This is a genomic window from Streptomyces sp. NPDC026515 (assembly GCF_055567595.1).
This window is the reverse complement of record NZ_JBVHQD010000002.1, coordinates 56,059-111,777: the sequence shown is the minus strand read 5'-3', so window position 1 is coordinate 111,777 and position 55,719 is coordinate 56,059. Positions and strand designations below refer to the sequence as shown.

Sequence of the window (55,719 nt, the reverse complement as noted above, 5' to 3'; positions counted from 1 at the left end):
GCTCCAGCGCGAGCACGGCAACGTGTCGCACAACCGTGACAAACAGCTCCGAGCTGCACGTTCGCACGCCCCGCCATGATCTCCACACCGTGCGTATACATCGTGCGTATACACCGTGTGTAGAGTGCTGTCATGTCCATCGGTCACACCCTCCTGGGGCTCCTGGAGTCCGGCCCGCGTCACGGTTACGACCTGAAGCGGGCCTTCGACGAGAAGTTCGGTCACGACCGGCCGCTGCACTACGGCCAGGTCTACTCGACGATGTCCCGCCTGCTGAAGAACGGGCTCGTGGAAGTCGACGGCATCGAGGCCGGCGGCGGCCCCGAGCGGAAGCGGTACGCCATCACCGACGCCGGCGTCACCGACGTCGAGAAGTGGCTGGCGACTCCGGAGAAGCCGGAGGAGTACCTCCAGTCGACCCTGTACACCAAGGTCGTGCTCGCCCTGCTGACGCACCGCGACGCCGGCGACGTCCTCGACGGCCAGCGCTCCGAGCATCTGCGCAGCATGCGCATCCTCACCGACCGCAAGCGCCGGGGCGACCTCGCGGACCAGCTCGTCTGCGACCACGCCCTGTTCCACCTGGAGGCGGACCTGCGGTGGCTCGAACTGACCGCCGCCCGTCTCGACAAGCTCCGCACGGAGGTGACCAAGTGACCGCTCCCGCTGGTTCACTGCTCGCGGCCGAGGGGCTGCGCAAGGCCTACGGCCCCACGCTCGCGCTCGACGGGGCCGGGTTCTCGATACACCCGGGCGAGGTCGTCGCCGTGATGGGTCCGTCCGGCTCCGGAAAGTCGACCCTGCTGCACTGCCTCGCCGGGATCGTGACGCCCGACTCCGGCTCCATCCGCTACGCCGGGCGCGAGATGGCCACCATGAACGACACCGAGCGCAGCGCCCTGCGCCGCAGCGACTTCGGGTTCGTCTTCCAGTTCGGCCAGCTGGTCCCCGAACTGACCTGTGTGGAGAACGTGGCGCTGCCGCTGCGGCTGAACGGCACCTCCCGCAAGGAGGCCGAGAAGGCCGCGCTCGGCTGGATGGAGAAACTGGAGGTCGACGACCTGGGCCGCAAGCGGCCCGGCGAGGTCTCCGGCGGCCAGGGGCAGCGGGTCGCGGTGGCCCGGGCCCTGGTGACCGAGCCCCGGGTGCTGTTCGCCGACGAGCCGACCGGCGCGCTGGACTCCCTCAACGGCGAGCGCGTGATGGAGCTGCTGACGGACGCGGCCCGCTCCACCAGCGCGGCCGTCGTACTCGTCACGCACGAGGCCCGGGTGGCCGCCTACTCCGATCGCGAGATCGTCGTACGCGATGGCAAGTCCCGGGACATGGAGCGGGCGGTATGAACGTCAGGCAGTGGTCCAGGGACCTCGGCCTGGGGGTCCGGTTCGCCTTCGGAGGCGGACGCGAGGGCTGGTTCCGGGCCACGCTGACCGCCATCGGCGTGGGCCTGGGAGTGGCACTGCTGCTGCTCACCACCGCCCTCCCGAACGCGCTGGCCGTGCGCCACCAGCGGGATGTGGCACGGGCCGACTACACGTACGTCTACACGCCCGTGAAGGCGAGCGACAAGACGTTCGTCGTCGCGGACATCGAGACCCCGTACCACGGCAGGGACATCCGCGGCCGGATGATCCAGCGCGAGGGCGCGAAGGCCCCGGTGCCGCCCGGGCTCACCGCGTACCCGGCCGCCGGCGACATGGCCGTCTCCCCCGCGCTCAAGCGGCTCCTCGACTCCCCCGACGGCGCGCTGCTGCGCGCCCGGCTGCCGTACCGGATCACCGCGACCATCGCGGAGAGCGGGCTGACCGGCTCGCAGGAACTCGCCTACTACGCGGGCTCCGCCACCCTCGCCGGCCACATCGACCCGCCGAACGTGGCCCGGATCGACCACTTCGGCAGCCCCAGGTCGCCGGACGCGGAGACCGACCCGGTCCTCAGCCTGCTGATCCTCGTGGTGTTCGTGGTGCTGCTGATGCCGGTCGCCGTGTTCGTCGCGGCCGCCGTCCGCTTCGGCGGCGAGCGCCGCGACCGGCGGCTGGCCGCGCTGCGGCTGGTCGGCTCCGACGGCCGGATGGTCCGGCGGATCGCGGCCGGCGAGGCGATGGCGGGCGCGCTGCTCGGCCTGGTCTTCGGCGTCGGCTTCTTCCTGGCCGGCCGCCAGTTCGCGGGCAACGCCGAGGTGTTCGGCATCAGCGTGTTCCCGAGCTACCTCAACCCCTCGCCCGTGCTGGCCGCACTGGTGGCGGTCACGGTCCCGGCGGCGGCCGTGCTGGTGACCATGTTCACCCTGCGCGGGGTGGTCATCGAACCGCTCGGCGTGGTGCGGACGGCGAAGCCCAGGCGGCGCCGGCTGTGGTGGCGGCTGCTGCTCCCGGTGGCCGGTCTGGCGGCGCTGTACCCGATGGTCGGGCAGGGCCGCAGTGGCGGCGACTTCAACGAGTACCTGGTCACCGGCGGTGTCCTGCTGCTCCTGGTCGGCGTCACGGCGCTGCTGCCGTGGGTCGTGGAGGCGGTCGTCGCGCGGCTCGGCCGCGGTGCGGTGGCCTGGCAACTGGCCGTGCGCCGCCTTCAGTTGAGCAGCGGTACGGCGGCCCGTCTGGTCAACGGCATCGCGGTGGCGGTGGCCGGCGCGATCGCCCTGCAGATGCTCTTCTCCGGCGTCGAGGCGGACTACACCAAGCAGACCGGCAACGACCTCAACCGCGCGCAGATGGAGGTCCAGGTACTGAACGGCGTCCCGGTGCCCGAGGTGGCCAAGGCGATGGCCGGCACGAAGGGCGTGCGGAAGGTGGTCTCGATCGCCGACGGCGAGGTGGGCGACAAGAAGAAGGAGCCGCAGCAGACCGCCTCGGTGAGCGTCGGCGGTTGCGCCTCGCTGCGCGAGATCGCCACCCTGCCGTCCTGCCACGACGGCGACGCCTTCGTGCTGAAGGGCTCCGAGGCCGACTCCGAGACGGCGAAGATGCTGGGGGCCGGCGCGAAGCACGACCGGACGCTCTACCTCAACCCCGCCTACGACGGCCAGGACGACGGCCCCGTGAGCCCCTGGGCGGTACCGGCGGGGCTGAAGCAGGCGCACAGCCGCGAGGACCCCACCGGCTACAAGCGCAGCGGTTTCCTGCTCACCCCGGGCGCGCTGCCGCACGGTGCCAGCACCGCGGTGCGGGGCGTGGTCTACCTGTCCGTCGACTCCGGGGTGCGCGACGCCAACGAGTACGTGATCAACACGGCGACGCGGATCGACCCGCTCATGCAGGCGCAGACGCTGACCTCGTTCGAGCGCAGCGGTCAGTTCGAGTCCATCCGCACCGGGCTGTTCGTCGGCGCCGCCGCCGTCCTGGCCCTGATCGGCGCGAGTCTGCTGGTCGGTCAGCTGGAGCAGCTGCGCGAGCGCAAGAAGCTGCTGTCGGCGCTGGTCGCCTTCGGCACCCGGCGGCGCACGCTGAGCCTGTCGGTGCTGTGGCAGACGGCGATCCCGGTCGGGCTCGGTCTGCTGCTGGCCGGTGTGGTCGGGCTGACGCTGGGCTCGGTGCTGCTGAAGATGGTCGGCTCCTCCGTGCGGGTGGACTGGCCGGGCGTGGCGGCGATGACCGGCTTCGGCGCGGCGGTCGTCCTCGCGGTGACGCTGCTGAGCCTGCCGCCGCTGCTGCGCCTGATGCGCCCGGACGGGCTCCGCACGGAGTAGGGGTCACCCGTCGGCGCCGAGTACCCGGACGGGCAGCGGTCGCAGCGCCTCGCGCAACGCGTCCGCCAGCTCCCGGTACTCGGCGCCGCGCGCTGCCCCGGCGCGCATCGCGAGGGCGATCCTGCGGCTGGGGGCGGGCTCCGCGAAGGCACTGGTGAGCAGCCGGTCGCTGCGGCTGGTCTCGACCCTGACGGCGGTGTGCGGCAGCAGGGTGCAGCCGAGCCCGCCGGCCACCAGCTGGACGAGGGTGGCCAGGCCGGCGGCCGTGGTGGTGACCGGAGCGCCCTCCCGTGGCCCACCGCCCCCGTCGACCGAGGGGCCTCGCCCCGCCCCCTTGAATTCCCGCCCGGCCTCCCGGCAGATGTCCAGGGCCTGGTCGCGCAGGCAGTGCCCTTCGTCCAGGAGCAGCAGGTTCAGCTCCTTGAGGGCTTCGCGCGCAATGCCGGTCCGCCCGCCGAGCGGCTGGTCCAGCGGGGTGACGAGGACGAAGTCCTCGTCGTACAGCGGAAGTTCGCGGACACCCGGGATACCCAGGGGGACGGCGAGCAGCAGCAGGTCGAGGCGTCCGGCGGTCAGTCCGTCCAGCAGGCTGGCGGTCTGCTCCTCGTGGACCTGGAGATCGAGGTCCGGGTAACGGTCGTGGACCAGCCGCAGCACGGTGGGCAGCAGGTACGGCGCGACGGTCGGGATGACACCGAGCCGCAGCGCGCCGGTGAACGGCGCCCGCACCGCCTCGGCCTCCGCCAGCAGCGACCGCATCTCCTCCAGCACGGCCCTGGCGCGTACGGCCAGCCGCTCGCCGGCCGGCGAGAGCAGCACCTTGCGGGTGGTGCGCTCCAGGAGCGTGACACCGAGCGCCTCCTCCAGTGCCGAGACGGCTCCGGACAGCGCGGGCTGACTCATGCCTATTGCGGCGGCCGCGTCCCGGAAGTGGAGGTGTTCGGCGACGGCGGCGAAGGCACGCAGCTGGGCGAGACTGGGTTGCCGGCGCTTGCTCCCGGCACCGACACCGCTCCCCACGGGATTACCCACAGCCACTGATAGCCACCTCCGATCAACCCGACCGAGTGTAGCTATTTCAGGAATCAATGCACCTTGTGCCACGATCAGCGGCGTCCAACCCATCGGAGGCGACCCCGCGATCCGGGGTGCTTCCGCGCTGCAAGGAGAGCGTGTGCTCACTGTCGGTGACAAGTTCCCCGAGTTCGAACTGACCGCCTGCGTCTCGCTGGAGAAGGGCAAGGAGTTCGAGACGATCACCCACAAGACCCACCAGGGTTGGAAGGTGGTCTTCGCGTGGCCCAAGGACTTCACCTTCGTGTGCCCGACCGAGATCGCCGCGTTCGGCAAGCTGAACGAGGAGTTCGCCGACCGTGACGCACAGATCCTCGGCTTCTCCGGTGACTCCGAGTTCGTCCACCACGCCTGGCGCAAGGACCACGACGACCTGCGCGAGCTGCCGTTCCCGATGATGGCCGACTCGAAGCACGAGCTGATGCGCGACCTGGGCATCGAGGGCGAGGACGGCTTCGCCAAGCGCGCGGTCTTCATCGTCGACCAGAACAACGAGATCCAGTTCTCCATGGTGACCGCGGGCTCGGTGGGCCGTAACCCCAAGGAGGTCCTGCGGGTCCTCGACGCCCTCCAGACGGACGAGCTCTGCCCGTGCAACTGGACCAAGGGCGAGGACACCCTGGACCCGGTCGCGCTGCTGGCCGGTGAGTGAGTTGTCGCTCGACTCCCTCAAGTCCGCGGTCCCGGACTACGCCAAGGACCTGAAGCTCAATCTGGGTTCGGTCATCGGCAACTCCGAACTGCCGGCCCAGCAGTTGTGGGGCACGGTCCTGGCGACCGCCATCGCCTCCCGTTCCCCGATCGTGCTGCGCGAGCTGGCGCCCGAGGCGAAGGCGAACCTCACGCCTGAGGCGTACCGGGCCGCCAGGTCCGCGGCCGCGGTGATGGCGATGAACAACGTCTTCTACCGCACCCGCCATCTGCTTTCCGACCACGAGTACGGCACCCTGCGCGCGGGTCTGCGGATGAACGTCATCGGCAACCCCGGTGTCGACAAGGTCGACTTCGAGCTGTGGTCGTTCGCGGTGTCCGCGATCAACGGCTGCGGGATGTGCCTGGACTCGCACGAGCAGGTACTGCGCAAGGCCGGTGTCGGCCGTGAGGTGATCCAGGAGGCGTTCAAGATCGCCTCGGTGGTGCAGGCGGTGGGCGTGACGCTGGACGCGGAGAGCGTGCTCAGCGAGTTCGAGTAGCCGCCGTCGTCCCGTGGACCCCGCTCATCTCAATGGGCGGGGTCTTCCGCGTTCCCCGATCCCACCGCGGCCCCGACGGCCTCGTCCTCGATCGCCTCGGGCGCGGGTTCGGGCGGCTCCCCGCTCCCGTACCGCTCGTTCGAGTACTGGTGCAGATAGCTGACCACCGTGTTCGTCACCGCCACCAGCGGTACGGCCACCACCGCGCCGCCGATGCCGGCGACCAGCCCGCCGGCCGCGACCGTGAGGACCACGGCGAGCGGGTGCACGCGGACCGCGCGGCCGAGGATGAAGGGCTGCAGGATGTGGCCCTCGATCTGCTGCACCGCCAGGACGACGGCGAGGGTCATGACCGCGGTGAAGACGCCCTGGGTGACGAGCGCGACCACCACCGCCAGGGCGCCCGAGGCGACCGCGCCGACCAGCGGGATGAACGAGAACAGGAAGATGAAGACGGCGAGCGGGACGGCCATCGGGACGTCCAGGAAGTAGATGCCCAGGCCGATGAATATGGCGTCGATGAGGGCGACCAGGACCGTGCCGCGGACGTAGGCGGTGAGCGTGCGCCAGGCCCGCGGGCCGGCGCCGGCCACGCCGTCGCGGGCGGCGGCGGGCACGAGTTTGAGGAACCACTGCCAGATGCGCGCGCCGTCGTAGAGCAGGAAGAGTGTGGAGAAGAAGACCAGCAGGATGCCGGTCAGGGCCTCCACGACGACCTGGACGCCTTCCAGGCCGAACGAGGTGATCTGGTCGGTGTTGGCGCCGATCGCCTCGCGGAGGTTCTTGGCGATCTGGTTGATCTGCTTGTCGGTGACGTGGAAGGGGCTCTTCAGCAGCCAGTTGCGCAGGTCGTCGATGCCGTTCTGGACCTGGTCGGAGAGCGTGTCGATGTTCTCCATGACCTGCCAGGTCACGAACCAGCCCATCAGGCCGATCACCACGAAGCCGGAGATGGCGGTGAGCGCGGTGGCGGGCCCGCGGGGCATTCCGTAGCGGCACAGCCGGGCGACCGTGGGCTGGAGCAGGGCGGTGATCAGCAGCGCGATGACGAAGGCGAACACCACGAGTTGGACGGCGCTGATGACCCGCATCAGGATCCAGACCGTGCCGGCCAGCACCAGCAGCCGCCAGCCGGCCTCGGCGGCGACCCGCACGCCCCAGGGGATGGCCGTCACCGGGTCGGGACGCGGTGCGGGCTTCCGGGCGGACACGGGGGCGGAGGCGGGAGCCGCCGGCGCGGGAGCGGGGGCCGACTGTGCGGGCACCGCGGGCGGCTCGGCTTCGGCGTGCTCGCGCTCCACCTCGGCCCGCCGCTCGTCCAACCGCTCGCCCATCTCGCTCAGTCCGGCGCCCAGCCTGCCGAGCCACTCGGGCACTCGCGACATGATCCGCTCTCTTTCCCCGTGTCTCCGGGTGCTCCTCACCACTACCCCTGGAGTCGTTCGGTCCGACCGTACAGGGCGACAGCCCCTCCCCCTAGGACGGGGAGGGGCTGTCGGAGGTTGAGAGAAGCCGAGCGGCCTCTAGTACCAGCTGTTCGCCTGCCAGAACGACCACGCCTCACAAGGGCTGCCGTACCGGGAGTTCATGTAGTTGAGGCCCCACTTGATCTGGGTGGCCGGGTTGGTCTGCCAGTCGGCGCCCACGGAGGACATCTTGGAGCCGGGCAGGGCCTGGAAGAGTCCATAGGCACCTGAGGAGGCGTTGACCGCCCGGTAGTTCCAGCCGGACTCGTGGCTCACGATGTTGCTGAAGCACTGGTACTGGCCGCTGGCCACCATCTGCTGCGCCATCGCCTGGATCTGCGCCACGGAGTACGAGCTCTGGACCGCGAAGGTGACGGAGGAACGGCTGGCCGCTTCCTTCGCCTCGGCGCGCTCCTTGGCCTCCTTCGCCGCCTGCTCGGCCTCGGCCTTCTTGGCGGTCGCGGCCTTGGCGGCGGCCACCCGGGCTGCCTGCTCGGCATCCTTCTTGGCGGTCGCGTCGGCCTGGATGGCCACGGCGTCGGCCTGCTGCGTCAGGGACGCGGTCTGCACCGTTGCCTGCTGACCCGCGGGGATGTCCGCGAGGAGCGTGGTGTCGGCTGCCGTCGCCTCAGCGTCGTTGGGCTGTGCGACGCTGCCCGAGGCAACACCGACAACGCTTCCGACGGCGGTGACCGCGGTGGCCGAGGCCACTGCGAATCCCCGGACCGAAATCCGGCTCACACGGTTTCCTTCCAGCATCGCCCGCTTCGGTGACCCTGGCGGACGCAATCGTTCCCCTGACGCTGGCCTCCCAACTGCGGGGTCACGGGAGGCACGGGCCCGACGGGCGGCTCCCCGCTGGGGAGCGCCGTGCAGTGCTCGGGCGGCATACGACGTCGCTATGGAATTAGCTGTGATGCTTCCGTGTTGCCGTACCGCTGGGGGTACAGGTGTGTCGTATGCGGGGCCTGACAGGAGTGAGACTCTGCCGTAACCCGACACCGGGTGGCAATTCCGAGTTGCGTGTGAAAGCTCACATCCCGTTTCCCCCAGCGGATTTCAGGAAAGCCGCACGCACGAAGGCGCCGCCCGGCTAGGCTCAACGCCTTTGCCGGACGGCGCCAACGGACGGGTAATCAACCCAAGTTGGACACGGGGATCAGATGGATCAGATGTGTCCGTCCTCGAGCATTTCGGTCACAAGTGCGGCAATCTGCGACCTCTCGGACCGGGTGAGGGTGACATGCGCGAAGAGCGGGTGCCCCTTCAGCTTCTCCACCACGGCGACCACACCGTCGTACCGGCCGACGCGGAGATTGTCCCGCTGGGCCACGTCGTGGGTCAGAACCACCCTTGAATTGGCACCGATCCGGGACAGAACGGTCAGCAGGACGTTCCGTTCCAGCGACTGGGCCTCGTCCACGATCACGAACGCGTCGTGCAGGGAGCGGCCGCGGATGTGGGTGAGCGGCAGCACCTCCAGCATCCCGCGAGCGGTGACCTCCTCGATGACCTCGCGACTGGTGACCGCCGAAAGGGTGTCGAAGACCGCCTGCGCCCAGGGGCTCATCTTCTCGGACTCGGAACCGGGCAGATAGCCCAGCTCCTGCCCGCCGACCGCGTACAGCGGACGGAAGACCATCACCTTCTTGTGCTGGCGGCGCTCCAGGACCGCCTCCAGGCCCGCGCACAGCGCCAGCGCCGACTTGCCGGTGCCGGCCCGGCCGCCCATCGACACGATCCCGACGTCCGGGTCGAGCAGCAGATCGAGCGCGATGCGCTGCTCGGCGCTGCGGCCCTTGATGCCGAAGGCCTCCCGATCGCCGCGCACCACACGGACGCTGCCCTCGGCCGTCACCCGGCCGAGCGCCTTGCCGCGCTCGGACTGGATGGTCAGGCCCGTGTGCACGGGGAGGTCGGAGGCCTCCGGGACGTACACGTGCCCTTCCTCGAAGAGGATGTCCACCTGTTCGCCGGAGAGCGTCAGTTCGGACATTCCGTTCCAGCCGGAGGCGCCCGTGATGGCGAGCTCGGCGCGGTACTCCTCGGCCAGCAGGCCGACCGACGACGCCTTGATCCTGAGCGGGAGGTCCTTCGAGACGACGGTGACGTCGTATCCCTCGGCCTGCAGGTTGCGGGCCACCGCCAGGATGCGGGAGTCGTTGTCCCCCAGGCGGTAGCCGCTGGGCAGGACACTGGGGTCCGAGTGATTGAGCTCGACGCGGATCGTGCCGCCCAGGTCCCCGATCGGGATGGGCGCGTCCAGGCGGCCGTGCCGGACCCGGTAGTCGTCGAGCAGACGCAGGGCCTGCCGGGCGAAGTAGCCGAGTTCGGGATGGTGCCGTTTGGCCTCCAGTTCCGTGACCACCACGATCGGAAGCACGACCTCGTGCTCGTCGAAGCGGGTCATGGCGTTCGGGTCGGCCAGCAGGACGCTGGTGTCGAGAACATAGGTGCGCCGGTCGGACTTGCGGCGCGTTGTGCTGGTCACCACGGAAGGACGTACCCCCTCGGATGAGGTCGGGGAGCGACGAAGAGGAGCTGGACCGGTTGACGGCCGCCCTGCACGGGCCGAAAACCGGCCCCCCGCTGCTTCTTCCGTGCCGTGACCGCACGGTCGGGCTGGTGCAAAGGGCCTCCCGGGCGGACGACCCCGAGTCGCCCGCTGAGAACCGATGCCCGTGGTTCGGGCATCGACCTGCTTGCCTTATGCCCTCGAACATGCGCCGCCATGCCACGGTCTGCAACGACACGCAGGTGAACTCCGTGTTACCGGCGCCCCGGAATGGGTGATTTACGCCTCATGGGTGCGGTGGGGTCATTCAGCGTGGCGAGGAGGTCATCCAGCGTGGCGGCGGTGACGGGGGGCGTATGCCGTGTCGACGTCCGCCGTCACGATCACGTCACCCGCCGTAGCGGCGGTGGCGGGCCGCGTAGTCCCGCAGGGCGCGCAGGAAGTCGACCTTGCGGAACGCGGGCCAGAAGACCTCACAGAAGTAGTACTCGGCGTGTGCGGTCTGCCAGAGCATGAATCCGGACAGCCGCTGTTCCCCGCTGGTGCGGATCACCAGGTCCGGGTCGGGCTGGTCGCCGGTGTAGAGGTGCCGGCCGATCATGTCGATGTCGACGGAGTCGGCGAGGTCGCCCATCCCGATGCCCTTGTCCTGGGCGTCGAGGATCATCGAGCGGACGGCGTCGGCGATCTCCTGGCGGCCGCCGTAACCGATGGCGACGTTCACCAGTATGCCGTCGACGTGCGCGGTGGCCTCCTCGGCCTCCTTGAGCGCGGTCTGCATCGGGGAGGGCAGGAGGTCGGGGGTGCCGACGTGGTGGACCCGCCAGCGGCCGTCGGCGGCGAGGGTGCGGACGACGTCCTCGATGATGCCGAGGAGCGGGACCAGCTCCTCCGGGGGGCGGTTGAAGTTGTCCGTGGACAGGAGCCAGAGGGTGACGACCTCGACGTCGGTCTCGGAGCACCAGCCGAGGAACTCCTCGATCTTCTCGGCGCCGGCGCGGTGACCGTCGACGGGGGTGGAGCCGGCGGCCTTCGCCCAGCGTCGGCTGCCGTCCACGATGACGCCGATGTGCTTCGGCACCTGAGCGTGGTCCAGGTGGCCTTCCACCCGGCGTGCGTAGAGCCTGACGAGCAGGCCGCGCAGCTTGTCGCGCAGGTTCACTTGAGGTCCGCCCCTCGTGATTCGGATGCGGGAGTCCGCGTGATCGGGATGCGGGAGTCCGCGGGATGCGCATGCGGGAGTCCGCCCGCCGAAGCCTACCCCGGGGGGAGTTGGGGGAGGCGCGGGAGGGAGGGGCCTCCGGAGGCGGGGGTTCCGGTCGCCACCCGGCCGCGGGTCGTGTGGCTGGTCGCACCCCGGGCCGGGGGCACTGACACATGCGCCCCCGCGCCCGTTCGGGATACGGCGTCGGGGCCGTACTCGGAGGCCGGACTTCAGGGCCGGACCGCGCGCCGACGGAGGACGGGAAAAAAACGGGCCGGTCCGTGGGGGGGAGACGGACCGGCCCGAGGGGGGGGTTCCACCATAACCCTTCGTAAGTGATGCTGCGTGCATCGGCGTGCCACAACTACTCTCCGGAGTCGCCCGACGACGCCTCGGGAGGCCGGAAGCGTTGGATCCAGGGGCCCCCGATGGCCGATTCGCAGCGGAATCCCAGGGAAGGTGGCGGCATTCGGGGAGATCAAAAGGGTTTGGGCCATCCTGGGGGCGTCTCGGCGAGTTGTTCCACCGCCCCTCCGGCGGGCCACCCCGGCCGCGAACGACGGCTTGACGGGTGCCAGTAGGGCAATGCGGCACCGCGCAGCCCCCTCCACAGCACGGCGCCGCCCGCGCGGCTTTGCTCACGCGAATTACCTTGGTCTGAACTTACGTGAGCCGACGGATTGATACGGGACACCAGAGGTAACGATGTGAAAACGCCATGGAAATGACAGGTGAACAGAGAGGCCAAATGTTCACATATGTACAGATACAAGAAAGAGCGAACTACTTGCCATGGTTAGCCCAACGGTGTCATGAGACACCCCACGGTGATCCCGCAGGCTTCCCCGGCACCGCCCAGCCGTCCGCCCCCTCGAACGACCGTTCTTGGCCATTCTTCGGGACCTGGCATTCCAAGGCGGATGGATCAGGGCCGGAGCTCCGGCTTACGGGCGTCGAAGAGGTGCCTGGTGCTGTGCGCGACGAAGGGTCCCTCCGCCTCGATCCGCCGGTGCAGGGAGCGGAGTTGGGGCTCGTACGCCTCGGCCGTGAAGCCGGGGACCATCCATACGACCTTCCGCAGGAAGTGCACGACGGCGGCGATGTCGTGGAACTCCATCCGCAGCCGTTCGGCCCGCAGGCTCACGACCTCCAGCCCGGCCGCCTGGGCCCCGGCCCGCTCCCGCTCGGGATGCCGGCCACCGCGGACCGGCTCCGGCTGCGGCCCGAGGAAGTACTCCACCAGCTCGAAGGCGCTGGCGGGCCCCACGTGCTGGGCGAAGTACGTGCCCCCGGGACGCAGCACGCGCGCGATCTCGGGCCAGTGCGCGCGCACCGGGTGCCGGCTGAGCACCAGGTCGAAGGACTCGTCGGCGAACGGCAGCGGGGCGTCCTCGGCCGAGGCGACGACCACGACACCGCGCGCACTCAGCAGAGCGCTCGCCTTACGGACGTTCGGCGCCCAGCCCTCGGTGGCGGCGAGCAGCCGCGGCCGTGCGGAGCCGTTCACGGCGGCCGTGCCGAGCGCGAAGTCGAGCACCTCGCCACCGCCGGTCTGGACGTCGAGCGCGGCGGTGGCCCCGGCCAGCCGTGCGCCGGCCGCGCGGGCATAGCCCCAGGTGGGACGCGCCTCGGTGGCCCGGCCCTCGAACCAGGAGAAGTCCCAGCCTTCGGTGGGCACGGCGGCGCCCTCGGCGACGAGGTCCTCGAAGGTGCGGTGCGTCTGATCGGCCATGGCCCGCATGATCCCAGCACATCGTCGGTGCCCGCTGCTAATTTCGCCCACCATGACGACGACCGAGGACACCTCTACCGCCGGTGAGAAGGAAATCCTGCACGCGAGCCTGGACCGGCACCGGGACGCGGTGCTGTGGAAGCTGAAGGGCCTCGACGACGAACAGCTGCGCCGCCCGATGACTCTGTCCGGGACGAACCTGCTGGGGCTGGTGAAACATCTGGCGTCGGTGGAGTACGGCTGGTTCGTGGCGAGCTTCGGCGCCGAGGTCGAGCCCCTCTGGTTCGACCCGTACACGGACGACGACCTGTCGGTCGGCCCCGGCGAGACGACCCGGCAGATCGTCGAGTTCTACGGCCGTGCGCGCGCCGCCTCCGACGCGGTGATCGCCGGGCGGCCCCTGGACGCGCTGGGCCGGCCGGACTGGCGGGACCATCAGGTCTCCCTGCGCTGGGTGCTGGTCCACATGATCGAGGAGACCGCCCGGCACGCCGGGCACCTCGACATCCTGCGGGAGCTGATCGACGGGGCGACGGGCGATCACCAGCGGCCGGTGCCCGAGGACACCGCCTGACCGGGCCGGACGGCGGCCGTGCCGGACGGCTCACGGCACGAGCGGCCGGACCTCCTCGGCGGTGAACCGTACGAAACCCTCGGGATCGGGTTCGTCCGCCGTCGGCTGGAGGATGACGGTGTCGGCGCCGGCCTCGGTGAGCCGCCGTACGGCTTCGGCGACGGCGCCCGCGTCTCCGGCGACACCGAGATCGGGGACGGACTCCAGGCCCTCCGCACCGAGTTCGGCACGGAGCCGGGCGGCCGCGTCGGCCCCGGTGGCGGTGAGGAGATAGACGACGACCTCGTGCGGCTCCTCCCCGCTCCGCCCGGCGGCGGCCCGTCCCTCCTCGATGAGCCGCCGCGCCCGGCGGACACCGTCGGGCGGGGTGGCTGCGGTGAGGATCGTCCCGTCGGCGGCCTCGCCGGTGAGACGGAGGGTGCGGGGGCCTTCGGCGCCCGCGAGGACCGGGACGGGTCCGGCGGGCGGCCAGTCGAGCGCCACGTCGTCGAGCCGGACGTAGCGCCCGTCGACGGTGAGCCGCTCGCCGCGCAACAGCGCGCGCAGGGCGTCGAGATACTCGCGGAGCAGGGTCAGCGGGGACTCGGCGCGGGCACCGACCTGGCCCATCCAGTCCTGCACGCCGTGGCCGACCCCGAGGACCACGCGCCCGGGGAACATCCGGTGCAGCGCGGCGGCCTCCATCGCGGTGATCGCGACGTTCCGCAACGGCACGGGCAGCAGCCCGACCCCGATCCGCACCCGCTCCGACCATGCGAGGGCAGCGGCGGCTGTGGAGATCCCACCTTCCCGGAAACAGTCCTCCCAGAGCCACAGCTCCTCCAGCCCGGCCCCCTCCGCGACCCGAACCACGGCACGGAGTCGCTCGGGCGGCAGCTGGGGGCGGAATACGGCGCCTAGTGCGGTCATGGGACCTTCCTAACCGGAGGACCGGGAAGGCCACAACCGCATGGACCGAAGTCAGGCCTCACGGCGTCGCCGACTGCGGGTCCGGCAGCCGTACTCCTGCGCGGCGAACGCGTTGCCGCGCGGGCTTCCCCGGCCTCACGGTCGAGTCTGCGTGCGCGCCGCTGGAACTCCCCGAGTTTCCCGGCCCACAGCCACAGTTGCTTCGCGGCCTCGTCAGTCTGGTGACCTTGGAGTGCGCAGCCTGCGGTGGATGTCGTGCACCAGTTCCGTGCTGCCGGGCGCGTAACTGAAGCCGAGATGCGGTCAGGGATTCGTGGCTGTCACTTGTTCCCGTTCTTCCCCCTCGCCCTGTCCAACGCCTTCTCCAGGGCCACGTCCGGATGCCACGTCACATGGGTCCCGTGGGTCGACGGCCGACGGCGTGCTCCCCACGCTGTCCACGAGCCGTTTCGCGCATGTGCGGACGGCTGCGAGCATCACTCGTCCGTATTGCGGATACGGTCGATTCGAGGAACCGCTACGAGACCGGCGAGGGGCAGGCCATGAGGCGCTGGCAGGACGGACGAGGAAGTCTGGTCATCCATGGCGACGAGGACCCGGTCACCGTCCCGCTGGAGATCGCCACGTCCTACCGGGCCCGCGCAAAAGGCCTGTTGGGGCGGGACTCGCTCGACGGGGCGATGCTGCTCTCCCCCGCCGGCAGCATCCACACGTTGCGGATGCGGATGCCGATCGACGTCGCCTATCTGGACCGGCGGCTGACCGTCATCGCCCTGCGCACCATGCCGCCGGGGCGCCTGGGGCTGCCGCGCCCGCGGTCCCGGCATGTGCTGGAGGCGGAGGCCGGGACCATGGCGGGGTGGGGTGTGCGGGTGGGGACGCGGGTGAGCATAGAGACAGAGGCCGAGTAGCCGCTCACCCGGTCCTCGGGAACGTCACCTCCACGCGACGGTTCTTCTTGCGGCCCTGCTCCGTGGAGTTGTCGGCGATCGGGTACTGCTCGCCGTAGCCGCGGACGTCGAAGGTGATGTTCGGGTCGTTCAGGTCCTGGTCGAGGACGCTCTGTACGGCGTTGGCGCGCTGCCGGGAGAGGACGTCCCCGTGGGCCGAGGAGCCCAGGTTGTCCGTGAAGCCGAAGACGCGCACCTGGGTGGCGTTCTGCTTCCTGATCTCCTCCGCGATCGTGTCGATCCGCGCCTTGGCCGCCGCGCTCAGCTTGGAGCTGTCCTTGCTGAACAGCACCTCGGCCTGGAGGGCGAACGTCACGTCCGCGTTGGTGTCCTCACGGCGCTCGTCGCCGCTCTGGTCCTCCACGACCGACTTGATGTCCAGGACCTTGGGATCGGCGAGGGTGGCGCCTTCGGGGAGCTTGAGGTCGGGGTCCGTCGGGTCGATCCTCACGGGCGCGGAGGCGGAGGGCTCGGTGCCCGGGGGAACGCTCGGGTCACCGCCGTCGGCACGGGCGGCCGTCGCGCCGTAGAGATTCGCGGCCAGGAGGAGCGTGGCGGCGCCCAGGGTCAGGGGGAGGCGTGGTGTGGTCACGTCGGCCTCACCCGGAGATCTGGATCGTGCCGCTGGAGAAGGTGGGGAGTTGGAGCGTGACCTCGGTGGTGTCGGCGGGTGGGGCGGGGAACTGCATGAAGACGGGGACGGTCTGGCCGGCGTCGACGTTGGTGATGCCGATGCTGGTGAGCGGCCTGCCGTCCGTGTCGCGCAGGACGTAGTAGCGCTTCTTGCCCTTGGAGTCGACCAGGGTGGCCCCGCCGAAGGAGAAGCCGTGCCTGGTGATCTCCGTCTCGTCCCCGCTGACCTGGGCGGGGATGACGACAGAGCCGGAACCGTCGTTCTTGATGGTGCCGTTGACCGTCACGAACCCGCCCGAGTCGCGCTGAGCGGAGGTGATCTGAAGGAGCAAACCGTCCGTCCCTCTGAGTTCGGCGAGCGGGGTCTCGGACTGACCCTCCTGAGCACTCGGGTTCGATCCGTCGCTCTTGGACGCGGAGGCGGACGCCCGGGGTTTGTCCGCCTTGTCGTCGCCTCCGCCGCCGCATCCGGCCACACCGAGGGCCAGACCGACCGTCACGGCCAACGCGACCGTCCCCCTGCGAGCCCTCGCAGTGAACCGGATGTCCATAACTTCCCCTTCCTTCCCCACTCGTCGATTCGCTTGTCAATCGGCCAGATAGACGTCGAAGAGATCCTCGGGGCCCGGCAGATCGGTGAGATCGGCCGGGTCCAGCTCCCAGTTCCGGTCCCTGCAGTGGAGTACGGGCAGGACGCTGTCGTCCCCGGACGGTGTGAAGTCGCAGAGCGGCTTGATCACGGCCCTGGCATGCGCGGTCGCTCTCATGCTCTCCGTGCCGGGCACTACGGAGTCACCCACGGTCCTGTTGGGCGTGGCGTCGACGCTGTAGCTCAGCGGAGGCTCGGGATCGCACACCGCGGTGGCATCGTTCTGAGCCGCCAGTTGACTGGCACGCCAACAGAAGTTGTCGACACTCACCTTGCCTTCGAAGACGTCCAGCCACTTGGTGGGGTCGAGCACGTCCTTCCCCCACTGGTCGGCCAGCGCGTCACGCTGACTCATCGCCGCGGCGAGCGCGGCCGAGTCGGCGGCGGTCTGGGCACTGTTCCGGTTCACCGCGGCCTGACCGACTGCGAAGTACGCGAACGCGAGAAAGAGCAGGCCCCCCGCTACCGTGATGTAGATCGGGAAGGCCTGCCCTGAGTCGCCGTAACGGCGCGGACGCATCACACGATCTTGTTTATCTGCGCAGTGATCTTGGTGAGGATCGTCTGGCCGATGCTGGTGCCGGTGACCGCCAGCACGATCGCCACCACCACCGCGATGATCCCCAGGTACTCGACCGCGGTCTGCCCCCGGTCGTCGGCGCGGCGCTGCAGCGCGACAAGCATCCTCAGCATCCGGTCGCTCATGGTGCTCCCCTCCGGGTTCGGTTCCGATCCTTGCACCGTACGGCGGAACATACCCGTGGGCGGAGGGTCCCAGGACCCAAATCCGGACCCAGTTCACCCTGTTCATCCTCGTGCCACCCCCAGCCACTTGGCCGTCGCCTGGGCGCGGGTGGTGGTGTGGAGCTTGGCGAAGATCCGGTTGATGTGGTTCTTGACCGTCTTCTCGCTGATGAAGCAGACGGCGGCGATCTGCTGGTTGGTCATGCCGGACGCGATGAGGTCCATGATCTCCGCCTCCCTGCTGCTCAGTTGAAATCGGGACTTCGACGACTGTCCCACAGGTGATTGCAGTCGCGAAAGCCCTTTGGGGAGAAAATGTGTTGGGAGAGCGGGCTGTTCGGGATTTGCGTGTGCAGTTGCATGCCCTCTGATATGGGCGAGCAACGCGTTCGTGGCCGTCGGCGTGAAGTGCGGCCGGCCCCCGCCCACGTCCCGTACCGCCTGGGCCAGCTGTGCTGTCGTGAACTCGCCGTGGACCAGGTAGCCGCCGGCGCCCAGGCGTACGGCCTCCTGCACGATCTCCGCCTCGTCGCTGTACGTCAGCATCATGACCGGGGCCAGCCGCACCAGGTGCGGAAGTGCCGCCATGCCGTCGGTCCCGGGCATGCGGACGTCGAGGAGGATGACGTCGGGTCGCAGGCGCAGGGCCGCCTCGTAGGCCGCGCGGCCGTCGTCGGCCTCCGCCACCACCGTGAGGTCGTCCGGCGCGGAGAGGACGGCCGTCAGGCCGGCTCGGACCACCGGGTTGTCGTCGGCCACCAGGACACGCAGGGGCGGGGGCGGGGGCTCTTCGCGCTCCCTGAAGGGGGGGTGCGGCATCTGGGGGCCTCCTCTCGTCTTCGTCGTCTCCGTCGCCTTCGTCATGTCAGTGGCAGCTCCACTCGGACCTCGGTGCCCTCGTCGGTGGTCAACCGGAGGTGCGCCCCCATCGACGCGGCGCGTTCCGTCATGCCGAGGAGGCCGAAGTGGCCGGTTCGGCCCAGGACTTCGAGGGTCGTGTCCGGGGGCAGGCCCCGGCCGTCGTCCCGGATGGTCACCACCAGGTGGGTGGGTGTGGTCCGCGCGCGTACGTCGACCCTCGTCGCCCGTGCGTGGCGGTAGGCGTTCTCCAGGGCCTCGGCGGTGATGCTCAGCAGCCGGCGGCTGGTGGCGGGGGCGAGGGGGAAGGGGGCGGCCGGACCGTCGTACGTGGCGGGGAGGGCCGTGCGGGCGGTGAAGGCACGTACCAGAGACCCCAGTTCGTCCAGTACGTCGGCCGGCTCGGCGTCGGTCGCGGTCCGCAGGTCCGACAGGAGGTCCCGGGACTCCCCCGCCGCCTTGCGGGCCGCGGTCGCCACCAGTTCCGCCTGCTGCCGGATCAGGGCCGGGTCCAGCCGGTCCGGGGACGCGGCGGCCGACTCCGCGAGGCCGTCGGCGATCAGCGCGACGCCGTGCAGGGTCTTGGTCACCGAGTCGTGCATCTCGCGGGCCAGACGCGCGCGTTCGGCGCTCACCGCCTCCGTCGCCGCCAGGCGGGCACGGGTCTCGGTGAGGGCCTCGGTGGCGGTGCCGAAGCGCAGCATCAGGGTGCGCAGGGTGGAGCCCAGCGCACCGGTGATCACGCACAGGCCCGGCAGCAGGAGGGAGTCGGCCACCGCGGTGTGGTGCTCCAGCGTCGCCGTCACGGTCAGCAGGATCAGCGACTGGAGGGAGGCGAAGACCGCCGCTCCGCGCCAGCTGTAGAGGAGGCCGGCGAGGAGCGGGGTGCAGACGCTGACGTACGCGAGGGTCGTGTCGGGGCCGGCCGAGACCAGGAGGAAGGAGCCGAAGAGGGTGTCGAGGGCCAGCAGGGTGGGGTGGCGCAGGAGGAGCGGGCCGAAGCGCTGCCAGTCGCGGAAGAGGACGTAGGAGATCATGAAGGTGACGACCACCGCCGAGCCGACCAGGCGGGTGCCCAGGCCGGGGGTGGCGTTGAGGAGGGCTGCGGGGGCCGCCACGGCGATCATGGCCAGGCGGAAACCGAAGACCTGCCGGCCCATCGCCCGCAGGGCCCGGATCTCGACCTTCCCGTCGTCCTCCCGTGCCGTCATCGTCCTCACCCGCCCTCCCCCGGCTGCCTCTCCCGCTACTTCCCCGTGACGGACCCGAAGTCGACCCCGGAGCCCAGCAGCAGGCCGGCGGCCAGCAGGAGCATCGTGGCCGGGACCATGAACGTGGTGATCATCAGCGTGGCCCTCGGCACCGCCCGGGCCGCCTTGCGGCGGGCGTTCTGGGCGTCCGTGCGGCGCATGTCCTTGGCCAGGGCGACCAGGGTGTCGACGATCGGCGCGCCCAGTTCCTCGCCCTGCTGGAGTGCCGTGACGAACATCGCCACCTGTTCGGAGTCGTTGCGGCGGCGGAGTTCCGCGAAGGCCTGGCGGCGGCTCATGCCCAGGTCCAGCTGGCGCAGGGTGATGCGGAGTTCGTCCGCCCAGGGGCCCTCGTAGTGCGAGGCGACCCGGTCGAGCGCCTGGCGGAAGCCGAGGCCGGCGCTGACCACCACCGCGAGGACGTCCAGGAAGTCGGGCAGGGTGCGTTCGATGACGTCCTTGCGGATCCGCATCGCCGACCAGATGCCGACCTCCGTCCAGAACGCGCCGAACAGGAGGAGCAGGACGGCCACCAGCCACTGGCCGCGGAGCAGGAAGACCAGGAAGCCGACGGCGCCCAGCGCCCCGTAGACCGCGCGGCGGGCCGCGTACCGGTCGATCGTCAGGCCGCCCGGGTTGCCCGCCAGGTCGATCCTGCGCCGGTACCTGGCGACCATGCGCGGCCCCATCAGGCGCAGCACGGCGGGTGCGTAACGCATGCCCATGCGGTCGATGAGGGAGTTGGCGGCGCCGGTGCGGGTCGCGCCGACCTCCAGGGCGATCGCCAGGTCGGAGGGGAGTTTCACGTCCGCGCGGTACATCCGGACGCCCGCGAAGACGCCCCAGACGCCGAGGGCCATCAGGAGGGCGAGAAGCAGTGCCATGGTGACATCCCCCTATACGTCGATGCGGCTGAGACGGCGGATGAGGACGAAGCCGATGACGTAGAGGCCGAAGGCGATGAGGACCGCGGCCTGCCCGAGGGCGGTGCCCGTCATGCGGTCCAGGGTGTCGCCCTTGACCCCGTTCATCAGGAACAGGGCGCCGATGCCGAGCGCCGGGACGGCGTACGACGTCATCGTCACCTGGGAGAGCTGGGTGCGGACCTCTCGCCGGGTCTCCTTGCGCTCCTCCAGGGTCTCGGTCAGGTTGCGCAGGGCGGAGACCACCTGGCCGCCCGCCCTGTTGGAGAGGACGAGGGTCGTGACCAGGACGACCAGCTCGCGGGACGGGAGCCGTTCGGCCAGTTCACCGAGTGCGTCGTCCATGGAGTGGCCGATCGCCAACTGGTCGGCCACCTTCCCGAGTTCCTCGCCCGCCGGGGCCTCCAGCTCCTCCGCCGCCATGCCGATCGCGGTGCGCAGGGCGAGGCCGGCCTGCGTGGCGTTGGCCAGGATGCGGGCGAGTTCGGGAAGCTGGCCGATGAACCGCTCGATGCGCTTCTGGCGCTGCCAGTTGAGGAACTGCACGGCGGCGAAGACTCCGAGGAGGCCGGCGATCGGCCCGAAGAACGGGGCCAGGGTGGCCTGGCCGATGAGCCAGAGGGCCACGACGGCGGCCAGCATGTAGACGAAGAACTCGCCGGGCGTCACGTCCAGGCCCGTCGCCGCCAGCCGGAGTTCCAGCCGCCTGCCCAGCCCCGTGCCGCGCAGCCGCCGGTCCAGGTTGCGGAAGCGGCGCCGGCGGCCGGTGAGCGGGGCCTGGCCGGTGTAGGAGAGGCGGTCCACGAGGGCGGCGCGCTGGGCCCGGCCGGAGGCGTAGGTGTGCAGGCCCACCACGGCCAGGAGACAGGTCAGCAGGGTGACGCCGGTGGTGAGGGTGACGAGGTCATGGAGGGTCATGGCCTACCTCGCTTCTCGGGTGGTGAGCTGGTCGAAGTGCTGGGCCACGCCGAAGGCCTGGGGAATCGGCTGGCTCGCCATGTAGAGGCGGTCGGCGGTGCGCCGCGGGAGCGGGAAGTACTGGAAGGTGCCGTGGACGTGGCCGTCGTGGGTCATGGGCCGGGCGTCGAAGCGGGCCACCGTCGCCAGCCGGTACGGCTCGCTGCCGTGGCTGTCCAGCACGGCGATCTCGGTGATCCGGCGGGCGCCGTCCGCGAACCGGGTCAGCTGCACGAGGACCTCGACCGCGCTGTTGATCTGGTCGTGCAGGGCGACGAAGGGGACTTCGACGTCCGACATGGAGGCCAGGGTCTGGAGCCGGGTCAGGGCGTCCTCCGCGCTGTTGGCGTGGACGGTCGCGAGCGAACCGTCGTGGCCGGTCGACATGGCCTGGAGCATGTCCAGGGACTCGCCGCCGCGGACCTCGCCGACCACGATCCGGTCCGGGCGCATCCGCAGGGAGTTGCGGACCAGGTCGCGGATGGAGACCTGGCCCTTGCCCTCGACGTTGGCCGGGCGGGACTCCAGCCGGACCACGTGCGACTGCTGCAACTGGAGTTCGGCGGAGTCCTCGATGGTGATGATGCGTTCGTGCGCCGGGATCAGCCCGGACAGGGCGTTCAGCAGGGTCGTCTTCCCGGTGCCGGTGGCACCGGAGACGATGATGTTGAACTTCGCCTGCACCAGGCCGGCCAGCAGGTACACCATGTGCTCGTCCAGCGAGCCGAAGCCGATCAGCTCCTGGAGGGTGAAGGAGCGCGGGAAGCGGCGGATGGTGAGGATGGGGCCGGTCAGGGAGAGCGGCGGGATGATCACGTTGACGCGCTCCCCGGAGGGCAGGCGGGCGTCGACCATCGGATTGGACTCGTCCACACGGCGGTTGACGGTGGAGACGATCCGTTCGATGGTCTGCATCAGCTGGTCCGCGGACGCGAACCGCAGTGGCAGCTGCTCCACCCGGCCGCCACGCTCGACGAAGATCGCGTCCGGGCCGTTGACCATGATCTCGGTGATCGACGCGTCCTCGAGGAGCGGCTCCAGGATGCCGAGGCCTAGGGCCTCGTCGACGACCCGGCGGATCAGCTGGGAGCGTTCGGCGGTCGAGAGCACCGGGCCCTCGCGGCTGATGATGTGGCCGAGGACGCGTTCCAGCCGGGCCCGGCGCTCGGCGGCGGCCAGCGCGCTCATCTCCGCGAGGTCGATCTCCTCCAGGAGCTTGGCCCGGTAGGAGGAGACCAGATGGCCGTCCTCGCCCCGGCTGCCGTGCTCCTCGGGGGAGTTGATCCGTGCCCGCAGGCTCATGGTTGCCGTGCTCCTCGTTCAGTGGTCGACGGGCATCGTGGCGGACTTGGTGGCGTTGCCGAGGTCCACCCAGAGGATCTTCGGGATGTGGACGGTCGCGGTGACGGTGACCGAGTCGCCGCCGCCGGAGGTCGCACAGGTCACGCCGAGGCTGACCGCGGCGGCGCAGGCCGAGCCGGCGTCCTGCCGCAGGGCGGCGGCCCGGGCGCCCGCGCGGGCCGCCGTCCCCGCCTGTTCGGCGGCGTAGGCGACGGCGCCGAGCTGGATGCCGGCCAGTCCGACGATGAGCAGGACCGGGATGAACCCGAGGTACTCGACGGCCACCTGTCCTCGGTCGCGGCCGCGGCGTTCGTCGCACCGTTCACGGAGCCTCACTGCTTCACCTCCTCCACCGTGCCGGCGTGGCCGTGCACGGTGACCGGGAAGTCGATCGTGCCGGGGAAGAGCACCGGGACGCGCAGGGAGACGTCCGCGGTGACCATGCCGGTGCCGCCGCAGTGGTCCACCGTGGCGCCCTGCCGCCAGGCGCCGGAGAGGTCCTCCAGCGCGGCGCGCCGACAGGCGGCGAACCGTTCCCCCGGGGGGACGGCCGTACCCGCCCGTACCCCTTCGTCGGCGGCGTTCCCGGCGAGCGTGAAGGCGTATCCGACGAGGACCGCCTGCCACATGAGCACCAGGGTGAGGATGATGACCGGCGTCATGCCGAGGAGTTCGATGGTGACCTGGCCGCGGTCGCGTGCCCCGACGCGTGCGGGTGCGTGGGGGCTGGTCGCGCGGTTCCCCGCGCCCTTTCGGGGCGCTTCCCTGCGGGACCCGGCCAGAACGCGCCCCGCTGAAGCGCGCCCGAGGGGTGCGGGGAACCGCGCGCTCGGCCCCCACGCACCCGCACCCGGCCCACCACCCGTCCGGCGGATCCTCATGGCAACTCCTTCCGTCGCCGGAATCCGACCGCCGCCCGCTCCCCGCTCCGGCCCCGGGCGGCGGCCCGGCGCGGTACCGTGCCCTCCGCCGTGCGGACCAGACCCAGCTCCCCCGCCAGTGCCCACAGCGCCTGTTTCACCGTGCTCCGGGCGTCGAGTTCGTGCATGCGTCCCGCGTCCACCGCGCTCTGGAGTTCCTTGAAGTTCGCGGGGATCGCCGTGCCCGCGAGCGCGGTGCCGGTGATGCGCTGGATCAGGGCCGGCTGGATCTCCGTGGCCCTGGTGTGCCGGTTGACGACCACCGTGGTCTCCTCGGCCTTGCGGATCTGCAGCCGGTCCCACATCCGCACCGTGCGCTTGGCTGCGCGCACCGCGACCACGTCGGGCGTGGTCACCAGGACGGCCAGATCGGCGGTCTCCACGGCCGCCGCGCCCGCGCCTCCGAGCTGGGCTCCGCAGTCGACGACCACGATCTCGTAGCGGGAACGGAGGGCGCTGAGGATCTGGCGGGTGGCCCGGTCGGTGACCTCCTCGCCGCGTTCTCCCTCGGCGGGCGCGAGCAGCAGGGCGAGCCCGGAGTCGTGCCGGAAGACGGCCTCGGCCATGACGCGCGGGGAGATGTCGTTGACCGCGGCCAGGTCGGCGACCGAGCGGCGGAACTGGACGTCCAGGTAGGAGGCGACGTCCCCGGTCTGGAGGTCGAGGTCGACCAGCGCGGTGGAGTGGCCGGAGGCCTGCGCGGCGAGGGCGACCTGGATCGCCACCAGGGTCGCGCCGGTGCCGCCCTTGGCGCCGCTGACGGTGACGACGGTACCGCCGACGCCGGCGAACGCGTCCGCGCCGTGGCCGAGGTGGCGTCGTACGCCCGTGGACCACTGGGCGACCGCCTGGACGCGGCCGGCCAGCTCCTCGTAGCTCATGGGGAGCCCGACCAGGCCACGGGCGCCGGAGTCCATCGCGGCGGCGAACAGGCCGGGGCTGGTGTCCGTGGTGACGAGGACGACGCCGACCGCCGGGAAGCGCAGGGCGACCTCGCGGATCAGCTCCAGGGCCGGGACCGGTCCGATGCGTTCGTGGACGACGACGACCTCGGGGAGTTCGTCGACGGACTCGGCCGCGAACCGGCCCAGGGTGTCGACGAGTTGGGTGGAGTCGGCGACGGGCGGCAGCGGTTCGCTGTCCGGGAGCTGGCTGAGCAGGGAGACCAGTGCGCGGACGGCGTCCGGGTCACCGACGGCGGGGAGGATCCTGATGGGCATGCGAGGCGCCTCTCACTTGTCCGTCGCGAGTTCGTAGGTGCGGTCCTTGTCCGGCACGGTGGTCGTCGTGCCGGGCGCGACCAGGGCGAGCCGGACCCGCTGGGCGAAGGACTCCGCGTAGGTGAGGCGCTGGGCGTCGAGCGTGGACAGCGCGAAGGTGATGGGGACGGCGTCGCTGGGCTGCTGGTTCCTGTTGTCCGGGTCGACGTAGCTGAGCTGGGCGCCGACGTCCAGGACCCGGGCGTTGGTCACGATGATCTTCGACTGGTCGGGGGCGCTCTGCTGCTTGCCCTCGAAGGTGGCGTAGACGTTGACCAGCGAGCCCGGGGTGATCTTCCCGGCCACTCCGGTGGCCGCGTCGATCATGATCGCGACCTCCTGCTCGCCGGCCTTCAGCGCGGGCTGGTCGACGATCATGTCGGTCTGGAGCAGCGAGCCCTTCTTCAGCGTGGTGACCGCGGTCTTTCCCTCGATCGCGGCGAGGCTGGTGACGGCGTTGGCGGACAGCCACCGCCGGGGCATCTCGACCTTCTGGAACTGGCCGGCGCTCAGTGTCGTGTACGGCTTGACGTCCGAACGGACCTTGTACGCGGTGACCTTGGGGCCGACCTCGGACTTCGCGTTGTCGATGACCGAGAGCACGCCGGCGAAGGCGCCGAGCGCGCAGATCACCGACAGGATCAGGAGTATCACGCCGCGGCGCTGACGGGAGTTCATGGACCGTGCGACCTCATCGGGGAAGCGGGGAGTGGGGAACCGATCGGTGAGTGGCGGTGGGCGGTACGGGTCAGGCGGGCGTCGCCCGTTGTTCCAGCGCGCGGTGCGTCGGCGGGTCGTAGACGGGCGGGCTGGCGGAGCAGAAGACACAGCGGTCGCCGATGACGTCGATGCCGCACCAGTGGCAGCTGGTCCGCCGGACCGAGGTGACCAGTTGGTAGAGGACCGACAGGTCGGAGAGATAGCTGGTGAACTCGATCACGCGGCCCGTCCCCCACCACTGGGCGGACTCGGCCGGCAGCGGGGTCTCGCGCAGCCCGTACGCGCCCCAGGACCTGGCGAGACCGCCGATCCACTCGGACTGCAGCTGCCCTCTGGCGACCAGCAGCCAGGTGCTGAAATCGGGTCCCGCCAGGGTCGTGTCCGGACCGACCCGGACCAGTTGCGGCTGGGGGTGCGCGACGACGGCGAACTGGGTGCCGGGCATCCAGGACTTGGTGTGCGCCTTGAGGGTGACCGGGACCCGGTCCAGCTTGGCGACCGAGCCGAGGACCGCGCCGGAGTGGATGTAGTGGGTGAGCAGCCGGCCGGCCGACGCGAGGACGCCGGGGCTGAGGTCGCAGGAGGCCAGCTGCCGCAACTGCCGGGCCAGCACGGCGATGCCGAGGGGCGGCAGGTCGGGGCGGAACAGGGCTATCCGGTCGCTCTCCAGCAGGGCGCGCAGGGTGTGCAGGCGCCGGGTCACGGCTTCGGGTACGGCCGCGGAGCAGACGACGATCAGGTGTCCGTGCTGCTCGATGAGCGCCGCGATCTCGGCGAGGGCGTGGTCGAGGGGCCGCTGGTCCAGGTCCCGGAGCACGACCGCGGGCATGGTCCGCTCGTCCTGCACGGGCAGCGCCATGTCGGCGCTGGTCACGGCAATGGCAGTTGGCACGCGCAGCTCCCCGCTCTCCACACCCCGGCGGCCCACCGGTGTTACTCCAATGAGCCGGGACGACTTCATTGCGTGACTACCTCAGCACTGTAACCACGCCTCTGTGACCGGAGAACAGCGTTTGTCCAGCTGTCTGGGATCCGTGACCATACAAGTGGCGCCAAACCGGGACAGGTTGAGCATATGTCCGGGGCCTGATCCGGTCAGCGGCTCCTTTGAATTTGGTCTGGACCTATTGACACGTGAATTGGTCTGGACCACCTTGATTGTCATGCCCAGACTCATCCCCCGACTCGTGTCCCGGCATGCCGGACAGCGAGGTATCCGAACCTGGTCGGCCGTGGCGGCGCTCGCCACGGCACTCGCGATGGCGGGCCTGGCCTCCTCCCCCGCCTCCGCCGCCGACGTCAACAACGTGAAGAACGCCGGCTTCGAGTCGGCCCTCGCCAACTGGACCTGTTCGGCGGGCAGCGGTACGACCGTCTCCTCACCCGTCCACTCCGGCGCCGCCGCCCTGAAGGCGACCCCGGCCGGGCAGGACTACGCCCAGTGCAGCCAGACGGTGGCGGTCAAGGCCAACTCGACCTACACGCTCAGCGCGTGGGTGCAGGGCTCCTACACCTACCTCGGTGTGACCGGAACCGGCACCACGGACGTGTCCACCTGGACCCCGAACACGTCCTGGACCCAGCTGTCGACGACCTTCACCACCGGCTCCTCGACCACCTCGGTGACGGTCTGGACGCACGGCTGGTACGGCCAGCCCGCCTACTTCGCCGACGACGTCTCGGTCTACGGCCCCGACGGCGGCGGCGGTTCCGACCCGGCCCCGACCGTGCCCGCCACCCCGGCCGGCCTCGCGGTCTCCGGTACGACGTCCTCCTCCGCGTCACTGTCCTGGAACGCGGTGTCGGGCGCGACCGGCTACAACGTCTACCAGGGCGGCACCAAGGTCGCGGCGGTCGCCGGCGCCTCGGCCACGGTCACCGGCCTCGCCGCCTCGACGTCGTACTCCTTCCAGGTCACCGCGACCAACTCGGCGGGCGAGTCCGCCAGGTCGACGGCGGTGACGGCGACCACGACCGCCTCCGGCGGCAACGGCGGCGGCACGCTGCCCAAGCACGCGGTGACGGGCTACTGGCAGAACTTCAACAACGGAGCGACCGTCCAGAAGATCTCGGACGTACCCTCCTCCTACGACATCATCGCCGTCGCCTTCGCGGACGCGACCGGTACACCGGGCGCGGTGAGCTTCACCCTCGACTCGGCCGGACTCGGCGGGTACACGGTCGACCAGTTCAAGGCCGACATCAAGGCCAAGCAGGCGGCCGGCAAGAAGGTCATCATCTCGATCGGCGGCCAGAACGGCACGATCTCGGTGAGCGACTCGGCGTCCGCGACGAACTTCGCCAACTCCGTCTACTCACTGATGCAGACGTACGGCTTCGACGGCGTCGACATCGACCTGGAGAACGGCATCAACGCGACCTACATGAGCCAGGCGCTGCGTTCCCTGTCGTCGAAGGCCGGCTCTTCGCTGATCATCACCATGGCGCCCCAGACGATCGACATGCAGTCGACGTCCAACGGGTACTTCCAGACGGCGCTGAACGTCAAGGACATCCTCACCGTCGTCAACATGCAGTACTACAACAGCGGTTCCATGCTGGGCTGTGACGGCAAGGTGTACAGCCAGGGTTCGGTGGACTTCCTCACCGCGCTGGCCTGCATCCAGCTCCAGGGCGGGCTGTCCCCCTCCCAGGTGGGCCTCGGCCTGCCGGCGTCGACCAGCGCGGCGGGCAGCGGCTACGTCTCGCCGACGGTGGTCAACAACGCCCTGGACTGCCTGACCAAGGGCACCGGCTGCGGCTCCTTCAAGCCGTCGACGACCTACCCCGGCCTGCGTGGCGCGATGACCTGGTCGACCAACTGGGACGCGTCGGCCGGCAACGCGTGGTCCAACTCGGTGGGAGCACACGTCCACGCCCTGCCGTAGCACCCCGGAGAGGCGCGGGGCCGCACCGGTGTGCGGCTCCGCCGGGGCGCGGGATTCCACCACGCCGATCCCGCCTCCGCGTGCGGGCCGCGACGCCCCCCATCGCCGCGGCCCGCACGGCACAGCACACTTGGCTCACGCGTACGGGACGCGGATCCTCGCCCCGTCCCCGGCCACCCCGTCCCGCACGTCGCCGTACGCGCACACCTGCCGGGTGAACCACAGCCCCTGCCCGGGACCCGGCTCCCCGCCCCGCGGCGGCACGAACCCGGCGAGCGGATCCGCCACGGCCCGGCACAACCGCAGCTCGCAGACGCACGACGGGGCCTCACCCCAGGCCACGAAGTCGACGACCGGCCCGTGGGCGGCGGCCGCCAGCCCCTGCTCGGCCGACCAGGCGCGCACCGGCTCCGCGGCCGCCGGCCGGGTGACCGCGCGCGGCGGCGGCGACAGCGGTACGGCGTCCAGCTCACGCACCAGCACCGGTGGCTGCTCGTACACCCCGGTACCCGGGTGGGCACGGCGGGCGGCGTCCACGACGGCCGGGCCCGCCGTCCGGGTGTCGTACGCGCACAGGGCCGTGGTGGCGAACGGTGCGAAGAGAAGGTTGGCGAGGCACTCGTAGCGGATCCACTCCGCGCTCTCCCGCGCCGAGCGCCCGGCCCGGCCCGACCGGTCGGGCTCCATGAGGAGGTGGACACGGCCGCCGGGTCCCGCGTGCGCGGCGAGGTAACCGGCGCCCTGGGCGACGGCGTTGGCGGCGGTCCCGGTGTACCAGTCGGCGTGGTCGATGAAGCCGACCTCCTTGGCGTCGGCGCCGAGCGCGTCCCGCAGGGCGGCCAGCAGACCGGGGGCGGCGATCGCGACCGACCGGGGCTCACCGGCGGCGACGAGCCCCTCGGTAAGGAAGGGCAGCGCGGCCGCGACGAACGCGTCGTCCGAGCCGAACACGGCCATCCGGTGGTCGAAGCGCCCCTGGGCCGCACCGGTGCGCGCGCTCGCGCGGGTGCTCATCGGGTCTCCTGTGCGTCAGCGCCGGGCGGTCACCCGGACGGTGAGCCTGGTCCTGCCGGCGCTGCCGGGCCGGTGAGCGGGACCGGCGGAGCCCTGTCCGTCCGTCCACCGTCTCCCGCCGGACCGGTGAGACGCACGCGGGCATCACGCGGGTGGGCGTACTTCGGTAGGGGCCGCCTCTGGTTGCGGGTAAAGGCGTAGACTGCGCGGCCTTTTCGCACGGCCGGTCCCCGCGGCCGGTTTTACCGTCTTGACCTGTTCATGCCATTCCTTGGACGATGAGCGACACCCGCACAGCCCCCGCACCACGCACACCCAGGCACGTCGCAGTGAACCGCCCCCACCTCCCCAGGAGACTTCATGCGACTTCGCATTCGCGGCTCCGGCTCCCGCGGCCGGACCGCCGCGCTCGGCGCCCTGCTGGCCCTCGCCCTCGCGGCCCCCGTGTCGGCGACGGCCACCCACGCGTCCGCCGACAGCGCCCGCCCGGCGCCGCCCTCGGCCGACGACGTCCGGCAGTACGAGATCCACCAGAGCACCACGCCCGTGACCCGCGCGGCCATCCAGCAGACCGGCGTCACCGTGGACGAGGCCGACGAGGAGTCGGTGGTCGTCTCCGGGCGGGCCCCGCAGATCGCCGCGCTGAAACGCCTCGGTTACGACGTCACGCCCCTCGGCGCGACCCCCGACCGGAGCACCGCGGCCGACGGGCTGCGCCTGTTCGACTTCCCGACGGCCGACTCGAAGTACCACAACTACGCCGAGGCGAACGCCGAGATCGACCAGCGGCTCGCCGCCTACCCCGCCATCATGAGCAAACGGGTGATCGGCAAGTCCTACGAGGGCCGGGACATCGTCGCCGTCAAGGTGAGCGACAACGTGGCGACGGACGAGAACGAACCCGAGGTCCTCCTCACCTTCCACCAGCACGCGCGCGAGCACCTCACCGTGGAGATGGCGCTGTACCTGCTGCGGGAGCTGGGCGCGGGATACGGCTCCGACTCCCGGGTCACGAACCTCGTCAACAGCCGGGAGATCTGGATCGTGCCGGACCTCAACCCGGACGGCGGCGAGTACGACATCGCCACCGGCTCGTACCGGTCGTGGCGCAAGAACCGGCAGCCCAACTCCGGCTCCTCGTACGTCGGTACGGACCTGAACCGGAACTGGGACTACCGTTGGGGCTGCTGCGGCGGCTCCTCGGGCACCAAGTCCTCGGAGACCTACCGGGGCGCGTCCGCCGAGTCCGCGCCCGAGGTGAAGGTCGTCGCCGACTTCGTGCGCGGCCGGGTCGTCGGCGGGAAGCAGCAGATCAAGGCCGGCATCGACTTCCACACGTACAGCGAACTGGTGCTGTGGCCGTTCGGGTACACGACGGCCGACACCGCCACCGGGATGACCGCGGACGACGCGGCCGCGTTCAAGGCCGTGGGGCGGAAGATGGCGGCCAGCAACGGCTACACGCCGGAGCAGTCCAGCGATCTGTACATCACGGACGGGTCGATCGACGACTATCTGTGGGGCACACAGAAGATCTTCGACTTCACGTTCGAGATGTACCCGACGTCCAGTTCCGGGGGTGGGTTCTATCCGCCCGACGAGGTGATCGAACGGGAGACCTCCCGGAACCGGGACGCGGTGTTCCAACTGCTGGAGAACGCGGACTGCATGTACCGGTCGATCGGGAAGGAAGCACAGTACTGCGGCTAGGACCCGTCGTTCGGATCAGGTCGCAGGAGAGCGATGGTGCTGATCGGCGCCGCAGGCGTGCGGGCCAGACCCCGCGCGTCCGCGGCATGAGCCGCACGACAGGCCCCGGGCGACCACGGGACCTGGGTACCGGGGCCGCCCGCCCGTGCCGGGCTACTTCTCGTCGCGGGCCTTGTCCTCGGTGCCGGTCCCGGCCTTCACCTCGGTCTTGTCCTCGGTGCCGGTCCCTGCCCCGGCCTCGGCCTCGGCCACGGTCTCCGGGGCGTCGTCCGCTTCCTCGCCGTCCTCGAAGTACGCGTCCAGGACCGCGTCGAGGTCGTCCTCCCACTCCTTGAAGCGGGAGCGGGAGGTCGCCTCGATCTCGATGGGGTACCAGCGGCGCTCCGGGGTGTGGACGGTGATCGTGAACCGCTTCCCGAAGCGCGGTGCCTCGGTTTCGATCGCACCGATCTCGTCCCAGCGGAACTCGCACTTCTCCTCGTCGAGGCTGAGGCGCACGCCCTGGCGGTCGGCCTCTATCCGGGCGCGCCGGTCGGAGGCCTCGAAGCGGGGACCGTCGGTGGTCTCCGCGCCGTCGGCCTCCGCCGCCACGGCCTCGTCATCGCTCGCGGCCTCGGTCACGGACGCCGGCTCGACCGTGTCCTCGACGGCCTCGGCCTCCTCCGCCTCGGCGGCCTTCGCCTCCGTGTCCGCCGGCTCGGCGGGCACGGGCGAGGTGAGCCCGGGGATGAAGGCCGGGTCGAATCCGGCGCCTTCCAGGGGCTGGCTGTTGGCTCCTATGCGCTGCTCCACAGCGGGCAGTATGGTCCAAGAACCTGTGCCGGAGACAGCCAGCCCCGACTTCGTTATCAGACGCCTACACGAAGACGCTGAGCACGGCCGCCACCGCGAAGCCGGCCACCGACAGCACCGTCTCCAGGACGGTCCAGGTCCTCAGCGTGTCCCGCTCGCTGATGCCGAAGTACTTGGCGACCATCCAGAAGCCGCCGTCGTTGACGTGCGAGGCGAAGATGGAGCCGGCCGAGACGGCCATGATGACGAGGGCGACGAAGGCCTGTGAGTGGTGACCCTCGCTCAGCAGCGGGGCGACGATGCCGGCCGTCGTCACGATCGCCACCGTCGCCGAGCCCTGCGCGACCCGCAGCACCACGGAGATCAGGTAGGAGAGGACGATCACCGGGAGGCCCACGCCGTTGAAGGTGTCGGACAGGGCCTGGGCGACCCCGCTCGCCTTCAGCACCGCGCCGAAGATCCCGCCCGCGCCGACCACCAGCAGGATGTTGCCGACCGGCTTCAGGGACGCGGTCGACACCGTCTCCAGGGACTTGCGGGACCAGCCGCGCCGGATGCCCAGCAGGTAGTAGGCGAGCACCAGGGCGAGGGTGAGGGCGACCATCGGCGTGCCGAAGAACTCGATCACCGAGCGGCCGGTGGAGGGGTCCAGGGCGATGGAGGAGAAGGTCGCGGCGAGGATCAGGACCAGCGGCGTACCGATGATGGCGAGGACCGTGCCGAGCGCGACGGGCTTCTCCTGCGGCTCGACGCCGGACGCCCGCTGCTCGGCGAGCACCGCCTGCTTGGCCTCGTCGGCGGCCTCGACCATGTCCTGCGGTACGGCGACGAAGATGCGCCTGCCGATCCAGGCCGAGTACGCCCACGCGGCCAGCACCGCCGGGATGCCGCAGACGACGCCCATGAGGATGACCCAGCCGAGGTCGACGTGGAGCAGGGCGGCGGCGGCCACCGGGCCGGGGTGCGGGGGCAGGAAGGCGTGGGTCATGGACAGACCGGCGAGCAGCGGAAGGCAGTAGAGCAGGATCGACTTGCCGCCGCGCTTGGCCGCCGCGTAGACGAGCGGGGCCAGCACGAAGATGCCGACGTCGAAGAAGACCGGGATACCGAAGATGAGTCCGGTGAGGCCCATGGCGAGCGGGGCGCGCTTCTCGCCGAAGAGGTTGAGCAGCCGGGAGGCCAGTACCTCTGCCCCGCCGCTGACTTCGAGGATCGCGCCGAGCATGGTGCCGAGGCCGATGATGATCGCGACGTGGCCGAGGATGCCGCCCATGCCGGACTCGACGGTGGAGACGGCGTCCGACCGCTGGACGGTGCCGAAGAGTTCGGTGACCGACAGACCCGCCAGCAGGCCGACGGCTATGGAGACGGCGAGCAGGGCGACGAAGGGCTGCAGTCGCGCCTTGATGATCAGGAACAGGAGAAGGGCGATGCCGATGGCGGCGACGGTCAGCAGGCCGGCGGTGCCGTCGAGGAGGAGGAGCAGTCCTCCGGTGTGGGGCGGGGTGGCGGGGGCGGGGGCGGGGGCGGCGAGCGGTAGGGACATATGGGGGTCCTCTGCGTAAGAACATGGTGCTTTCGGGCAGGGGGGATCGCGGCACGGCACCCGGTGCGGGCGCCGTGCCGCGACAGACGTACGGCGTGCGGGTTTTGACGGCCTGTCAGCCGAGGACGGCGAGGGCGTCGATCTCGATGAGGAGGCCGGCGGGCAGACCGACGTAGACGGTCGTGCGGGCGGCGGGCGGGGCGGTGAGACCCTGCTCCTCGAAGTAGGTGTTGTAGATGCCGTTCATCTCGGCGAAGTGGTCCACGTCCGTCAGGTAGACGCGGATCATCATCACGTCGTCCCAGCAGGCGCCGCCCTCCTCCAGGATCGCCTTGACGTTGGCGAGGGTCTGGAGGGTCTGCTCGCGCAGGGCCGGACCGGCCGGGGTCGGGGGCTTGCCCTCCTCGGCGGGCAGGAAGCCGACCTGGCCGGCGACCTGGAGGATGTTGCCCTTCCGCACGCCGTGGGAGAACTTGGCGGGCGGGGTGGTGTGGGTCCGGGGGGTGAGCGCGATCTTCTCGGTCATCAGGGGGGTTCCTTAGGGGGCTTCCTTGATCGGGGTTCTGCCGGAGTACTCACCGCTGATCGCGTCCGCCGTACGGCGCACCTGCGGGAGCAGGGTGAGGAGTTCGTCGGCGGTGACGACGACGTTGGGCGCGGAGACCGACATCGCCGCGACGACCCGGCCGTCGGCGCCGCGGATGGGGGCCGCGACGCAGTTGATGGACTCCTCGTGGCCACCGAGGTCGGTGGCCCAGCCCTGTTCGCGCACCTTGGCCAGTTCCTTGCGGAAGGCCTCCGCGTGCGGTGTCGAACGGGCCGTGTACATGGGGTAGTCGAGCTTGTCGGTGAGGGCGCGCCGCTCGGGTTCGGGCAGGTCGGCGAGGAGCAGTTTGGCGACGGCGGCGACGGTGATGGCCACCGGCTTGCCGATCCGCGAGTACATGCGCACCGGGTAGCGGCTCTCGACCTTGTCGATGTAGAGGACCTCGCCCTCCTCGAACACGGCCAGGTGCACGGTGTGCCCGCAGGCCTCGTTGAGCCGGGCCAGGTGGGGGTGGGCGATCTCGCGGACGTCGAGGTTCTCCATCGCCTCCTGGGCGAGCGCGAAGAGCCGGGCGCCCAGGCGGTAGCGCTGGTCGGACTGGCGGTAGACGAGCCCGTGTTCGTGGAGGGTGCGCAGCAGCCGCAGCGCGGTCGACTTGTGCACGCCGAGGCGCTCGGCGACCCGGCCGAGGTCGGCGGGGCCCTCGGCGAGCAGCGGCAGGATGCTGAGCGCCCGGTCGACGGTCTGGCTCATGGGGTGCGTACCTCCTCTTCGGCCGCGTCGGCTTCGGTCCAGCCGGGGCCGAGTCGAAGTCTCTCCCACGCGCCGGCGTCCAGGGCGGTCAGCCGGTCCGCGGTGTCGCGGGCGGGGGGCCGGGCGAGGTCGGCGGGCGCGGTCAGGACGGCGGCGGCGTAGAGGTGGCCGAGCCGCAGCGTCCGCCGCAGGGGCAGGCCCCGCAGGGTCCCGGAGAGGAACCCGGCGGCGAAGGCGTCCCCGGCGCCGACGGGGGCGACGACGTCGACGACGGGGGCGGGTTCGAAGGCGGAGGCCGGGGCGGGGGGTCCGCTCACCGGCGCCGGCAGCGCGCCCGCGCCCGACACGAAGGCCGTGGCCCCCGCCGCCCCCTGCTTCACCACCAGCACACCGGGCTCGGGCAGCAGTTCGGCAACGGCCTCCGGCCCGCCCGTCACCCCCCACGCCTCCTCCGCCTCGTCCTCTCCCACGAACACGATGTCGGCCCGGCGCGCCAGCTCCAGCAGCACATCCGGCCCGCTCCCCGAACTCCACAGTCCACGGCGGTAGTTGACGTCGAAGGACACCACCGGGCGCCCCTCGGCGGGAGCGGTCAGCTCTCGCAGCAGGTCCAGGCAGCCGCCGGACAGCGCGGCCGTGATCCCCGACAGGTGCAGGACGCGCCCCGCCCGCACCGCCGCCAGATCCACCGTCCGTGCCGACATCGCGGATGCCGCCGACCCCGCCCGGTAGTACGCGACCTCATGGGCATCCGTCGCCCGGTCCCCCGCGGTGCGGAAGTACACCCCCGTCGGACGCACCGGATCACGGTCCACACACCCGACGTCGACGCCGTAGGAGGCCACCGTCTCGACCAGGTGATCGCCGAACCCGTCCGCACCGGCCCGGCTGACCCACCGCACGGCGTGGCCGGCGGCGGCCAGCGCACACGCCACGTTGGACTCCGCGCCGCCGATCCCACGGTCGAAGGACGGCACGTCCGCGAGACGCCCCGGCCGGCTGGGCAGGAACGTCACCATGGACTCGCCGAGCGCGACGACGTCCACGGCGTGTGCGGCGTCGGCGGCGTCCGTGGCCTTCACGATGGTCGTGGCTCCTCGTCTCGGGTCGCTGCGGGCTCCATTGACCCGGCGTTGGCGTGGATGTTAGACAGCGGTAAGCGATATACGCAATGGACGTTGCAGAGAATGCAACCGACTGGATCAGGGAGGCTCCGTGTCCTTCGACACCGGCACCGACGCACTCGCCCGACTCGCCGAGGAACGCGTCGACCACCGCTTCAAGGGCCTCCCGCCGGACGCCGACGGCCTGACGGTCGGCGAGCTGACCGCCCAGCGCCGCAACCTCTTCTCCGACGGCTTCGCCACGCCCGTGCTGACCCTGTCCGCAGAGCGCCTGGAGCACAATCTCGCGCTCATGGAGACGTACACCGCACGGCACGGCCTCGCCTTCGCCCCGCACGGCAAGACCTCCATGGCCCCTCAGCTCTTCCGGCGCCAGACCGAGCACGGTGCGTGGGGCATCACGCTCGCCGTCCCGCACCAGGTACGGGTGGCCCGTGCCTTCGGCACCCGGCGGATCTTCCTCGCGAACGAGCTCGTGGACGCCCCGGCGCTGCGCTGGATCGCCGCCGAACTGGACCGCGACGCGGAGTTCCGGTTCGTCTGTTACGTCGACTCCGTACGCGGGGTGGAGCTGATGGACGCGGCGCTGAAGGGCAACGGCTCCCGTCCGGTCGACGTCGTCGTGGAGCTGGCCGCCGGGGAGGGCGCCCGGACCGGCGTCCGCGGCGAGGCCGAGTGCGCGGCGGTCGCGGACGCGGTGGCCGCGGCCGGCACGCTGCGGCTGGTCGGGGTCGCCGGGTACGAGGGCGAGGTCCCGCGGGCGGACCCCGAGAGGGTGCACGCCTATCTGCGCCGGCTCGTCGCGCTCGCCGTCGGCTTCGACGAGGCGGGACGGTTCGCCGGCACCGACGAGATCATCGTCAGCGCGGGCGGCAGCGCCTGGTTCGACGCGGTCGCCGACGTCTTCGCCGGCATCCCCGGACTCTCCCTCCCCGTACTGAAGCTGCTGCGGTCCGGTGCCTACGTCTCGCACGACGACGGCCGCTACCGGGAGGTCACCCCCTTCAACCGCGTCCCCGAGGAGGGCGCGCTGGAGCCGGCCCTCCGGCTGTGGGCGCAGATCGTCTCCCGCCCCTCAGCCGGGCAGGCCTTCGCCAACGCGGGCAAGCGGGACGCGGCCTACGACCTGGACCTCCCGTCCGCGCAGGCGATCCGCCGGGACGGCACCGAGCGCCCGGCGACCGGAGTGTCGGTCACCGGCCTGTCCGACCAGCACGCCTGGCTCGCCACCGCCCCGGAGGCGGACGTCCAGGTCGGGGACTGGGTGGGCCTCGGCCTCTCGCATCCGTGCACGTCGTTCGACAAGTGGCAGCTGATCCCCGTCGTCGAGGCGGACGGCACCGTCGTCGACTACGTCCGCACGTTCTTCTAGGAGGGGTCATGGAGGATCTGGTCATCCGGGACGCCGATGTCGTCGACGGCAGCGGCGCGCCCTCGTACCGCGCGGACGTGGTCGTCGACGACGGCCGGATCACCGCCGTCGTCAAGGAGGCCGCGGCGGCCGGCTGCCAGCGCCCGCGCGCGACGCGCGAGCTGGACGCCGGGGGCCTGGTCCTCGCCCCCGGCTTCATCGACATGCACGCCCACAGCGACCTGGCCCTGCTCCGCGACCCGGACCACAGCGCCAAGGCCGCGCAGGGGGTCACCCTGGAGGTCCTGGGCCAGGACGGGCTGTCGTACGCCCCGGTCGACGACCGCACCCTCGCCGAGGTGCGCCGGGCCGTCGCCGGCTGGAACGGCCACGGCGACGACGTCGACTTCGACTGGCGCTCGGTCGGCGAGTACCTGGACCGGCTGGACCGGGGCGTCGCCGTCAACGCGGCCTATCTGATCCCCCAGGGCACGGTCCGCGCGCTGGCCGTCGGCTGGGAGGACCGCGAGGCGACCCCGGCCGAGCTGGACCGGATGCGCCGGCTGGTGGCGGAGGGCATGGAACAGGGCGCGGTCGGCATGTCGTCCGGCCTCACCTACACCCCCGGCATGTACGCCGCGGACGCCGAACTGACCGAGCTGTGCCGGGTGGTGGCGTCCTACGGCGGCTACTACTGCCCGCACCACCGCTCCTACGGGGCGGGCGCCCTGGAGGCGTACGAGGAGATGGTGGCGCTGTCCCGGGAGGCGGGCTGCCCCCTGCACCTGGCCCACGCCACCATGAACTTCGGCGTGAACAAGGGGCGGGCGCCCGAGCTGCTGTCCCTGCTGGACAGGGCCCTCGCGGACGGCGCCGACATCACGCTCGACACCTACCCCTACACCCCCGGCTGCACGACCCTCGCGGCGATGTTGCCGAGCTGGGCGAACGAGGGCGGCCCGGACGCGGTCCTGGCCCGGCTGGCGGACGACGAGACGTCCGAACGCATCCGGCACCACATGGAGTCGCTCGGCTCCGACGGCTGCCACGGCGTCCCCATCGAGTGGGAGACGATCGAGATCTCCGGGGTGTCCGACCCGGCGCTGGCGGACTTCGTCGGCCGTACGGTCGAGGAGTCGGCGCGGCTGCGCGGCGAGACCCCGTGGACGACGGCCCGCGGGCTGCTGCTGGCGGACCGGCTCGCCCCCTCGATCCTCCAGCACGTCGGCCACGAGGAGAACGTCCGCGCGATCATGCGCCACCGGGTCCACACCGGCGGCTCGGACGGCATCCTCCAGGGCAGCAAGCCCCACCCCCGCGCGTACGGCACCTTCCCGCACTACCTCGGCCACTACGTACGGGAGTTGGGGGTGCTCTCCCTGGAGGAGTGCGTCGCCCACCTCACCGCCCGCCCCGCGGCCCGGCTGCGCCTGCCGGACCGCGGACTCGTCCGCGAGGGCTACCGGGCCGACCTCGTGCTCTTCGACCCGGAGACGGTCGCCGCGGGCTCGACGTTCGAGCACCCGCGCCGCCTCCCGACGGGCATCCCGCACGTCCTGATCGACGGCCGCTTCGTGATGGAGGACGGTCGGAGAACCGACGAACTCGCGGGACGTTCCGTCCGACGTGCACCCCATTGCCCTTAGGGGCGCGGGGAACTGCGCGACCAGCCCCGCACACCCGCACCCGACAACGGCGTCCGCTCCCCTACGGCTTGGGCAGCGTGCACCCGCTCGCGCTCAGGTTCAGCACGTTCCCCGTCGTGAAGCACGCCGGGATGATGTACGTCTCCTCCGCGTAGTTGATGCCCTGCCGCACCGTGACGTTCCCGTTCGCGTCCACTTCGCACGGGTTGTCGACGGTGCACCGCTCCCCGTCCTCGTTGCCGGTGTTGTTGACGGCGACGACCTGCCCCGTGCTGGTGTCGATCACCGGTGAGCCCGAGGTCCCGCCGATCGTGTTGCACGCGGAGGTGTAACGGACCGAGTCCTTCCAGGTCCAGTCGCCCTCCTTCAGCCGGTACACGAACCCGTCGATGCTGCAGCTGTAGATCGTCTTCCAGTACCCGGAGACGACCTTGATGGCGGTGCCGGCCACGGGGTGCGTCCCGCTGACGGTCAGCGGGCTGATGCCGTAGGAGTTCTTGATCGCCGCGTACGTCGTGGTGGTGCGGTAGATCGTGACGTCCGTGTCGGTCATCGTCGAGTAGACGACCTGGTTGGCGCGGAGCGTGGCGACCTTGGTGCCGGCGGAGTTCAGCAGGCCGAAGGTACGGCTGGAGGACTGGCCGGTGATGACCTCGCCGGGCTCGGGGAAGCCGGTCTCCAGGCAGTGTCCGTTGGTCAGCACCAGCGCCGGGTCGGAGTCCGCGGAGTTCGGGAAGCGGATGACCGAGCCGGAGCAGTTGCTGAGCGAGACGGTGCCGGCGAAGTTGACGGTCACCGCGGCGGCCGCCTTCGGCTGCGCGTCGGCCCTGGCCGTGGGGGCGGCGACCGCCGGGACCACGCCCATCCCGGTGATGGCCAGGGAGGCGAGCGCGGCGACGAGAGGCTTGTTCATGTGGGGGTCCCCTCTGGACGACGGGGTGACCGGAGATCTTCCGGTCACCCGCATTCTTGTCATGCACATTTTCGGCACATCAAGACGCGGGGACAACACGCAGTTTCCGGCCGGACCTGTTGGGGCCTGCCGACCGGGATGACGGTGAACCACTGCTTCTGGTCGGCTCGTCGGGCCGATCGCGCGGCGAGCGGGACGTGGCCGGAAAACGGTCCGCCGCTCAGCGGTGGTGGCCGCCGCCCCCGCCGTGCCCGTGCCCCGGCCGCCAGGTCCAGGTGCCCCGGGCCGACGGCGTGGGGGGCGCGGTCGCCGACGGCGTGACGACGGCGCCGCGGGAGACGGCGGGCGACGGCGGGGCGCTCGTGGGCGTGGGCACGCCGGCGGACGGCGGAGCGCTCACCGGCGCGGGGGTCCGGGCGGCCGTCGCCCCGTCCACGACCGGAGCCGCCGCGGCCGGGGCACCGCTCGGGCCCGCCCCGTCCGGCTCCCCCACCGGCGCCCCGTCCGCCGTGCGCCCGGCATCGCTCCGGTCGTCCCGCGCGCCGTCCGACGACGAGGAGGGAGCGGGTGAGGAGGAAGGCAGGACGGCGAGACCGGCGATCAGGGCGGCCACGGAAGCGGCTCCCAGCGCACCCACGGCGACGGCGACCCGCTTCGAACGCCGGCCCGGCGTGTCGCGGGCGGCCCGCCGCCGGTCCGCCCGTCCCGGCCCGGGTCCTTCGGGTGCGGCGGGGGCGATCCTGGGCAGCTCGCTCGTCTCGTCGTAGGCGTTGAGCCAGCCGTGCGCGGACGCCGGATCCCTGAACTCCTCGTACGCGGGAGCCGGTTCGCCCTCGGGGCGGTAGAGGTGAGAGGGCCCGGTCTCTTCGTCGGCAGGTCTCGGCATGGACGCGGATTCTAGGAGGGAAGAGGCCGATGAGACAGCTACCGGCGATAACAGGCCAAACCGTCGGCACCCGCCACGCGACTCTCCATGTCCCACGTGGTGGACAACACGACGCGACGAGGATTACCGCACCGTAAGCTCACCGGCATGCAGGTGATCCAGTCGACCAAGCTCGCCAACGTCTGTTACGAGATCCGGGGCCCGGTTCTTGAGGAGGCGATGCGGCTGGAGGCCGCGGGCCACCGCATCCTCAAGCTCAACACCGGCAACCCCGCCGCCTTCGGCTTCGACTGCCCGCCGGAGATCCTGGAGGACATCCTCCGCAACGTCTCCACGGCGCACGGCTACGGCGACGCGAAGGGCCTGCTGGCCGCCCGGCGCGCGGTCGTCATGCACAACCAGACCATCGGCATCGAGACCGACGTCGAGCACGTCTTCATCGGCAACGGCGTCTCCGAACTGATCGTGATGGCGATGCAGGGCCTGCTGGACGACGGCGACGAGGTCCTCGTACCGGCCCCGGACTACCCCCTGTGGACGGCGGCCGTCTCCCTCTCCGGCGGCACCGCGGTCCACTACCGCTGCGACGAGCAGTCCGACTGGATGCCCGACCTCGCCGACGTCGAACGCAAGGTCACCGACCGCACCAAGGCCATCGTCATCATCAACCCGAACAACCCGACGGGCGCGGTGTACGACGAGGCGATGCTGCGCGGGCTGACCGACATCGCCCGCCGCCACAACCTCCTGGTCTGCTCGGACGAGATCTACGACAAGATCCTCTACGACGGCGCCACGCACACCCCGACCGCCGCGATCGCCCCGGACCTGCTCACACTGACCTTCAACGGCATGTCCAAGGCCTACCGGGTGGCCGGTTACCGGGTCGGCTGGATGGCCGTCTCCGGCCCCCGCGCGCACGCCGACTCCTACATCGAGGGCCTGACGATCCTGGCGAACATGCGGCTGTGCGCGAACATGCCCGGCCAGCACGGGGTCGTCGCCGCGCTCAGCGGACGCCAGACCATCAACGACCTGGTGCTGCCGGGCGGCCGCCTGAAGGAGCAGCTGGACACGGCGTACGAGCTGCTCACCCAGATCCCCGGCGTGACCTGCGTCCGGCCCAAGGGCGCCCTCTACCTCTTCCCGCGCCTCGACCCCCAGGTCTTCAAGATCAAGGACGACCGGCAGATGGTCCTGGACCTGCTGCGGCAGGAAAAGATCATGGTCGTCCAGGGCACCGGCTTCAACTGGCCGGAGCCGGACCACTTCCGGGTGGTGACCCTGCCGTCGGCGGGTGACCTGCGGGACGCGATCACCCGGATCGGCCGCTTCCTGGACGGCTACGGGCAGCCGTAGCCGGACCACGGACCGTGAACCGGGTCAACTTTAGACCAGATCCAAGGTAGGATGGCTTCCTGACAGCACAGGAGGCCATCTCCCATGTACGAACCGATCCGCACCAAGTCGGTGCACAGCACGATGGCCGGCCCGCCCTCCGACTTCCCCCACCGGACGCGCGAGGAGGAGCTGGACATCCAGCTCGCCGGACATCTCGCGGCGCTGCTCGCCGTCACGGACGAACTGCGCGGCCTCACGCCGTCCACCGACCTCGACGCCGCCGCGACCCGGCTGGCGGAGCAGGTGACCCGGCTGCGGGACGGACGTAAGCCGGTCCGCGCGTCGCCGGCCGCCACGGGCCGGCCGGCACTCCTGCACCAGCGCGCGCACGCGCTGGCCGGCCGCGCGCTGGTGGTCGCGGCGTCCCGGGCGGACACCGCGGCCGCGATCCTCGCGGCGGAGCGCATGGACGCGCACGCGGCGGCGACCCGCCTCGCCCCGACGGCCTGACCCCACCCCCCGGACGGCCCCGGTCCGCGCGCCCCCTGAACCCCGCGCGGACCGGGTTGCCACATCTCCCCGTCCCGCCCCTCCCTTCCCGCACCGCTGATCGGCTCTCGTCCCCCCGTTGTAATCCGGGACGTCCGATTCACCCCTCGTTCACCCCCGTCGCCCAGGAACGTGGGGTTCCGCGAGCACGCTCCCCCGCGTGAGACGTATCGCGGGAATCGTCCTGGCGGTGCTGCTGATCGGTGGCGTGGTGGCTGCCGTCGTCGCAGGCCGGCAAGGGGGCGACAAGGGCACGGCAACGAAGACCGTGCGTGGTGTGATCGGTTCGGAGAAGTCGGACTTCTTCGCCGATCCCGATGTGGTGAAGGCCCTCGCCACCAGGGGCTACACCGTGAAGACGGAGGCGTCGGGGTCCTGGGCCATGGACGGCCTGGACCTGAAGGGCTATGACTTCGCGTTCCCCTCCAGCTCGGCACCCGCCGACCAGCTGGCCGCGAAGTACCATGCCCGCCAGCCCCTCCCCCGGCCCTTCTACTCGCCCCTCGTGGTGGTGGCCCACCGCAGCGCCGCCGAGGTACTGACGGCGAACGGCCTCGCCGTGCTCGACGGCAAGGGCAGGGGCACCCTGAAGATGGCCGCCTACCTGGACGCCGCCCGCCGCGACCAAACCTGGCAGCAGCTCAAGGGGGCCACGGCGCACGGCGAGCTGACCGGGACGCTGTACATCACCAGCACCGATCCGGAGACCTCCAACTCCGGTGCCCTCTACCTCGCCGCCACCTCCTACGTCGCCAACGGCGGCCGGGTGGTGGCCGGTGACGCCGACGTCGCGAGGACGGCACCGCTGCTGCACAAGCTGGTCAGCGTGCAGGGCGCCCAGCAGCCCAGCAGCGACGCGGTCTTCCGGGACTTCATCAGCGGTGCCGGCAACCCGCTGGTGTGCCTGTACGAGTCACAGGTCGTCTCGCTGCTGGCCGAACAGCACGGCGCCGACGACCTGGTGGTCCTCTACCCGGACACCACGGTCAACAGCGACCACACGATCGTGCCGATGGACGACACCGGCCGGCAGCTCGGCGAACTCCTCAGCACCGATCCGACCCTGCGCAAGCTCGCCGTGAAGCACGGCTTCCGGCCCCAGGGCGACTCCGCCGAGTTCGTCACGGCCACCGCCGACCGGGCCGCGTACCTCAACCAGACACTGACCGGCGTCCGGCAGGCGCCCGTGCCCACCTCCGCGGTGCTGCACGAGATGGCCCGCCGGGCGCGCGGCTGACGGGGGGATCCTGTGAGCAACTTCGACAAGATGACGCCGAACGGCGGCCAGCACCCGCCCACGCTGAGCGGTGAGGACGTCTTCACCCTCACCCCGCCCGAGGCGGTCGCGCCGGTGCCGCGGGAGAAGGCCGGCGGACTCGTGCCCGTCGACGAGAGTGTCCGTACCGACATGGCGCACAAGGCCTCCGTGTACGTCCGGGACCTCGCCGCCCTGGACGCGCGGTCACCCGAGTTCGCCGGCAAGGTCGGCGAGATCACCGCGCTCGGCGCCGGCGAGATGCGCAGCGCCGCCTCGCAGTCCAACCGGATGCTGGAGCGGGCCGTGCGCAGCCTGCCCGGCAAGGACGGCGACGCCCAGGCCAAGGTGGCCGGTTCGCTGGTGGAACTGCGCCGGGTCGTCGAGGACCTGGACCCGCGCGACCTGCCCGCGGGCAAGGGCCGCAGGTTCCTGTCCCGGCTGCCCGGCGGCAACAAGCTCCGCGACCACGTCGCCAAGTACGCCTCCGCGCAGGGGACGTTGAACAAGATCGTGGGGTCGCTGCGCGGCGGACAGGACGAACTCCGCCGCGACAACGCCGCGTTGCAGACCGAGCGGGTACGGCTCTGGGAGACCATGGGAAAGCTCCAGGAGTACGTCGTGCTCACCCAGGCCCTGGACAACGCCGTGGAGCAGCACATCGGCCGGCACCCGGACCTCCAGGAGGCCGACGCGCTCCGCGCGGACGTGCTCTTCCCGGTCCGGCAGAAGCACCAGGACCTCCTCACCCAGCTCGCGGTGTCCGCGCAGGGCTACCTCGCGATGGACGTCGTACGGCGCAACAACGACGAGCTGATCAAGGGCGTCGAACGCGCCGCCACCACGACCGTGTCGGCGCTGCGCATCTCGGTGATGCTGGCCTCCGCGCTGGACAACCAGAAGAAGGTCATCGAACAGGTCAACGCGTTGCGCGGGACGACCGAGGACCTCATCAGGGGCAACGCCGAGATGCTGGCGGGCCAGAGCGGGGAGATCCAGCGGATCGCCGCCGACCCGGCGGTCGGCGCCGAGACGCTGCGCGCCGCCTTCCAGCAGATCTACCGCACCCTCGACGCCATCGACACCTACAAGATGCAGGCGACCGAGGTGATGGCGAACACCGTGCAGTCCCTCACCGACGAACTCCAGTCGGCCAGTGCCTACCTGGAGCGCAGCCGCGCCAAGGGCGCGCTGGAGGGCGGTGCGGCATGAACAGACGCCCTCTGCTGACCCTGCTCGCCACCGCCGCCCTGCTGACCGGGTGCACCTCCGAAAGCCACCAGGACGACGGTGCCACGGCTCCGAGACCCGGCACCCTGCGCGTCCTCGCCTCCTCCGAACTCAGCGACATGACGGCCGTCTTCGACCGGGTCCGCAGGGACACCGGGGTGACGGTCCGCCCCACCTACATGGGCACCCTGGACGCCGTCGACCTGGTCGCGGAGGGCAGGACGGACGGGAGGTACGACGCCCTGTGGCTGTCCTCCGACGACTATCTGCGGCTGCGCCCGGAGGCGGCGGAGAAGGTGGTCTCGGAGACCTCGGTCATGTCCAGCCCGGTCGCGATCGGCGTGAAGACGGCCACCGTCGCCTCCCTCGGCTGGAAGCCGGCCGACGTCACCTGGTCCCAGGTCGAACAGGCCGTGGAAACCGGCCGGCTGACCTACGGCATGACCGACCCGGCCCGCTCCAACTCCGGTTTCTCCACCCTGGTCTCGGTGGCCTCCGCGCTCTCCGGCGCCCAGTCGGCGCTCACCGACACCGACGTGGCCAGGGCGACCCCGCGGCTGAAGAGGTTCTTCCAGGGCCAGAGCCTGACGTCGGGCTCCTCCGGCTGGCTGGCCTCCGCCTACCGGCGGCGCGGCGACGTCGACGCCCTGCTCAACTACGAGTCCGTCCTCAAGGGCATCCCGGGCCTCACCGTGATCCGCCCCAGCGACGGCGTGCTCACCGCGGACTACCCGTTCTCCTCGCTCGCCGCCTCCTCGGCCGACACCCGTGAGGACGTCCGCAGGGTCTCCGAGGACCTGCGGACGACGGCCGTGCAGAAGCTCATCACGGACACCACCCACCGCCGCCCGGTGGTCGCCTCGGTGCCCCCGGCCGCCGGTCTCGACACCTCGCGCCGCCGTGAACTCCCGTTCCCGGGCAGCAGGTCGGTGGCCGACGGGCTGATCTCCGCGTACGAGAACGAACTGCGCCGGCCGTCCCGCACGGTCTACGTCCTGGACACCTCGGGCTCGATGGAGGGTGACCGTCTCGCCCGCCTGAAGAGGGCCCTCACCGACCTCACGGGCGACTTCCGCGACCGTGAGGAGGTCACCCTGATGCCGTTCGGCTCGAACGTGAAGAACGTCAGCACGCACGTCGTCGACCCGGCCGACCCGGACACCGGCCTGAACGCGATCCGCGAGGACACCGACGCCCTGCGGGCCGACGGCAACACCGCCATCTACACCTCACTGGAGAAGGCGTACGACAGGCTGCGCACCGACCGGGACGCCTTCACCTCGATCGTGCTGATGACGGACGGCGAGAACACCACGGGTGCCAAGGCCGGCGCGTTCGACGACTTCTACCGCGGGCTGTCCGCCGCCCAGCGGAACATCCCCGTCTTCCCGATCCTGTTCGGGGACTCCTCCCGCGCCGAACTGCAGCACGTCGCCGACCTGACCGGCGGCCGTCTCTTCGACGCCCAGCAGGGCTCCCTGGACGGCGCCTTCGAGGAGATCCGTGGCTACCAGTAGGTTCCTCGGCTACCTGGAGTCCCGCAAGAACCTCACCGGGTCGGCGGGCGGCCTCCTCGGCCTGGTCCTCACCTTCACCGGCGTGGCGGGCCCCTACTGGCCAGTGGTGGTGGCGGGCCTGTACGGCGCGGGCGCGCTGATCGCACCGCCGGAGCGGCCGCCGCTGCCGGACTTCCCGACGCCGTCCGCGCAACTGGAGGGGGTGCGGGCCGACTTCGGGAAGCTGGAGACCTATCTGTCGGAGGTCGGCCTGCCCGCTTCGGCCCAGTCCCGGCTCGGCGAACTCACCGGCCTGCTGGCCGCGTTGCTGGACCCGGGCCGGGCCGCCGAGCTGCTGGCCCAGGACCCGGAGGGCGTCCACGTGCTGTCCCGGACGGTACGGCAGGACATCCCGGAGGCGGTCGACAGCTTCGTCCGGACGAGATGGTGGACCCGCCTGACCCCGGGCCAGGAGCCCCCGGAGCAGCACTTGGAGCGTCAGCTGACTGTGTTGACGGAGGAGGCCGAAGGCCTGGCAGCGGGGCTGAGGGACGCGGAAGCCAGACGCCAGGAGACGCATACCCGCTACTTGGAGGGCAGGGGCAGCTGAAGGGCCCTTGAAGGGGCGCGGGACCGTATCGATATGCGGCTCCGCCGCGTGAGCGCGATCAGCCAGGACGGCGCCGCACCCGACAGGCGAAGGCCCGCCGCCCCCGCCCCCGTCGGGGCGGACGGGAAGTGACGGGAACGGCGGGCCCAGGGCCGCACACGCCGTTGTGCGCGGCCTCGCCGGTCCGCACCGCGGCCGGCCGTGACGATCGCTGGTCAGGGCACATCCCGAACCGGCCGCGGAGTCTTCAGGAGGCGGTACTCAGCCCAGGCGCTCCACCAGCGCCCGGTACTCGTCCCACAGCTCCTTCGGCGTGTGCTCGCCGAAGGTGTTCAGGTGGTCGGGGACCAGCGCGGCCTCCTCGCGCCAGATCTCCTTGTCGACGGTGAGCAGGAAGTCGAGGTCGCCGTCGGCCAGGTCGAGCCCGTTGGTGTCCAGGGACTCACGCGTGGGCAGCACGCCGATCGGCGTCTCCACCCCCTCCGCCTTGCCCTCCAGCCGCTCCACGATCCACTTCAGGACCCGGGAGTTCTCGCCGAAGCCGGGCCAGACGAAGGCGCCCCGGTCGTTCTTGCGGAACCAGTTGACGTAGTAGATCTTCGGGAGCCTCGACTGGTCCTTGTCCTTGGCGACGTCGATCCAGTGCGCCATGTAGTCGCCCATGTTGTAGCCGCAGAACGGGAGCATCGCGAACGGGTCGCGGCGCAGCTCCCCGACCTTGCCCTCGGCCGCGGCGGTCTTCTCGGAGGCCACGTTGGCGCCCAGGAACACGCCGTGGTTCCAGTCGAAGGACTCGGTCACCAGCGGGACGGCGGTGGCGCGGCGGCCGCCGAAGAGGATCGCCGAGATCGGCACGCCCCGCGGGTCCTCCCACTCCGGCGCGATGATCGGGCACTGGGCGGCGGGCACGGTGAAGCGGGCGTTGGGGTGGGCGGCCGGCGTCTCGGAGGCCGGCGTCCACTCGTTGCCCTTCCAGTCCGTGAGGTGGGCCGGGAGCTCCTCCGTCATTCCCTCCCACCAGATGTCGTTGTCGTCGGTGAGGGCCACGTTGGTGAAGACCGCGTTGCCCCACAGCGTCTTCATCGCGTTGGCGTTGGTGTGCTCACCGGTGCCGGGTGCGACGCCGAAGAAGCCGGCCTCGGGGTTGATCGCGTAGAGCCGGCCGTCCTCGCCGAACCGCATCCAGGCGATGTCGTCGCCGATGGTCTCGACGCTCCAGCCGGAGACGGTGGGTTCCAGCATGGCGAGGTTGGTCTTGCCGCAGGCGCTCGGGAAGGCCGCGGCGACGTACTTGGACTCGCCCTGCGGAGGAGTGAGCTTGAGGATCAGCATGTGCTCGGCGAGCCAGCCCTCGTCCCGCGCCATCACGGAGGCGATGCGCAGGGCGTAGCACTTCTTGCCGAGCAGGGCGTTGCCGCCGTAGCCGGAGCCGTAGGACCAGATCTCGCGGGACTCGGGGAAGTGCGAGATGTACTTGGTCTGGTTGCAGGGCCAGGGGACGTCCGCCTGGCCGGGCTCCAGCGGGGCGCCGAGGGTGTGCACGGCCTTCACGAAGAAGCCCTCGTCACCGAGTTCGTCGAGGACGGCCTGGCCCATGCGCGTCATCGTGCGCATCGAGGCGGCGACGTACGCGGAATCGGTGATCTCCACGCCGAGCGCGGAGAGCGGGGAGCCGAGGGGGCCCATGCAGAACGGGACGACGTACATCGTCCGGCCCTTCATCGCGCCGCGGAACAGGCCCTTCTCGCCGGAGAAGATCTCGCGCATCTCGGCGGGAGCCTTCCAGTGGTTGGTCGGGCCGGCGTCCTTCTCCTCCTCGGAGCAGATGAAGGTGCGGTCCTCGACCCGGGCGACATCGGTCGGGTCGGAGGCGGCGTAGTAGGAGTGGGGGCGCTTGATCGGGTCGAGCTTCTTGAAGGTGCCCTTCGCCACGAGCTCTTCGCACAGTCGCTCGTACTCGGCCTCGGATCCGTCACACCAGACCACACTGTCCGGCTGCGTCAGTTCGGCGATCTCGTTGACCCACGAGATCAGTTCCTGGTGCTTGGTGGGGATGCCGGTGGGAGCCGCGATGTCGCGCGCCACGATTGCTCCTAAATGAGGGATTTTTGATCTTTATGGTCCACTGGGGACCTTGTCGCCCCGTGGGGGCTGCGACCCGGATGCTTCGCGGTCATCGACCGTCTGGCGCTCATCCGGTGCCGACCGCACTCATTTGATCCTCCGACTCGATCACCCATCTGTCCAGAGGGAGTCACAGATGAGCGACGTGAGGAAGGCCACGGTCTCGGCGCCCACCTGCGTTTCTTTGCGTCCACATTGAGTTCGCCGCAAGGTCTTTTTGCCCGGCGACCGGAACCGGCCAGGGGGGCCGTGAGACGATGGCCACTCCTGGCCCGTCATCGGCCGAGACTGATCCGTGACTTACGGTTCCGTAGGTACGATGCGGTGCATGACTGCGCCCGTCCCCGACGCGCCCACGGACACGGCGGCCGCCGGCCGCGGCTCCACCGCGCTCTCCTCCCTGTCGCACCAGGTCAAGCCCAAGTTGCGTGGCTGGCTGCATCTGGGCATGTTCCCGGCCGTACTCATCGCGGGCCTCGTTCTCACCGCCCTCGCCGACTCACCGCGCGGCCGTGTCGCCTGCGGGATCTATGCCCTGACGGCATGTCTGCTGTTCGGCGTGAGCGCGCTGTACCACCGGGGCAACTGGAGCCCGCGCATGGACGGCGTGCTGCGCAGACTCGATCACGCCAACATCTTCCTGATCATCGCGGGCACCTACACCCCGCTGACACTGCTGCTCCTGCCGGCGTCGAAGGGACAGTGGCTGCTGTGGGGTATCTGGGCCGCGGCGGCCGCCGGCATCGCCTTCCGGGTCTTCTGGGTCGGCGCCCCTCGCTGGCTGTACACGCCCTGCTACATAGCGATGGGCTGGGCCGCGGTCTTCTACCTGCCCGACTTCATGCGCACCGGCGGCATCGCCGTGCTGGTCCTGGTGGTCGTCGGCGGTCTTCTCTACAGCGCGGGCGGTGTGATCTACGGCATCAAGCGCCCGAACCCGTCACCGCGCTACTTCGGCTTCCACGAGGTCTTCCACTCCTTCACACTGGCCGCGTTCGTCGTCCACTACGTGGGAATCTCCCTGGTGGCTTACCAGCACGCGTAGTCCCACCCGCCCTCTTCGAGCGGCCACGGCTCCCCAGCCGTGGCCGCTTTTCTCATGTCCCGACATCGACTCCCGATTGACAGGCAATAACTTTTGAGAGCTACTCTCATTTCATGGTTACTGTCACTCAGCTTGAAGAGACCCACCGGGATCCCCGCCGCTGGTGGGCTCTGGGCGCCCTGGTCGCGAGCATGCTGGTGCTCGGCTTCGACACGACGATCCTCAACGTGGCGCTCCCGACCATGGCCGGGGAGCTCGGCGCCACCACCAGCCGGCAGCAGTGGATGGCGGACGCCTACGTCGTCGTCTTCGCCTCGCTGATGCTCCCGGCGGGACTCCTCGGCGACCGCTTCGGCCGCCGCCGGATGCTCGTCACCGGCCTGGTGATCTTCCTCGCCGGGTCCCTGGTGGGTTCCCTCGCCGACGACGTGAGCTGGGTGATCGCCGCCCGCACGGTGATGGGCGTCGGCGCGGCACTGGTGATGCCGCTCGCCATGTCCGTGCTGCCCTCGCTGTTCGGACCGCAGGAGCGCACCAGGGCCGTCGGCATCGTCTCCGCCGCCTCGGCACTCGGCCTGCCGCTGGGCCCGATCATCGGCGGCTTCCTGCTCAACCACTTCTGGTGGGGCTCGGTCTTCCTGATCAACGTCCCGATGGCCGCCATCGGCGTCGCCGCCTGCGTCTTCCTGCTCCCCGAGACCAGCGACCCCGCCTCCCCCAAGGTCGACGTCCTGTCCACCGCGCTCACCGCGACCGGCCTCGGCGCCCTGATCTACGCCATCATCGAGGCCCCCGACCGCGGCTGGGGCGACCCGCTGGTCCTGGCCCTGCTGACGGCCTCCGCCGCCCTCGTCGCGGGCCTGGTGGTGCGGGAACGCCGGGTCGAGCGCCCCATGCTCGACATGACCCTCCTCACTCACCGCGGCTTCCTGCTCAACACCCTCGCCGCGACGCTGGTGATGTTCGTGCTGTCCGGCCTGCTGTTCGTGCTGCCGCCCTACCTCCAGGCGGTCCTCGGCAACGACGCCTTGGGCACCGGCCTGAGGCTGCTGCCCATGATGGGCGGGCTGCTGGTCGCCGCACGGGGCGCCGAAGCGATGGTCGCCCGCTTCGGATCACGCGCCGTGATCGCCACCGGCCTGGTCGTCCTCGCCTTCGCCGCGATCCTCGGCAGCCGTACGACCGTGCACTCCGGCTACGGCTACACCGCGCTGTGGCTGTCGGTCGCGGGCCTCGGCTTCGGCTTCTCGGTGGTCCCCTCCATGGACGGCGCCCTCGCCGCCCTGCCCGCCGACCGGGCCGGCAGCGGCTCCGGACTGCTGATGACCACCCGCCAGGTCGGCGGTGCCATCGGTATCGCCCTGCTCGGCAGCCTGCTCGCGAGCACCTTCCGCGACCGTCTGAGCGTGACCGGCCTGCCCGCCGCACTCGGCCACACCGCCGGCGAGTCCGTGGTCGCCGCGCACCTGGTCGCCCGGAAGACCGGCTCGGCCCGGCTCGCCGCCTCCGCGGACGCCGCCTACGTCCACGGCATGGGCCTGGTCCTGCTGGTGTGCGGCATCGCCGCGCTGGCCACCTCGCTGCTGGCGGCCGCGTTCCTGCCCCACACCCCGCCCGACCGGCCCACCGACCAGGAAGGGAACGAGGGCACGGCCGTGGCCCCGGTCGCCGCCGATGCCGGACAATGACCAGCATGACGGCACCGCACCCCTCCCTCTCCCCGGCCGACAACCCCCGGCTCGGCCTGCGCGAACGGAAGAAGATCAAGACCCGCGAGGCGATCCGCGAGGCGATGTACGCGCTGGTCGAGGACCAGGGGTACGAGGCCACGACGATCGAGCAGATCGCCGAGCGGGCCGAGGTGTCGCCGTCGACCGTCTTCCGGTACTTCCCGACCAAGGAGGACATCGTCCTCACGGACGAGTACGACCCGCTGATCCTGGAGGAACTCCGCGCCCGGCCCGCCGACGAGCCGTGGCCGGAGTCCCTGCGCCACGTGATGCACCGGGCGGTCGCCCTCGGCATGCAGGACGCCCACTCGGTCTCCCGGCTGCGCACCCGCCTGATGGTCGAGGTGCCGGCGGTGCGCTCCCGGATGATGGAGAGCATGTCGGAGACCGGCCGGCTGCTCTGCCAGGCCATCGGCGAGCGCACCGGGCGCGACCCGAAGAGCCTGGAGGTGCGGGTCTACGCGATGTCCATCGTCGGCGGGCTGATGGAGACCTCGATGTACTGGGCGGAGCAGGACCACGAGCCCGAGTTCAAGGATCTCGTCGACCGCGCCCTGAACGTCATCGAACACGGTCTGCCGCCGGAAAAACCCTGAGGTCCCAGGCGCCCGCCGTGCCATCCTGACCGGGTGAACACCGCCGAGATCCGTGTCGAAATCGCCCCCGAGCTGGCTCTGTTCGTCCCGCACGCCCGCCGCACCGGCGCGCATCCGCTCGCCGTCGACGGCGTCTCCACCCTCGGCCATGTGATCGAGTCCCTGGGCGTCCCCCTCACCGAGGTCGGCGCACTGGAGGTGGACGGCCGGCCGGTCCCGGCCGCGCACATCCCGGCGGCCGGCGAGTCGGTGGCCGTGCGCGCGGTCCGGCGCCCGCAGGAGGTACCGGGCGCCCCGCTCCGCTTCCTCCTCGACGTCCACCTCGGCACCCTCGCCCGCCGGCTGCGCCTGCTGGGCGTGGACGCCGCGTACGAGTCGACGGACATCGGCGACCCGGCGCTCTCCGCTCGCTCGGCGGCCGAGAAACGGGTGCTGCTCAGCCGGGACCGGGGCCTGCTGCGCCGCCGCGAGCTGTGGGCCGGCGCCTACGTCTACAGCACCAGCCCCGACGACCAACTCCACGACGTCCTCGACCGTTTCGCCCCCGAGCTGCGCCCCTGGACCCGCTGCACGGCCTGCAACGGCCTGCTGCGGAAGGCGACGAAGGAAGAGGTCGCGGACCAGCTGAAGGGCGGCACGCAGAAGTCGTACGACGTCTTCGCCCAGTGCGCTCGGTGCGGCCGCGCCTACTGGAAGGGCGCGCACCACCAGCAGCTGGAAGCCATCGTGGAGCGCGCCCTCGCCGAGTTCGCCTGAACCCGGCCCGGAGGAGGGTCAGTTGCGGCCCAGCGCCCGGTACTCCCAGCCGGCCGCCCGCCACTCGGCGGGATCCAGGGCGTGCCGGCCGTCCACCACCCGGCGCCGGTTCACCACGGAACCCATGACCTCCGGGTCGATCTCCCGGAACTGCGCCCATTCGGTCAGCAGCACCACCACGTCGGCGCCCGCGGCGGCCTGCAGCGCATCGGTGCCGTACGTCAGCTCCGGGTGGGCCCGGCGGGCGTTGTCCATCGCCACCGGGTCGTAGACGGTCACCTCGGCGCCGGCCCGGTGCAGCGTGGCGGCGACGTCCAGGGCCGGGGCGTCGCGGATGTCGTCCGAGTTGGGCTTGAAGGCCGCCCCGAGCGCGGCCACCTTCGTCCCCGCCAGTTCGCCGCCGACCAGCTCGCGGACCAGGTCCACGGTACGGGCGCGGCGGCGCTGGTTGATCCCGTCCACCTCGCGCAGGAACGCCACCGCCTGGGCGACGTCCAGCTCCTCGGCGCGGTGGATGAACGCCCGGATGTCCTTGGGCAGGCAGCCGCCGCCGAAGCCCAGGCCCGGCTTGAGGAAGCGGCCCCCGATCCGGTCGTCGTAGGCCAGCGCCTCCGCCAGCCGGTGCACGTCGGCGCCGGTGGCCTCGCAGACCTCCGCCATGGCGTTGATGTACGAGATCTTCGTGGCCAGGAAGGAGTTGGCGGCGACCTTGACCAGTTCGGCCGTCGGCAGGTCGGCCACCACCACCGGGGTGCCCTGGGCGATGACCGGGGCGAACGCGGCGCGCAGCCGCTCCTCCGCCCACGCGGACTCGGTGCCGAACACCAGCCGGTCGGGGTGCAGGGTGTCCTCCACGGCGAAGCCCTCCCGGAGGAACTCCGGGTTCCAGGCGAGTTCGACCTCGTCGCCGGCCGGAGCGGTCGCGCGGACCAGCTCCGCCAGCCGGGCCGCGGTGCCCACCGGCACCGTGGACTTGCCGACCACCAGGGCCCGCCGGCGCAGATGCCGGGCCAGCTCGGTGACCGCGCCCTCCACATAGCTCAGGTCGGCGGCGTAGGAGCCGGGCTGCTGCGGGGTGCCCACGCAGACGAAGTGGATGTCGCCGAACTCGGCGGCCTCCGCGAGGCTGGTGGTGAAGTGCAGCCGGCCGGACTCCTGGGCCTTGACGAGGAGTTCGGGCAGTCCTGGCTCGAAGAACGGCACCTCCCCGGCTCTCAGCAGTTCGATCTTGCCGGGGTCCACGTCGACGCCGAGCACTTCGTAGCCGAGTGCCGCCATGCACACGGCGTGCGTGGCGCCCAGGTAGCCGGTGCCGATGACCGTGAGGCGGGGAGCGTCGGTGCCGTCGAGAAGAGTGTCCATGATGCCTCCGAGAGGGATTCCCGAGCAGCGGGTGCGCATGCCGGGGACGCGCGTGGGTGAAAGGGGGAGACGAGGGCCTGCGCCGGCGTACGGGGCCCGGGTGCGGACCGGGCCCCTCGCCGTCAGGAGGAGCAGGCGGTGTTGGCGAGGCCCTTCGCCGCGTCGCTGACCTTGTTGTCGCAGGCGACCCTGTTGTTCTCGACGGGCGCGAGATGGAAGCCGTAGCCGGGGCCGTCGACCTGCGCGGTGTTGCCCTTGAACACGTTTCCGGTGCCCCAGCCGTCGAGGATCCGGTGGGTCTGGAAGCCGTCCTCCCGGGCGTGACGGCCGACGTTCCCCCTGATCAGCCAGTTGTTTCCCTTGACGTCGACCCAGGAGTCGTTGTGTCCCCCGCTGAGCTGGGCGCCGTCGAAGGTGTTGTCGAGGAGGGCGCCGCCGGTGGTGCCCTCCTTGATGTCGACGGACTCGGCGGTGGTGGCGCTGACGTGGTTGCCCGTGATGACGTTGTCGTCGCTCTTGTCGGGCTTGCAGTCGGTGACCGTGCACCAGTTGGACTCGGCCGAGCCGACGTAGATGCCCTCGCCGAAGGTCTCCTTGCGCCTGCCGGTGTCACGGACGGTGTTGCCCGTCACCACGTTGCCGGAGCTGAAGTCGCGGAGATGGATGCCCTCGTCCCCGATGTTCTCGACGGTCAGGCCCTGGATGACGGTGCTGCGGACGTGGTCGGCCATGACCCCCTTCTGGCCGTTGCGGACCGTGAAGCCGATCAGCCGCCAGTGGCTGGCGCCGTCCAGGTGGAAGGCGTAGCCGCCGTCGACGTCACCGGCGTCGATCACCGCGCCGGGGCCACCGCACAGGAAGATCGGCCGGCTTCCGGTGCCGGGGTTGGCGGCGGTGAA

The 55,719-nt window shown here is 71.0% G+C and carries 53 protein-coding genes (1 of these 53 only partly in view); 21 read left to right on the top strand and 32 right to left on the bottom strand.

What is annotated here, in order from left to right; translation table 11 throughout:
• Positions 1-132 precede the first annotated feature (132 nt).
• The 3 genes from ACZ4O3_RS03955 to ACZ4O3_RS03945 are packed head-to-tail and all read left to right on the top strand — an operon-like array spanning position 133 to position 3,685.
• The gene (locus ACZ4O3_RS03955) at positions 133-657 is read left to right on the top strand and encodes a PadR family transcriptional regulator (RefSeq protein WP_362725725.1); all 525 of its coding nucleotides are present in this window, start codon (positions 133-135) and stop codon (positions 655-657) included.
• The gene (locus ACZ4O3_RS03950; RefSeq protein WP_362725728.1) at positions 654-1,343 is read left to right on the top strand and encodes an ABC transporter ATP-binding protein; all 690 of its coding nucleotides are present in this window, start codon (positions 654-656) and stop codon (positions 1,341-1,343) included. Before ACZ4O3_RS03955 ends, ACZ4O3_RS03950 begins: the two co-directional genes overlap by 4 nt.
• The gene (locus ACZ4O3_RS03945) at positions 1,340-3,685 is read left to right on the top strand and encodes an ABC transporter permease (protein ID WP_467721074.1); all 2,346 of its coding nucleotides are present in this window, start codon (positions 1,340-1,342) and stop codon (positions 3,683-3,685) included. The genes ACZ4O3_RS03950 and ACZ4O3_RS03945 overlap by 4 nt, the downstream gene beginning before the upstream one ends.
• Positions 3,686-3,688: 3 nt before the next feature.
• Here ACZ4O3_RS03945 and ACZ4O3_RS03940 read toward each other — a convergent pair whose 3' ends face one another.
• A complete protein-coding gene (locus tag ACZ4O3_RS03940; RefSeq protein WP_467721072.1) occupies positions 3,689-4,723 on the bottom strand; it encodes a LysR substrate-binding domain-containing protein in 1,035 nt (344 codons plus the stop codon).
• Between the two features lie 136 nt (positions 4,724-4,859).
• On the opposite strand from ACZ4O3_RS03940, the gene ACZ4O3_RS03935 reads away from it, so the two are divergent.
• The gene (locus ACZ4O3_RS03935; protein ID WP_362721727.1) at positions 4,860-5,411 is read left to right on the top strand and encodes a peroxiredoxin; all 552 of its coding nucleotides are present in this window, start codon (positions 4,860-4,862) and stop codon (positions 5,409-5,411) included.
• Between the two features lies 1 nt (position 5,412).
• The gene (locus ACZ4O3_RS03930) at positions 5,413-5,952 is read left to right on the top strand and encodes an alkyl hydroperoxide reductase (RefSeq protein WP_362721742.1); all 540 of its coding nucleotides are present in this window, start codon (positions 5,413-5,415) and stop codon (positions 5,950-5,952) included.
• Between the two features lie 29 nt (positions 5,953-5,981).
• Here the strand turns inward: ACZ4O3_RS03930 and ACZ4O3_RS03925 are convergent, their stop codons facing one another.
• The 5 genes from ACZ4O3_RS03925 to ACZ4O3_RS03905 all read right to left on the bottom strand — a co-directional run bounded on the left by ACZ4O3_RS03925 (position 5,982) and on the right by ACZ4O3_RS03905 (position 12,869).
• Positions 5,982-7,337: an AI-2E family transporter gene (locus tag ACZ4O3_RS03925; RefSeq protein WP_362721729.1), complete on the bottom strand. Its 1,356-nt coding sequence runs from the start codon at positions 7,335-7,337 to the stop codon at positions 5,982-5,984.
• Positions 7,338-7,475: 138 nt separating this feature from the next.
• Positions 7,476-8,159, bottom strand: coding sequence for an aggregation-promoting factor C-terminal-like domain-containing protein (locus ACZ4O3_RS03920; protein WP_362721732.1), 684 nt, complete (start codon positions 8,157-8,159; stop codon positions 7,476-7,478).
• A 427-nt stretch (positions 8,160-8,586) separates the two neighbouring features.
• On the bottom strand, positions 8,587-9,912 hold the full coding sequence (locus ACZ4O3_RS03915; RefSeq protein WP_362721734.1) for a PhoH family protein: 1,326 nt from the start codon (positions 9,910-9,912) through the stop codon (positions 8,587-8,589).
• 409 nt (positions 9,913-10,321) lie between these two features.
• The gene (locus ACZ4O3_RS03910) at positions 10,322-11,095 is read right to left on the bottom strand and encodes an isoprenyl transferase (protein WP_362721737.1); all 774 of its coding nucleotides are present in this window, start codon (positions 11,093-11,095) and stop codon (positions 10,322-10,324) included.
• A gap of 967 nt (positions 11,096-12,062) precedes the next feature.
• Positions 12,063-12,869, bottom strand: coding sequence for a class I SAM-dependent methyltransferase (locus tag ACZ4O3_RS03905; RefSeq protein ID WP_467721071.1), 807 nt, complete (start codon positions 12,867-12,869; stop codon positions 12,063-12,065).
• Between the two features lie 52 nt (positions 12,870-12,921).
• Between ACZ4O3_RS03905 and ACZ4O3_RS03900 the strand changes: the two genes are divergently transcribed.
• The gene (locus ACZ4O3_RS03900; protein WP_467721070.1) at positions 12,922-13,443 is read left to right on the top strand and encodes a DinB family protein; all 522 of its coding nucleotides are present in this window, start codon (positions 12,922-12,924) and stop codon (positions 13,441-13,443) included.
• Positions 13,444-13,473: 30 nt separating this feature from the next.
• On the opposite strand, the gene ACZ4O3_RS03895 is transcribed toward ACZ4O3_RS03900, so the two are convergent.
• Positions 13,474-14,352: an LLM class flavin-dependent oxidoreductase gene (locus tag ACZ4O3_RS03895; protein WP_467721069.1), complete on the bottom strand. Its 879-nt coding sequence runs from the start codon at positions 14,350-14,352 to the stop codon at positions 13,474-13,476.
• A 542-nt stretch (positions 14,353-14,894) separates the two neighbouring features.
• Between ACZ4O3_RS03895 and ACZ4O3_RS03890 the strand changes: the two genes are divergently transcribed.
• Entirely contained in the window at positions 14,895-15,263 is a 369-nt protein-coding gene (locus ACZ4O3_RS03890; protein ID WP_467721068.1) for a DUF192 domain-containing protein, read from the top strand.
• A 4-nt stretch (positions 15,264-15,267) separates the two neighbouring features.
• Here ACZ4O3_RS03890 and ACZ4O3_RS03885 read toward each other — a convergent pair whose 3' ends face one another.
• The 14 genes from ACZ4O3_RS03885 to ACZ4O3_RS03820 form a co-directional block, all read right to left on the bottom strand.
• Positions 15,268-15,894, bottom strand: coding sequence for an OmpA family protein (locus ACZ4O3_RS03885; protein WP_362716175.1), 627 nt, complete (start codon positions 15,892-15,894; stop codon positions 15,268-15,270).
• A 7-nt stretch (positions 15,895-15,901) separates the two neighbouring features.
• A complete protein-coding gene (locus ACZ4O3_RS03880; RefSeq protein WP_467721067.1) occupies positions 15,902-16,486 on the bottom strand; it encodes a hypothetical protein in 585 nt (194 codons plus the stop codon).
• A gap of 36 nt (positions 16,487-16,522) precedes the next feature.
• Positions 16,523-17,104 carry a pilus assembly protein TadG-related protein gene (locus ACZ4O3_RS03875; protein WP_467721066.1) on the bottom strand — a complete coding sequence of 194 codons (582 nt, stop codon included), beginning with the start codon at positions 17,102-17,104 and terminating at the stop codon, positions 16,523-16,525.
• Positions 17,104-17,289: a hypothetical protein gene (locus ACZ4O3_RS03870; RefSeq protein WP_351318768.1), complete on the bottom strand. Its 186-nt coding sequence runs from the start codon at positions 17,287-17,289 to the stop codon at positions 17,104-17,106. Before ACZ4O3_RS03870 ends, ACZ4O3_RS03875 begins: the two co-directional genes overlap by 1 nt.
• A gap of 102 nt (positions 17,290-17,391) precedes the next feature.
• Complete coding sequence (locus ACZ4O3_RS03865; protein ID WP_467721065.1) at positions 17,392-18,147, bottom strand: response regulator; 756 nt, start codon at positions 18,145-18,147, stop codon at positions 17,392-17,394.
• Positions 18,148-18,188: 41 nt separating this feature from the next.
• Positions 18,189-19,397, bottom strand: coding sequence for a sensor histidine kinase (locus tag ACZ4O3_RS03860; protein WP_467721064.1), 1,209 nt, complete (start codon positions 19,395-19,397; stop codon positions 18,189-18,191).
• A 35-nt stretch (positions 19,398-19,432) separates the two neighbouring features.
• Complete coding sequence (locus ACZ4O3_RS03855; protein WP_362716191.1) at positions 19,433-20,320, bottom strand: DUF5936 domain-containing protein; 888 nt, start codon at positions 20,318-20,320, stop codon at positions 19,433-19,435.
• A gap of 12 nt (positions 20,321-20,332) precedes the next feature.
• Positions 20,333-21,277 carry a type II secretion system F family protein gene (locus ACZ4O3_RS03850; protein ID WP_362716194.1) on the bottom strand — a complete coding sequence of 315 codons (945 nt, stop codon included), beginning with the start codon at positions 21,275-21,277 and terminating at the stop codon, positions 20,333-20,335.
• A 3-nt stretch (positions 21,278-21,280) separates the two neighbouring features.
• Complete coding sequence (locus ACZ4O3_RS03845) at positions 21,281-22,618, bottom strand: CpaF family protein (RefSeq protein WP_362716197.1); 1,338 nt, start codon at positions 22,616-22,618, stop codon at positions 21,281-21,283.
• Positions 22,619-22,636: 18 nt separating this feature from the next.
• Positions 22,637-22,993 carry a TadE/TadG family type IV pilus assembly protein gene (locus ACZ4O3_RS03840; RefSeq protein WP_362716200.1) on the bottom strand — a complete coding sequence of 119 codons (357 nt, stop codon included), beginning with the start codon at positions 22,991-22,993 and terminating at the stop codon, positions 22,637-22,639.
• Positions 22,990-23,319 (bottom strand): pilus assembly protein, encoded by a 330-nt coding sequence (locus ACZ4O3_RS03835; protein ID WP_362716202.1) that lies wholly within the window; start codon positions 23,317-23,319, stop codon positions 22,990-22,992. Before ACZ4O3_RS03835 ends, ACZ4O3_RS03840 begins: the two co-directional genes overlap by 4 nt.
• Before the next feature lie 215 nt (positions 23,320-23,534).
• Entirely contained in the window at positions 23,535-24,797 is a 1,263-nt protein-coding gene (locus ACZ4O3_RS03830; protein ID WP_467721062.1) for an AAA family ATPase, read from the bottom strand.
• A gap of 12 nt (positions 24,798-24,809) precedes the next feature.
• Positions 24,810-25,514 carry a Flp pilus assembly protein CpaB gene (gene cpaB / locus ACZ4O3_RS03825; protein WP_467721061.1) on the bottom strand — a complete coding sequence of 235 codons (705 nt, stop codon included), beginning with the start codon at positions 25,512-25,514 and terminating at the stop codon, positions 24,810-24,812.
• Positions 25,515-25,584: 70 nt separating this feature from the next.
• Complete coding sequence (locus ACZ4O3_RS03820; RefSeq protein ID WP_467721060.1) at positions 25,585-26,517, bottom strand: hypothetical protein; 933 nt, start codon at positions 26,515-26,517, stop codon at positions 25,585-25,587.
• Between the two features lie 202 nt (positions 26,518-26,719).
• Here ACZ4O3_RS03820 and ACZ4O3_RS03815 point away from each other — a divergent pair, with 202 nt between their 5' ends.
• The gene (locus ACZ4O3_RS03815) at positions 26,720-28,444 is read left to right on the top strand and encodes a chitinase (protein ID WP_467721059.1); all 1,725 of its coding nucleotides are present in this window, start codon (positions 26,720-26,722) and stop codon (positions 28,442-28,444) included.
• Between the two features lie 135 nt (positions 28,445-28,579).
• On the opposite strand, the gene ACZ4O3_RS03810 is transcribed toward ACZ4O3_RS03815, so the two are convergent.
• Positions 28,580-29,458, bottom strand: coding sequence for an MEDS domain-containing protein (locus ACZ4O3_RS03810; protein WP_467721058.1), 879 nt, complete (start codon positions 29,456-29,458; stop codon positions 28,580-28,582).
• A 360-nt stretch (positions 29,459-29,818) separates the two neighbouring features.
• Here ACZ4O3_RS03810 and ACZ4O3_RS03805 point away from each other — a divergent pair, with 360 nt between their 5' ends.
• Entirely contained in the window at positions 29,819-31,168 is a 1,350-nt protein-coding gene (locus ACZ4O3_RS03805) for a M14 family metallopeptidase (RefSeq protein WP_467721056.1), read from the top strand.
• A gap of 153 nt (positions 31,169-31,321) precedes the next feature.
• Here the strand turns inward: ACZ4O3_RS03805 and ACZ4O3_RS03800 are convergent, their stop codons facing one another.
• The 5 genes from ACZ4O3_RS03800 to ACZ4O3_RS03780 form a co-directional block, all read right to left on the bottom strand.
• Entirely contained in the window at positions 31,322-31,960 is a 639-nt protein-coding gene (locus tag ACZ4O3_RS03800) for a hypothetical protein (protein ID WP_467721055.1), read from the bottom strand.
• A gap of 64 nt (positions 31,961-32,024) precedes the next feature.
• Positions 32,025-33,506, bottom strand: coding sequence for a GntP family permease (locus ACZ4O3_RS03795; RefSeq protein WP_467721054.1), 1,482 nt, complete (start codon positions 33,504-33,506; stop codon positions 32,025-32,027).
• 115 nt (positions 33,507-33,621) lie between these two features.
• Positions 33,622-34,032: a RidA family protein gene (locus tag ACZ4O3_RS03790; RefSeq protein ID WP_362723514.1), complete on the bottom strand. Its 411-nt coding sequence runs from the start codon at positions 34,030-34,032 to the stop codon at positions 33,622-33,624.
• A 12-nt stretch (positions 34,033-34,044) separates the two neighbouring features.
• The gene (locus ACZ4O3_RS03785; RefSeq protein WP_467721052.1) at positions 34,045-34,806 is read right to left on the bottom strand and encodes an IclR family transcriptional regulator; all 762 of its coding nucleotides are present in this window, start codon (positions 34,804-34,806) and stop codon (positions 34,045-34,047) included.
• Positions 34,803-35,825 carry a sugar kinase gene (locus ACZ4O3_RS03780; protein ID WP_467721313.1) on the bottom strand — a complete coding sequence of 341 codons (1,023 nt, stop codon included), beginning with the start codon at positions 35,823-35,825 and terminating at the stop codon, positions 34,803-34,805. Before ACZ4O3_RS03780 ends, ACZ4O3_RS03785 begins: the two co-directional genes overlap by 4 nt.
• A 196-nt stretch (positions 35,826-36,021) precedes the next feature.
• Here ACZ4O3_RS03780 and ACZ4O3_RS03775 point away from each other — a divergent pair, with 196 nt between their 5' ends.
• On the top strand, positions 36,022-37,302 hold the full coding sequence (locus ACZ4O3_RS03775) for an amino acid deaminase (RefSeq protein ID WP_467721051.1): 1,281 nt from the start codon (positions 36,022-36,024) through the stop codon (positions 37,300-37,302).
• Positions 37,303-37,310: 8 nt separating this feature from the next.
• On the top strand, positions 37,311-38,927 hold the full coding sequence (locus ACZ4O3_RS03770; protein ID WP_467721049.1) for an N-acyl-D-amino-acid deacylase family protein: 1,617 nt from the start codon (positions 37,311-37,313) through the stop codon (positions 38,925-38,927).
• A 61-nt stretch (positions 38,928-38,988) separates the two neighbouring features.
• Here the strand turns inward: ACZ4O3_RS03770 and ACZ4O3_RS03765 are convergent, their stop codons facing one another.
• Positions 38,989-39,840, bottom strand: a complete 852-nt coding sequence (locus ACZ4O3_RS03765) for a trypsin-like serine peptidase (protein ID WP_467721048.1) — start codon at positions 39,838-39,840, stop codon at positions 38,989-38,991.
• A gap of 220 nt (positions 39,841-40,060) precedes the next feature.
• Positions 40,061-40,726: a hypothetical protein gene (locus ACZ4O3_RS03760; protein WP_467721047.1), complete on the bottom strand. Its 666-nt coding sequence runs from the start codon at positions 40,724-40,726 to the stop codon at positions 40,061-40,063.
• Between the two features lie 147 nt (positions 40,727-40,873).
• On the opposite strand from ACZ4O3_RS03760, the gene ACZ4O3_RS03755 reads away from it, so the two are divergent.
• From ACZ4O3_RS03755 to ACZ4O3_RS03730, 6 genes are all read left to right on the top strand, one after another.
• A complete protein-coding gene (locus tag ACZ4O3_RS03755; RefSeq protein ID WP_362731851.1) occupies positions 40,874-42,085 on the top strand; it encodes a pyridoxal phosphate-dependent aminotransferase in 1,212 nt (403 codons plus the stop codon).
• Positions 42,086-42,169: 84 nt separating this feature from the next.
• Positions 42,170-42,577, top strand: a complete 408-nt coding sequence (locus ACZ4O3_RS03750; protein ID WP_467721046.1) for an SCO4983 family protein — start codon at positions 42,170-42,172, stop codon at positions 42,575-42,577.
• A 199-nt stretch (positions 42,578-42,776) separates the two neighbouring features.
• Entirely contained in the window at positions 42,777-43,853 is a 1,077-nt protein-coding gene (locus ACZ4O3_RS03745; RefSeq protein WP_467721044.1) for a hypothetical protein, read from the top strand.
• A 30-nt stretch (positions 43,854-43,883) separates the two neighbouring features.
• The gene (locus tag ACZ4O3_RS03740) at positions 43,884-45,083 is read left to right on the top strand and encodes a toxic anion resistance protein (RefSeq protein WP_362714421.1); all 1,200 of its coding nucleotides are present in this window, start codon (positions 43,884-43,886) and stop codon (positions 45,081-45,083) included.
• Positions 45,080-46,618: a vWA domain-containing protein gene (locus ACZ4O3_RS03735; protein WP_467721043.1), complete on the top strand. Its 1,539-nt coding sequence runs from the start codon at positions 45,080-45,082 to the stop codon at positions 46,616-46,618. The genes ACZ4O3_RS03740 and ACZ4O3_RS03735 overlap by 4 nt, the downstream gene beginning before the upstream one ends.
• Positions 46,605-47,207, top strand: coding sequence for a hypothetical protein (locus tag ACZ4O3_RS03730; protein WP_467721042.1), 603 nt, complete (start codon positions 46,605-46,607; stop codon positions 47,205-47,207). Before ACZ4O3_RS03735 ends, ACZ4O3_RS03730 begins: the two co-directional genes overlap by 14 nt.
• Before the next feature lie 261 nt (positions 47,208-47,468).
• Here the strand turns inward: ACZ4O3_RS03730 and ACZ4O3_RS03725 are convergent, their stop codons facing one another.
• Positions 47,469-49,292, bottom strand: coding sequence for a phosphoenolpyruvate carboxykinase (GTP) (locus ACZ4O3_RS03725; RefSeq protein WP_467721041.1), 1,824 nt, complete (start codon positions 49,290-49,292; stop codon positions 47,469-47,471).
• A gap of 367 nt (positions 49,293-49,659) precedes the next feature.
• On the opposite strand from ACZ4O3_RS03725, the gene trhA reads away from it, so the two are divergent.
• From trhA to ACZ4O3_RS03705, 4 genes are all read left to right on the top strand, one after another.
• Positions 49,660-50,376 (top strand): PAQR family membrane homeostasis protein TrhA, encoded by a 717-nt coding sequence (trhA, locus tag ACZ4O3_RS03720; protein WP_467721040.1) that lies wholly within the window; start codon positions 49,660-49,662, stop codon positions 50,374-50,376.
• A gap of 113 nt (positions 50,377-50,489) precedes the next feature.
• On the top strand, positions 50,490-52,064 hold the full coding sequence (locus ACZ4O3_RS03715; RefSeq protein ID WP_467721039.1) for an MFS transporter: 1,575 nt from the start codon (positions 50,490-50,492) through the stop codon (positions 52,062-52,064).
• Positions 52,061-52,702: a TetR/AcrR family transcriptional regulator gene (locus ACZ4O3_RS03710; RefSeq protein WP_362714401.1), complete on the top strand. Its 642-nt coding sequence runs from the start codon at positions 52,061-52,063 to the stop codon at positions 52,700-52,702. Before ACZ4O3_RS03715 ends, ACZ4O3_RS03710 begins: the two co-directional genes overlap by 4 nt.
• Before the next feature lie 33 nt (positions 52,703-52,735).
• Positions 52,736-53,458: a Mut7-C RNAse domain-containing protein gene (locus ACZ4O3_RS03705; protein WP_362714403.1), complete on the top strand. Its 723-nt coding sequence runs from the start codon at positions 52,736-52,738 to the stop codon at positions 53,456-53,458.
• Between the two features lie 18 nt (positions 53,459-53,476).
• Here the strand turns inward: ACZ4O3_RS03705 and ACZ4O3_RS03700 are convergent, their stop codons facing one another.
• On the bottom strand, positions 53,477-54,820 hold the full coding sequence (locus tag ACZ4O3_RS03700; RefSeq protein WP_384996102.1) for a UDP-glucose dehydrogenase family protein: 1,344 nt from the start codon (positions 54,818-54,820) through the stop codon (positions 53,477-53,479).
• Positions 54,821-54,942: 122 nt separating this feature from the next.
• Positions 54,943-55,719, bottom strand: partial view of a right-handed parallel beta-helix repeat-containing protein gene (locus tag ACZ4O3_RS03695; protein ID WP_467721037.1) — the 3' portion only. The gene runs 477 nt beyond the window's last position; 777 of the gene's 1,254 nt are visible here — the last part of the coding sequence; the start codon falls outside the window, past its right edge; the stop codon is at positions 54,943-54,945.

Bases quoted from the DNA above. Each gene is read 5' to 3' on its own strand.
- ACZ4O3_RS03810 (WP_467721058.1), bottom strand. From the start codon at position 29,458: ATGAGCACCCGCGCGAGCGCGCGCACCGGTGCGGCCCAGGGGCGCTTC.
- ACZ4O3_RS03770 (WP_467721049.1), top strand. From the start codon at position 37,311: ATGGAGGATCTGGTCATCCGGGACGCCGATGTCGTCGACGGCAGCGGC.
- ACZ4O3_RS03850 (WP_362716194.1), bottom strand. From the start codon at position 21,277: ATGACCCTCCATGACCTCGTCACCCTCACCACCGGCGTCACCCTGCTG.
- ACZ4O3_RS03755 (WP_362731851.1), top strand. From the start codon at position 40,874: ATGCAGGTGATCCAGTCGACCAAGCTCGCCAACGTCTGTTACGAGATC.
- ACZ4O3_RS03765 (WP_467721048.1), bottom strand. From the start codon at position 39,840: ATGAACAAGCCTCTCGTCGCCGCGCTCGCCTCCCTGGCCATCACCGGG.
- ACZ4O3_RS03805 (WP_467721056.1), top strand. From the start codon at position 29,819: ATGCGACTTCGCATTCGCGGCTCCGGCTCCCGCGGCCGGACCGCCGCG.
- ACZ4O3_RS03760 (WP_467721047.1), bottom strand. From the start codon at position 40,726: ATGCCGAGACCTGCCGACGAAGAGACCGGGCCCTCTCACCTCTACCGC.
- ACZ4O3_RS03855 (WP_362716191.1), bottom strand. From the start codon at position 20,320: ATGGCACTGCTTCTCGCCCTCCTGATGGCCCTCGGCGTCTGGGGCGTC.
- ACZ4O3_RS03710 (WP_362714401.1), top strand. From the start codon at position 52,061: ATGACCAGCATGACGGCACCGCACCCCTCCCTCTCCCCGGCCGACAAC.
- trhA (WP_467721040.1), top strand. From the start codon at position 49,660: ATGACTGCGCCCGTCCCCGACGCGCCCACGGACACGGCGGCCGCCGGC.
- cpaB (WP_467721061.1), bottom strand. From the start codon at position 25,514: ATGAACTCCCGTCAGCGCCGCGGCGTGATACTCCTGATCCTGTCGGTG.
- ACZ4O3_RS03870 (WP_351318768.1), bottom strand. From the start codon at position 17,289: ATGAGCGACCGGATGCTGAGGATGCTTGTCGCGCTGCAGCGCCGCGCC.
- ACZ4O3_RS03925 (WP_362721729.1), bottom strand. From the start codon at position 7,337: ATGTCGCGAGTGCCCGAGTGGCTCGGCAGGCTGGGCGCCGGACTGAGC.
- ACZ4O3_RS03845 (WP_362716197.1), bottom strand. From the start codon at position 22,618: ATGAGCCTGCGGGCACGGATCAACTCCCCCGAGGAGCACGGCAGCCGG.
- ACZ4O3_RS03735 (WP_467721043.1), top strand. From the start codon at position 45,080: ATGAACAGACGCCCTCTGCTGACCCTGCTCGCCACCGCCGCCCTGCTG.
- ACZ4O3_RS03890 (WP_467721068.1), top strand. From the start codon at position 14,895: ATGAGGCGCTGGCAGGACGGACGAGGAAGTCTGGTCATCCATGGCGAC.
- ACZ4O3_RS03895 (WP_467721069.1), bottom strand. From the start codon at position 14,352: ATGACCGCACTAGGCGCCGTATTCCGCCCCCAGCTGCCGCCCGAGCGA.
- ACZ4O3_RS03955 (WP_362725725.1), top strand. From the start codon at position 133: ATGTCCATCGGTCACACCCTCCTGGGGCTCCTGGAGTCCGGCCCGCGT.
- ACZ4O3_RS03740 (WP_362714421.1), top strand. From the start codon at position 43,884: ATGACGCCGAACGGCGGCCAGCACCCGCCCACGCTGAGCGGTGAGGAC.
- ACZ4O3_RS03865 (WP_467721065.1), bottom strand. From the start codon at position 18,147: ATGCCGCACCCCCCCTTCAGGGAGCGCGAAGAGCCCCCGCCCCCGCCC.
- ACZ4O3_RS03860 (WP_467721064.1), bottom strand. From the start codon at position 19,397: ATGACGGCACGGGAGGACGACGGGAAGGTCGAGATCCGGGCCCTGCGG.
- ACZ4O3_RS03875 (WP_467721066.1), bottom strand. From the start codon at position 17,104: ATGCGTCCGCGCCGTTACGGCGACTCAGGGCAGGCCTTCCCGATCTAC.
- ACZ4O3_RS03835 (WP_362716202.1), bottom strand. From the start codon at position 23,319: ATGACGCCGGTCATCATCCTCACCCTGGTGCTCATGTGGCAGGCGGTC.
- ACZ4O3_RS03795 (WP_467721054.1), bottom strand. From the start codon at position 33,506: ATGTCCCTACCGCTCGCCGCCCCCGCCCCCGCCCCCGCCACCCCGCCC.
- ACZ4O3_RS03880 (WP_467721067.1), bottom strand. From the start codon at position 16,486: ATGGACATCCGGTTCACTGCGAGGGCTCGCAGGGGGACGGTCGCGTTG.
- ACZ4O3_RS03945 (WP_467721074.1), top strand. From the start codon at position 1,340: ATGAACGTCAGGCAGTGGTCCAGGGACCTCGGCCTGGGGGTCCGGTTC.
- ACZ4O3_RS03900 (WP_467721070.1), top strand. From the start codon at position 12,922: ATGACGACGACCGAGGACACCTCTACCGCCGGTGAGAAGGAAATCCTG.
- ACZ4O3_RS03715 (WP_467721039.1), top strand. From the start codon at position 50,490: ATGGTTACTGTCACTCAGCTTGAAGAGACCCACCGGGATCCCCGCCGC.
- ACZ4O3_RS03750 (WP_467721046.1), top strand. From the start codon at position 42,170: ATGTACGAACCGATCCGCACCAAGTCGGTGCACAGCACGATGGCCGGC.
- ACZ4O3_RS03830 (WP_467721062.1), bottom strand. From the start codon at position 24,797: ATGCCCATCAGGATCCTCCCCGCCGTCGGTGACCCGGACGCCGTCCGC.
- ACZ4O3_RS03785 (WP_467721052.1), bottom strand. From the start codon at position 34,806: ATGAGCCAGACCGTCGACCGGGCGCTCAGCATCCTGCCGCTGCTCGCC.
- ACZ4O3_RS03700 (WP_384996102.1), bottom strand. From the start codon at position 54,820: ATGGACACTCTTCTCGACGGCACCGACGCTCCCCGCCTCACGGTCATC.
- ACZ4O3_RS03905 (WP_467721071.1), bottom strand. From the start codon at position 12,869: ATGGCCGATCAGACGCACCGCACCTTCGAGGACCTCGTCGCCGAGGGC.
- ACZ4O3_RS03780 (WP_467721313.1), bottom strand. From the start codon at position 35,825: ATGGTGACGTTCCTGCCCAGCCGGCCGGGGCGTCTCGCGGACGTGCCG.
- ACZ4O3_RS03820 (WP_467721060.1), bottom strand. From the start codon at position 26,517: ATGAAGTCGTCCCGGCTCATTGGAGTAACACCGGTGGGCCGCCGGGGT.
- ACZ4O3_RS03790 (WP_362723514.1), bottom strand. From the start codon at position 34,032: ATGACCGAGAAGATCGCGCTCACCCCCCGGACCCACACCACCCCGCCC.
- ACZ4O3_RS03815 (WP_467721059.1), top strand. From the start codon at position 26,720: ATGCCCAGACTCATCCCCCGACTCGTGTCCCGGCATGCCGGACAGCGA.